The 57,671-nt window shown below is 51.1% G+C and carries 39 protein-coding genes and 1 riboswitch (1 of these 40 only partly in view); of the genes, 29 read left to right on the forward strand and 10 right to left on the reverse strand.

Going from position 1 to position 57,671, the window contains the following annotated elements; genetic code table 11:
• The first annotated feature begins 214 nt into the window (after positions 1 to 214).
• The 4 genes from ACFVVF_RS22320 to ACFVVF_RS22335 all read left to right on the forward strand — a co-directional run bounded on the left by ACFVVF_RS22320 (position 215) and on the right by ACFVVF_RS22335 (position 12,843).
• Positions 215 to 1,069, forward strand: coding sequence for an ABC transporter permease (locus ACFVVF_RS22320; RefSeq protein ID WP_387814760.1), 855 nt, complete (start codon positions 215 to 217; stop codon positions 1,067 to 1,069).
• A gap of 15 nt (positions 1,070 to 1,084) precedes the next feature.
• Positions 1,085 to 1,963, forward strand: coding sequence for a carbohydrate ABC transporter permease (locus tag ACFVVF_RS22325; RefSeq protein ID WP_387814412.1), 879 nt, complete (start codon positions 1,085 to 1,087; stop codon positions 1,961 to 1,963).
• 123 nt (positions 1,964 to 2,086) lie between these two features.
• Positions 2,087 to 3,850 carry an extracellular solute-binding protein gene (locus tag ACFVVF_RS22330; protein ID WP_387814414.1) on the forward strand — a complete coding sequence of 588 codons (1,764 nt, stop codon included), beginning with the start codon at positions 2,087 to 2,089 and terminating at the stop codon, positions 3,848 to 3,850.
• A gap of 137 nt (positions 3,851 to 3,987) precedes the next feature.
• The gene (locus tag ACFVVF_RS22335) at positions 3,988 to 12,843 is read left to right on the forward strand and encodes a hemoblobin-interacting domain-containing protein (protein ID WP_387814416.1); all 8,856 of its coding nucleotides are present in this window, start codon (positions 3,988 to 3,990) and stop codon (positions 12,841 to 12,843) included.
• A 245-nt stretch (positions 12,844 to 13,088) separates the two neighbouring features.
• Here the strand turns inward: ACFVVF_RS22335 and ACFVVF_RS22340 are convergent, their stop codons facing one another.
• Positions 13,089 to 14,399 (reverse strand): glutamate-1-semialdehyde 2,1-aminomutase, encoded by a 1,311-nt coding sequence (locus ACFVVF_RS22340; protein WP_387814417.1) that lies wholly within the window; start codon positions 14,397 to 14,399, stop codon positions 13,089 to 13,091.
• Positions 14,400 to 14,505: 106 nt separating this feature from the next.
• Positions 14,506 to 15,555: an LCP family protein gene (locus ACFVVF_RS22345; RefSeq protein ID WP_387814419.1), complete on the reverse strand. Its 1,050-nt coding sequence runs from the start codon at positions 15,553 to 15,555 to the stop codon at positions 14,506 to 14,508.
• Between the two features lie 211 nt (positions 15,556 to 15,766).
• Between ACFVVF_RS22345 and ACFVVF_RS22350 the strand changes: the two genes are divergently transcribed.
• The 8 genes from ACFVVF_RS22350 (at position 15,767) to ACFVVF_RS22385 (ending at position 26,553) form a co-directional block, all read left to right on the forward strand.
• On the forward strand, positions 15,767 to 16,816 hold the full coding sequence (locus ACFVVF_RS22350; RefSeq protein WP_387814762.1) for an ABC transporter ATP-binding protein: 1,050 nt from the start codon (positions 15,767 to 15,769) through the stop codon (positions 16,814 to 16,816).
• Positions 16,813 to 17,607, forward strand: coding sequence for an ABC transporter permease (locus ACFVVF_RS22355; protein ID WP_387814421.1), 795 nt, complete (start codon positions 16,813 to 16,815; stop codon positions 17,605 to 17,607). Before ACFVVF_RS22350 ends, ACFVVF_RS22355 begins: the two co-directional genes overlap by 4 nt.
• 6 nt (positions 17,608 to 17,613) lie before the next feature.
• Complete coding sequence (locus tag ACFVVF_RS22360) at positions 17,614 to 18,405, forward strand: ABC transporter permease (protein WP_387814422.1); 792 nt, start codon at positions 17,614 to 17,616, stop codon at positions 18,403 to 18,405.
• 91 nt (positions 18,406 to 18,496) lie between these two features.
• Positions 18,497 to 18,973: a thioredoxin-dependent thiol peroxidase gene (gene bcp, locus ACFVVF_RS22365; protein WP_387814424.1), complete on the forward strand. Its 477-nt coding sequence runs from the start codon at positions 18,497 to 18,499 to the stop codon at positions 18,971 to 18,973.
• A gap of 157 nt (positions 18,974 to 19,130) precedes the next feature.
• Complete coding sequence (locus tag ACFVVF_RS22370; protein ID WP_387814426.1) at positions 19,131 to 20,585, forward strand: serine hydrolase domain-containing protein; 1,455 nt, start codon at positions 19,131 to 19,133, stop codon at positions 20,583 to 20,585.
• A 617-nt stretch (positions 20,586 to 21,202) separates the two neighbouring features.
• The gene (locus tag ACFVVF_RS22375; RefSeq protein ID WP_387814428.1) at positions 21,203 to 22,252 is read left to right on the forward strand and encodes an AAA family ATPase; all 1,050 of its coding nucleotides are present in this window, start codon (positions 21,203 to 21,205) and stop codon (positions 22,250 to 22,252) included.
• Positions 22,245 to 23,792, forward strand: a complete 1,548-nt coding sequence (locus tag ACFVVF_RS22380; RefSeq protein ID WP_387814430.1) for a DUF58 domain-containing protein — start codon at positions 22,245 to 22,247, stop codon at positions 23,790 to 23,792. The genes ACFVVF_RS22375 and ACFVVF_RS22380 overlap by 8 nt, the downstream gene beginning before the upstream one ends.
• Positions 23,782 to 26,553, forward strand: coding sequence for a DUF4129 domain-containing transglutaminase family protein (locus ACFVVF_RS22385; protein ID WP_387814431.1), 2,772 nt, complete (start codon positions 23,782 to 23,784; stop codon positions 26,551 to 26,553). Before ACFVVF_RS22380 ends, ACFVVF_RS22385 begins: the two co-directional genes overlap by 11 nt.
• A 67-nt stretch (positions 26,554 to 26,620) precedes the next feature.
• Here the strand turns inward: ACFVVF_RS22385 and ACFVVF_RS22390 are convergent, their stop codons facing one another.
• Positions 26,621 to 27,145 (reverse strand): GNAT family N-acetyltransferase, encoded by a 525-nt coding sequence (locus ACFVVF_RS22390; protein WP_387814433.1) that lies wholly within the window; start codon positions 27,143 to 27,145, stop codon positions 26,621 to 26,623.
• 61 nt (positions 27,146 to 27,206) lie between these two features.
• Positions 27,207 to 28,355, reverse strand: coding sequence for a DUF418 domain-containing protein (locus ACFVVF_RS22395; RefSeq protein WP_387814435.1), 1,149 nt, complete (start codon positions 28,353 to 28,355; stop codon positions 27,207 to 27,209).
• 301 nt (positions 28,356 to 28,656) lie between these two features.
• Here ACFVVF_RS22395 and guaA point away from each other — a divergent pair, with 301 nt between their 5' ends.
• From guaA to ACFVVF_RS22410, 3 genes are all read left to right on the forward strand, one after another.
• Positions 28,657 to 30,195, forward strand: a complete 1,539-nt coding sequence (gene guaA / locus ACFVVF_RS22400) for a glutamine-hydrolyzing GMP synthase (RefSeq protein WP_387814436.1) — start codon at positions 28,657 to 28,659, stop codon at positions 30,193 to 30,195.
• A gap of 243 nt (positions 30,196 to 30,438) precedes the next feature.
• Positions 30,439 to 31,446, forward strand: coding sequence for an AI-2E family transporter (locus ACFVVF_RS22405; protein ID WP_387814438.1), 1,008 nt, complete (start codon positions 30,439 to 30,441; stop codon positions 31,444 to 31,446).
• A 205-nt stretch (positions 31,447 to 31,651) separates the two neighbouring features.
• Complete coding sequence (locus ACFVVF_RS22410) at positions 31,652 to 32,509, forward strand: copper amine oxidase N-terminal domain-containing protein (RefSeq protein ID WP_387814440.1); 858 nt, start codon at positions 31,652 to 31,654, stop codon at positions 32,507 to 32,509.
• 137 nt (positions 32,510 to 32,646) lie between these two features.
• On the opposite strand, the gene ACFVVF_RS22415 is transcribed toward ACFVVF_RS22410, so the two are convergent.
• On the reverse strand, positions 32,647 to 33,516 hold the full coding sequence (locus ACFVVF_RS22415; protein WP_387814442.1) for a CPBP family glutamic-type intramembrane protease: 870 nt from the start codon (positions 33,514 to 33,516) through the stop codon (positions 32,647 to 32,649).
• Between the two features lie 214 nt (positions 33,517 to 33,730).
• Here ACFVVF_RS22415 and ACFVVF_RS22420 point away from each other — a divergent pair, with 214 nt between their 5' ends.
• From ACFVVF_RS22420 to ACFVVF_RS22460, 9 genes are all read left to right on the forward strand, one after another.
• On the forward strand, positions 33,731 to 34,591 hold the full coding sequence (locus ACFVVF_RS22420) for a helix-turn-helix domain-containing protein (RefSeq protein WP_387814444.1): 861 nt from the start codon (positions 33,731 to 33,733) through the stop codon (positions 34,589 to 34,591).
• Positions 34,592 to 34,682: 91 nt separating this feature from the next.
• On the forward strand, positions 34,683 to 35,654 hold the full coding sequence (locus tag ACFVVF_RS22425) for an N-acetylglucosamine kinase (RefSeq protein WP_387814446.1): 972 nt from the start codon (positions 34,683 to 34,685) through the stop codon (positions 35,652 to 35,654).
• 22 nt (positions 35,655 to 35,676) lie between these two features.
• Positions 35,677 to 36,987, forward strand: coding sequence for a 6-phospho-beta-glucosidase (locus tag ACFVVF_RS22430; RefSeq protein ID WP_387814448.1), 1,311 nt, complete (start codon positions 35,677 to 35,679; stop codon positions 36,985 to 36,987).
• Positions 36,988 to 37,153: 166 nt separating this feature from the next.
• On the forward strand, positions 37,154 to 38,347 hold the full coding sequence (locus ACFVVF_RS22435) for an ROK family protein (RefSeq protein WP_387814449.1): 1,194 nt from the start codon (positions 37,154 to 37,156) through the stop codon (positions 38,345 to 38,347).
• A gap of 137 nt (positions 38,348 to 38,484) precedes the next feature.
• Positions 38,485 to 39,768 carry an ABC transporter substrate-binding protein gene (locus tag ACFVVF_RS22440; RefSeq protein ID WP_387814451.1) on the forward strand — a complete coding sequence of 428 codons (1,284 nt, stop codon included), beginning with the start codon at positions 38,485 to 38,487 and terminating at the stop codon, positions 39,766 to 39,768.
• A gap of 88 nt (positions 39,769 to 39,856) precedes the next feature.
• The gene (locus ACFVVF_RS22445; RefSeq protein ID WP_387814453.1) at positions 39,857 to 40,726 is read left to right on the forward strand and encodes a carbohydrate ABC transporter permease; all 870 of its coding nucleotides are present in this window, start codon (positions 39,857 to 39,859) and stop codon (positions 40,724 to 40,726) included.
• A 40-nt stretch (positions 40,727 to 40,766) separates the two neighbouring features.
• Complete coding sequence (locus tag ACFVVF_RS22450) at positions 40,767 to 41,612, forward strand: carbohydrate ABC transporter permease (protein ID WP_387814455.1); 846 nt, start codon at positions 40,767 to 40,769, stop codon at positions 41,610 to 41,612.
• Positions 41,613 to 41,683: 71 nt separating this feature from the next.
• Positions 41,684 to 42,505, forward strand: a complete 822-nt coding sequence (locus ACFVVF_RS22455) for a PIG-L deacetylase family protein (protein ID WP_387814457.1) — start codon at positions 41,684 to 41,686, stop codon at positions 42,503 to 42,505.
• Between the two features lie 90 nt (positions 42,506 to 42,595).
• Positions 42,596 to 42,696: riboswitch (purine riboswitch) on the forward strand.
• 126 nt (positions 42,697 to 42,822) lie between these two features.
• Positions 42,823 to 44,208: an NCS2 family permease gene (locus ACFVVF_RS22460; protein ID WP_387814459.1), complete on the forward strand. Its 1,386-nt coding sequence runs from the start codon at positions 42,823 to 42,825 to the stop codon at positions 44,206 to 44,208.
• Positions 44,209 to 44,380: 172 nt separating this feature from the next.
• Here ACFVVF_RS22460 and ACFVVF_RS22465 read toward each other — a convergent pair whose 3' ends face one another.
• Positions 44,381 to 45,463, reverse strand: a complete 1,083-nt coding sequence (locus tag ACFVVF_RS22465) for a phosphodiester glycosidase family protein (protein ID WP_387814461.1) — start codon at positions 45,461 to 45,463, stop codon at positions 44,381 to 44,383.
• A complete protein-coding gene (locus tag ACFVVF_RS22470; protein ID WP_387814462.1) occupies positions 45,460 to 45,894 on the reverse strand; it encodes a hypothetical protein in 435 nt (144 codons plus the stop codon). The genes ACFVVF_RS22465 and ACFVVF_RS22470 overlap by 4 nt, the downstream gene beginning before the upstream one ends.
• A gap of 396 nt (positions 45,895 to 46,290) precedes the next feature.
• Here ACFVVF_RS22470 and msrB point away from each other — a divergent pair, with 396 nt between their 5' ends.
• The 4 genes from msrB (at position 46,291) to ACFVVF_RS22490 (ending at position 50,171) form a co-directional block, all read left to right on the forward strand.
• On the forward strand, positions 46,291 to 47,247 hold the full coding sequence (gene msrB, locus ACFVVF_RS22475; RefSeq protein WP_387814464.1) for a peptide-methionine (R)-S-oxide reductase MsrB: 957 nt from the start codon (positions 46,291 to 46,293) through the stop codon (positions 47,245 to 47,247).
• 46 nt (positions 47,248 to 47,293) lie between these two features.
• The gene (locus ACFVVF_RS22480; protein ID WP_387814465.1) at positions 47,294 to 47,866 is read left to right on the forward strand and encodes a nitroreductase family protein; all 573 of its coding nucleotides are present in this window, start codon (positions 47,294 to 47,296) and stop codon (positions 47,864 to 47,866) included.
• 223 nt (positions 47,867 to 48,089) lie between these two features.
• Positions 48,090 to 48,521 carry a MarR family winged helix-turn-helix transcriptional regulator gene (locus tag ACFVVF_RS22485; protein ID WP_387814467.1) on the forward strand — a complete coding sequence of 144 codons (432 nt, stop codon included), beginning with the start codon at positions 48,090 to 48,092 and terminating at the stop codon, positions 48,519 to 48,521.
• Between the two features lie 21 nt (positions 48,522 to 48,542).
• On the forward strand, positions 48,543 to 50,171 hold the full coding sequence (locus tag ACFVVF_RS22490) for an MDR family MFS transporter (RefSeq protein ID WP_387814469.1): 1,629 nt from the start codon (positions 48,543 to 48,545) through the stop codon (positions 50,169 to 50,171).
• Positions 50,172 to 50,639: 468 nt separating this feature from the next.
• Here ACFVVF_RS22490 and ACFVVF_RS22495 read toward each other — a convergent pair whose 3' ends face one another.
• The 3 genes from ACFVVF_RS22495 to ACFVVF_RS22505 form a co-directional block, all read right to left on the reverse strand.
• Entirely contained in the window at positions 50,640 to 51,917 is a 1,278-nt protein-coding gene (locus ACFVVF_RS22495; RefSeq protein ID WP_387814471.1) for a glycoside hydrolase family 18 protein, read from the reverse strand.
• An 86-nt stretch (positions 51,918 to 52,003) separates the two neighbouring features.
• Positions 52,004 to 52,771, reverse strand: a complete 768-nt coding sequence (locus tag ACFVVF_RS22500; RefSeq protein WP_387814473.1) for a response regulator — start codon at positions 52,769 to 52,771, stop codon at positions 52,004 to 52,006.
• Positions 52,749 to 55,706: a histidine kinase gene (locus ACFVVF_RS22505; RefSeq protein ID WP_387814474.1), complete on the reverse strand. Its 2,958-nt coding sequence runs from the start codon at positions 55,704 to 55,706 to the stop codon at positions 52,749 to 52,751. The genes ACFVVF_RS22500 and ACFVVF_RS22505 overlap by 23 nt, the downstream gene beginning before the upstream one ends.
• Positions 55,707 to 56,011: 305 nt before the next feature.
• Between ACFVVF_RS22505 and ACFVVF_RS22510 the strand changes: the two genes are divergently transcribed.
• Positions 56,012 to 57,671, forward strand: partial view of an S-layer homology domain-containing protein gene (locus ACFVVF_RS22510; protein ID WP_387814476.1) — the 5' end (the start) only. 1,685 nt of this gene lie beyond the right edge of the window; only the first 1,660 of its 3,345 coding nucleotides appear in the window; the start codon lies at positions 56,012 to 56,014; its stop codon lies beyond the right edge, outside the window.

Genomic DNA, 57,671 nt, shown 5'->3' on the forward strand with positions numbered 1-57,671 from the left:
TGTTTGGCGCAGACGAGCGAATTTCCAGATTGCTATACTTACTATACAGCATGTTAATTGTCTGTCAATGAACAAAAAAGAGTATGCGGAGAGGAACGTGGGAATGGAAACAACAGTAAAGGAGACCAGCGGCAAGCAGGGCCACGGGCGGCAAGAATCCGCATGGAGCAAAGGGTGGAAAGGATTTCTGAGACGAACATGGCCGCTTCATTTAATGCTGCTGCCAGCAGTGCTTATCCAGCTCGTGTTTGCCTATGTGCCGCTCGGCGGACTCATAATCGCTTTCCAGGATTATAAGCCCCAGCTGCGGTTCGGCTCGCCTTGGGTAGGGCTTGACCATTTCAAATTTATGTTCGAATATCCGGACAGCAAGCAGGTTATTATCAATACCGCGCTGATTGCCGGGTTAAAAATGATTTTCAACATCGTCGTGCCGTTCTCGTTTGCGCTTCTTCTCAATGAGGTGCGGATCAATCCGTTCAAGCGGACGGTCCAGACGTTAGTATATTTGCCTTATTTTATTTCATGGGTATTTCTCGGCGGCATTCTTAACGACATGCTCTCCTCCGACGGCATCGTCAATACGCTGCTTCACAACTGGTTCGGAATCGAATCGATTCTGTTTCTGGGCGACGGCAACTGGTTCCGGTTTACCGTTATTCTCAGTGACGTGTGGCAGCAGTTCGGATTCGGCACCATCGTCTATTTGGCAGCGCTTGCGGGGGTTAACCCGGCTCTGTACGAGGCGGCCGAGGTGGATGGCGCGAACCGGTGGAAGCAGACGATCAACATTACGATTCCATCGCTTGTACCGATTGTTATCGTTGTAGGGACGCTGGCGCTGGGCAACATTTTGAACGCAGGCTTTGACCAGATATTCAACCTGTACACGCCGCTTGTCTATGACAAAGGCGATATTATCGATACGTTCGTCTATCGGACCGGTATTCTGAACGGGCAGTACAGCTTCAGTACAGCTGTCGGCATTTTCAAATCGCTTGTCGGCTTCGTTCTAATCGTTGTGGGCTACCGCTTGGCCTATAAACTGGCGGATTACAAAATATTCTAGAAGGAGGCTCCAGACTTGTACCATAAAACAGTAGGCTATAAGATGTTCTCGGTGCTCAACTATTTCATCCTGGCGGCTGCGGGCCTTCTATGCGTCCTGCCGATCGTTCACATTCTGGCCATCAGCTTCAGCGCCAGCGCTCCGGCCAATGCCCATCTCGTCGGCCTGTGGCCGGTAGATTTCAATCTTGAATCGTATACGAAAACGATGAACAATCCGAACTTCCTGCGCGCCTTCTGGATCGCAATCGGCAGAACGATTCTTGGAACGTTCATCACGATGAGCGTCATCACGCTGGCGGGATACGCTTTGTCCAAGGACAATAGAATTTTTAAAAGCCGCTCCAAATACGCTTGGTATTTCGTATTTACGATGCTGTTCAATGGCGGGATCATCCCGTCTTACATTCTCATTCGCGAGCTTCATATGATGAACACGATCTGGGCGCTCGTATTGCCAGGCGCAGTGTCGGTCTTCAATATGATTCTGCTGATGAACTTCTTCCGGGCTACGCCTAAAGAGCTGGAGGAGGCTGCATTCATTGACGGAGCCGGACATTTCTCGATTCTGTTCAAGGTCTACATGCCGCTGGCGATGCCGGCCATTGCGACCATCTCGCTGTTCACCATCGTTGGCAACTGGAATGCTTGGTTCGACGGGCTGCTCTATATGACCGACTACCGCAAATATCCGCTCGCTACATTTCTGCAGACGATCATCGTACAGCAGGATTTCAGCAAGCTGAATCCGGACGTTAACGAGCTGAAAAACATTTCGCAGCGGACTGTTAAAGCAGCGCAAATTTTTATCGGCATTATTCCGGTGCTTGTCATTTACCCGTACCTGCAAAAATATTTCGTAAAAGGAATTGTGCTAGGCGCTGTAAAAGAGTAGAAATAAGAAGATAACAAATTAGCATCACACTCAAAAAAATGGTATTTATAAAAAAATAATCCAGTTCTATAGTTAGGTTAGAGCGTTGCTAAAGCGTTCTCATTAATTTACGGGGGGAAAAAAATGCGCAACTCATGGAAAAAGGTTTTGCTCTTATCGCTGGTTACCGTTCTGGCATTTACGCTTGCTGCTTGTTCAGGATCGAATACGAACAACAAGCCAAGCAATAGTCCGACTGCGGCACCGACGGAGGGCACAGATAACGGAGCAGCAGCTACGGACAGCGGCGTAGACGCAACAGGCTGGGACGGTTCGAAATATACGACACCGATTACCCTTTCGACAGTGAAAGGCATCGGCACCAACTACTTCTTCAAAAACGGCGAGACGATGGAAAACAACGTCCTGCACACTTATATGAAAGACAACCTTGGCATCGACGTGAAGTACGACTGGGTCGTAACGGACACGAATGACGCTTACAAAACCAAGCTGCGCCTCATGCTTTCCTCGGGCGAGAAAATGCCGGATGTCGTCACCTACCGCGGCGACTTGGAAACGGTCAACATGCTGATTGACTCCGGTCAATTCATGGATGTAGGCGAATTGTTCGATCAATACGCCGGCGACAAATACAAGCAAGCCGTAGACTTGAATGCCGACACTTGGCTGCCGGTTGTACGTGACGGCAAGCGGATGGCGCTTCCAGTACTCGACTATGCGTACAATGACGACATGGTGCTCTGGCTCCGCCAGGACTGGATGGATAAGCTGAACTTGCAGGCTCCGAAGACGGTAGCGGATCTGGAAGTGATCATGGATGCTTTCGTGAATCAGGATCCTGACGGCAACGGCAAAAAAGATACGATCGGTTTGGCGCTTGGCTTTAAAAACACGTTCCTGAACTGGATGAGCGATGTAAGCTGGCTGTTCGGCGCTTACGGAACAATGCCAGGCCAATGGAATAAAGGCGCAGACGGCGCGCTCGCATACGGCTCCATCGATCCAGGTGCTAAACAAGCTCTCGCAACGCTGAAAACATGGATGGATAAAGGCTACATTTCCAAAGATTCCGGCTTGAAAGACGATGTATCCGGTTCTGAGTTCTTCACGAAGGGTCAAGCAGGCGCAATCGTCGGCAGAAACTGGCTGCCAGACTGGCCGTTTGGCGATTTGATCAACAACGTGCCAGGCGCGAAATACAAAGCATACCCGATTCCTGCAGGACCAGACGGCAAAATTGGCGCGCAAAGCGGCAACCCGTCGGTTAACGGCTGGATGCTGGTGAACAAAAACGCAAAAAATCCTGAAGCTCTTATTCGTTACTACAACTTCTTCTTCGACAACTGGGCGAACCCTGAAAAAGGCAGCACGTTCGAGAACGGCTTTGCAGAGGGCTATGACTGGGCGAAATTGCCGGACGGCACGATCACGAAGGAGCCGGAAAAATACCCGGATTTGTTCCCGGACTATGCCGACCGTACGCACCTTGTAGAGCCAATCTATTACTCGTTGACATTTGAAGGTGCACGTATCCCGTCGCTCTATGCAGATACGATGATCAAAATCGGCAACGGCGAAGCGCCAACTACGCCATATGAGGCGCAAACGGCCGCAGTTCGTAAACCGGAAAACGTAGACGCAATGAAGATTGTGATGGAGCAAAAGGACATTCGGATGAAAAACTACTTCCAAGGTCCATTGACGGAAACGATGAAACAGAAAAACGAGCTGTTGAACAAACTGCTTAACCAAACGTATTCGAAAATCATTTATGGCCAATCGCCAATTGATGAATTCGATAAAATGGTTGAGAACTGGAAGAAATCGGGCGGCGAGCAAATTACGAAAGAGGTTAACGACTGGTTCGCATCCGCTTCGAAATAATCCAATGAATCTAGCGCGTTGAACAAAGGAAAAGGAATGCCTGCATCTTTAGCAAGGGCATTCCTTTTCTGTTGCGCGGATTTATTAAAGCCATTAATTGTTAGCGCTTTCAAATAACCGAAGGAGGCTGCAGCATAATGAAATGGAAGAGAAATGCAACGAAAAAGCTGGGCAGGAAAATTGGGGCATTCGCACTTTGCTTGACGATGTTAGCGGGTTACATACCGGCAGTTCAAGCGTCATCCGCAACGGCCGGCGAGCCGGATGCAAGCTTAAATGGACACTGGGCTTCAGCGCAGGTCAGCAAATGGTCGTCGAAAGGGCTTGTCAGCAGCTACCCGGACGGACAATTCAAACCGGATAAGCAGATTACTCGCGCAGAGTTCGTCAAGCTGGTTAACACATTGTTCGGATTTCATGCCAAGGGAAAAGAAGGGGCAGCCGGTTTTTCCGATGTAGGGAACAAAGCCTGGTACGGGGAGCAGGTCGATATCGGCCGCCAAGCGGGCTACATCGCCGGATACCCCGATGGCACCTTTAAACCGGATCAGGCCATCGCAAGACAGGAAGCCGCTTCGATTGCTGCTAGCCTCTTTCATGTGAAGAAGGCAGGAGAGACTGGCTCCTTGGATGGATTTGGCGATAACGCGAAGGTAGCTGCTTTTGCCCGCGAGGCGCTTTCCGGCCTTGTATCCGGCGGTTACATGAAAGGCTTTGCCGATGGCACGATCCGGCCGCAGCAGCCGATTACAAGAGCAGAAGCGGTCGTGCTGCTGGATCGTTTGGCAGGGGAAATCTATACCGGGAAAGGAACATTCGGCGAGAAAGCGACAACGCTGGCAAGCGCACTGATTAATACAACAGACGTCAAGCTGGAGCAAGCAACGATTAATGGCGGACTGATTCTTGCGCCGGGTATTGGCGAAGGCGATGTGACGCTCAAGGGAATTCAGGCGAAGGGCACCGTGTATGTGAACGGCGGCGGCGTGAACAGTATTCATGTAATCGACTCCAACGTGAACCACATCGTGATTCATCGAACGGATGGTCCGGTGCGCGTCGTCTTTTCCGGTGATTCCAGTGCGGATACGCTGGATATTGAGACGAATGCCATAATTGAAGCAGGCAAAGACTCGGATATCGGCAAGGTACACAACGGATCGGGTTCTGCGACCTTCAATGGTGAATCACTGAAGGACGGCGATAAGTTTGAGGTGAAGCAAGGCGTACCGGTTCGCAATCAGCAAGGAGGCTCAGGGTCTGGGTCAGGATCAGGAGGTTCCGGTACGGGTTCAACGCCAACTCCAAGCTCAACAGCAACTCCAAGTGCCACTCCTGGTCCAAGCACCGGGCCGTCGGCAAGTCCGAGCCCAAGTGCTACTCCAGATCCGAGCACTGGACCAAGTCCAAGTCCATCGGCAACCCCGAGTCCAGGCCCTGGTGAACAGGATTGGGACCTCGTGTGGAGCGATGAGTTCGACCGGTCAGGCAGCAATCTGGACAGCAATGGTGTCGATCTGGACAAATGGGGCTACCAGCTTGGAACGGGCTCGCAATACGGCCTGGATGGCTGGGGCAATCAGGAGCAGCAATATTATCGTTCGGAAAATATGATCGTTGAGGACGGAAAGTTAGTCATTACCGCTAAAAAAGAAGGCTTTGGCGGCAAAGACTATACGTCCGGCAGAATTTATACACAGCCGACCTTTACGAAGGCGTATGGCAAATTCGAAGCGAAGATTACGATGCCAGTTGGAAATGGGCTGTGGCCTGCATTCTGGATGATGCCGGCGGATAGCGAATACGGCGTCTGGGCAACTTCGGGCGAGCTGGACATTATGGAAGCGAAGGGGCGTCTGCCTGGCGAGGTTGGCGGCACGATTCATTACGGCAGAACATGGCCGGGCAATAAGAGTACGGGCGCCACTTATCATTTTGAAGAAGGCAAAAGCATTGCGGAGGAGCACGTCTACGGCGTGGAGTGGGAGCCGGGCGAAATTCGCTGGTACGTAGACGGCGAAGTTTATCAAACGCTGAACAATTGGGACAGCACCGGTCCGGATAAGCCTGCGAAATATGCGTATCCGGCACCATTTGACAAGCCGTTTTATATGATTCTGAACTTGGCGGTAGGAGGCACGTTCGATAATGTCGCCGTCGATGATTCCAAAATTCCTGCGCAGATGAAAGTCGATTACGTTCGTGTCTATGAGAAAAGCACGCCTTATCTCAATCCGTCTCAGGAGCCGGTTGTAGAGAAGGAGCCGCTCCCCGAGCCGCATAAAGAAGCGATTAACGGTAACTATGTGCATGATGTTGCCTATAACGAACCATTCAATATTGTGGCAAGCGCGGGTGCGCAGCTGAATACGGAGAATTGGAATTTCGTTCATATGCCTGATTTCTCCGGCAACGGCAATGTGTCGGTCGATACGGTGAACGGCCAGCGTTTTGCCAAGGCTGATATTAGCGCAAGCGGTAATGCGGCGCATTCGGTTCAGCTTATTCAGAACGTAACTGTTGGCAAAGGAAGATGGTATAAGCTCAGCTTCGACGCCAAAGCTTCTGCCGCTCGTCCGATATCAGCTAAAATTGGCGGCGGTGAAAACCGTTCATGGACGACGTATTCGGACAGCATCACTTTCAATCTGACAACTGAGCCGCAGCGGTATGACATGACGTTCCGCATGACGGAAAACTCGGATACGTTGGCGCGGCTGGAGTTCAATCTGGGACTGAATACAAATTCCGTCTGGATCGGCGGAGTGAAGCTGGAGGAAATCGAACCGCTTGATCCGTTTAATGAGCTGCTGCCTAAGGAGCCATTGGCCGGCAACTACATTTATAACGGCAGCTTCGATCTTGGCCGGATGGACCGGATGACCTATTGGAATTTCGATGTGAAGGCGGGCGCGTCTGCCGCAGCCTCGGTTGATCCTGAGGCTCGTGAATTGCTTGCCTCAATTGCGAATGGCGGTACTTCGGCTGATGCGATTGCTTTGTCGCAGCGGGGACTGAAGCTGCAGGCGAATAACACTTACAAATTGACTTTTAAAGCAAGCGCTGATGCGAGTCGAATGATCGTTGTAGCTATTCGCAAAGCAGATGGCACGGATATCGTTGAGCCGGTTCCGGTATCCTTAACATCAGCTGCAGCCGAACATGAAGTGCTGTTCGAAGTGGGAGATGCGGGTGATTCCAACGGCAAAATCGTCTTCTTGCTGGGAGGCTATAATGCCAATGTCTGGCTCGATGATATTACAATGGTCAACCTTACAGCTGCAGAGGCTGAGCTGCCGCTTTCCGAGCAGTTTCCGGTGAAGAACGGCGACTTCTCAAACGGCAAGGAAGGATGGACGGACTTTGTTCTCGGCCGTTATGAGAATAACAGCTCCAGCGCCAACTTTACGACAGCGACTGATGAGATGAAGATTGCAATTGCGAATGAAGGCACTGCTGATTTCAACGTCATGCTGATGCAGAACGACTTCCAGCTTCGCGAGGGTAAAACGTATGTCGTGACGGTGACGGCCAAATCTAGCACCGCCAGAGAGACGGAAATCGTCATCGACGATGCTTCCTATACCAAATATGTCTCGCAAAAGGTACAGCTCACGAACGACTACCAGACCTTTACTTACGAGTTTAAGCCGAATGCTGACGTACTCGCTTCCTTCAAGCTGCTGCTTGGCAAACTGAGCGGCGCGAATGCGCTTGGCGCGCATGATGTGTACATTAAACAAGTGCGCGTGGAGCAGAAGGGAGCGCGTGACAAAGCGTTCCTGCTTAAAAACGGATATTTCACCGACGGTTTCGAGCATTGGGGCAAGCATGTTCAAGGCGATTATGACGGCGATTCACGGGCAGTTATTGCCGCAGCCGGAGGAGCGCTAAAGGCTGCAATTGCCAACACAGGAGCCAACCCATGGGATATTCAATTGTCGCAAAGCGGCTTGGAGCTGAAATCGGGCAAAACCTATCTTGTAACCTTTGACGCCCGTTCAACGCTGGCCCGTCAAATTGAAGTGATAGCGGAAAATGCCGTCTATCATCGTTATCTGAATCAGCCGGTTCGGATCGAAGAAACGACAAACAGCTATTCCTTTGAATTCACAATGCCGCAGGATGATACGGCAGCTTTGAAGTTTTTGCTCGGCCAGCCGCAAGAAGCCGGGGAGAAAATTTCAGCAGCGCATGATGTATTTATCGATAATGTGCGCTTCGAGCTGAAAGGTGCGAAGGAAGCGGCAGGCGAGAAGGCTGCAACCGCCAATCAAATTCGGCTCACTGCTCCTCCTGCTTTGTTAGAGGATGCGGACGGCAATTCGGTTGGCGAGACCATCGCTGTAACGTTCACGAACAATGCTGCATCACAGGCATGGCTGACCGCCATTACTGCGGTGAAAATCAACGGCAGCCTGGTCGATAGCGGCAGCTATACGGCAAGTCCCGGCAAAATCGAATTTATCCCGGCTGTTTTTCCAGCCGCAGGCAACTATAACATCGTGATCAGCGCCGCAGGTTATGAGCTTGCCTCCGTACGCCAGCATATTGAAGCTGAGAATATGTGGAGCCTCACTTGGTCGGATGAATTCGATAGTTATGATCCATCTGCAAACGTGGATACGAATGGAATCAATCTGGACAAATGGGGCTATCAGCTTGGCACAGGCTCGCAATATGGCCTTAGCGACTGGGGCAACGGCGAGCTGCAGTATTACCGCCCCGAGAACCTGACGGTGGAAGACGGGAAACTGACGATCACAGCGCGCAAAGAGAACTTTGGCGGGAAAGGCTATACGTCGGGCCGGCTTTGGACTCAACCGACGTTCACACAAGCCTATGGCAAATTCGAAGCGAGAATGAAGCTGCCGGAAGGCCAAGGCTTATGGCCTGCATTCTGGATGATGCCTGCCGACAGTGAGTATGGCGGCTGGGCGTCATCGGGCGAGCTGGATATTATGGAAGCGAGAGGAAGATTGCCGGAGGAGGTTGGCGGCACGATTCACTTTGGCAAAGGCGCGCCGAACAACCGCAGCACGGGCAAAGCTTTCATTTTCCCGGATGACGGGAAAATTTCGGACTTCCATACGTACGGTGTGGAATGGGAGCCGGGGGAGATCCGCTGGTATGTGGACGGAGAACTCTATCAGACCGTTAACAACTGGCATAGCTGGGGAGCAGATCAGCCGGATAAGTATGCATTCCCGGCTCCATTCGACAAACCGTTCTATATCATTCTGAATCTTGCAGTTGGCGGCGTCTATGACGGCAACAGACTGCCCGATGATTCGAAGATTCCCGGCGAGATGGTGGTGGACTATGTCCGTGCCTACGAGCTGACAGGCAGACCTTACAAAACGCCGGTCGAGCCGTCGCTGGACAAAGAGCCGATGCCGGCAGACGCGAAGCCTGCAATCGACGGCAACTATATCTATGATCCGGCATTTCTGAAAGGCTTGAAGGATATCGATACGGCCGATAAACCGCTGGACAGCTTGTATTGGAACTTCCTTCATACGCCAGCCTTTGGCGGAGCAGGCTCGGCTTCGGTAGAAGGGGGCTTTGCCAAGGTCGACATTACGAGCGGCGGCAATGCCACGCATGCACTCCAGCTTATTCAATATGCGACGCTCGTTAAAGGGCATATGTATAAGCTCAGCTTTGATGCGAAAGCGTCCGGCGACCGCAGCATTAGTGTCAAGCTGGGAGGCGATGAGGACAACGGCTGGGGAGCGTATACGGACAATTATAGCGTTCCGTTAACGTCAACAACCGGACATTACGAGTACCGGTTCCAGATGACGGCGGACACCGACCCTACCGCTCGTCTGGAGTTCAACCTCGGCGGCAACACGAAGTCGGTATGGATCGGCAATGTGAGGCTTGAAGAGGTTGATGAGCTTGTGGATTTGGACGGAGCGAAAGCGCCGATGGGGAATGGCGAGCATGTGTACAACGGCAGCTTTGATCTCGGTACGATGGACCGGATGAACTACTGGAAGCTGGAGGGTGCAGACGGTTTCGTCGATGCTTCGCGCAGACAGCTGGAAGTGTCGATTCCGCAAAGCGGAGCAGATGTTAATGCCGTTAAGCTGCGGCAAAAGGGTATTAACTTGCAGCAGAGCGATACGTATGAGCTGACGTTCTGGGCTAGCGCTCCTGCTGCTCGAACACTGGGCGTTGAGCTGAGAAGCAAAGACGGCGCTTCGCTCTATGCTTCGGAAGCGGACATCGCGATTGGAACGACGCTGGCGAAGCATACGCTTCAATTTGATATGGAAGACGGTGTAACCGACCCTGAAAGCCAATTGATCTTCCTGCTTGGCGGTCAGGCGGGTATTGTCATACTGGATCAGATCAGCTTGATCCGGCTGACGGACCGCAATGTCGATTTTAGCGGCATCGATCTTTACCCGATTCAGAACGGCGACTTCTTCGACGGATTAAACCACTGGGAGACCTATACGGAGGGGGCAGCCAGCTATTCTTCCATTAATGGAGAAGCTAGCATTCAAATATCGAATACAGGCGCCAACACCTATTCCGTAATGCTTAGCCAGTCGGGCTTGAAGCTCAAGGAAGGATTGAATTACGAGCTTTCCTTCGATGCGAAATCAACGGCAGCACGCGATATTCTGCTTACGCTCGAAAATGCAGGTTATCAGCGCTATGCATCGAGCTCCTATTCTCTTGGAGCGGGCGTTTCGCACTACACCTTGAAGTTTAGAATGCCTGCCGACGATACGCTGGCTTTGAAGTTCCAGCTCGGCAAAACTTCAAACAGCCCTGCAGGCGCGCATACGATCACAATCGATAACGTGGTGCTGAAGGTGAGGAATGCGCCGCTGCTTCAGGCTCCGACTGTCGTAGCAGATAAGACGGACAACAAGGTCGGCAATGCCATTACGATCGCTCATGCGGGCAATAGCAGCTGGCAGCAAGCATTAACGGGTATTGAGGTTAATGGTACGGCGCTGGCAATTGGAGATTATGAGGTTGAACAGAATGCGGTCGTCATTCATTCCAATGTTTTTAGCCATGACGGCAATTACGAGATTCATCTGAAAGCAGCCGGCTATGTCGATGCTGTCATTCGCCAAGCGATCTATCCGTCAGACGGCAATCTGATCTTGAACGGCGACATGTCGAGCGGCAAGTCAGCTTGGGAGTATTGGACGGAAAATGCCGATTACTCGGAGTATACCGTCGAGGATGGAAAGGCACGTCTAGATATCCACTATCACGGGGGTATTCACCCGGAGTGGAATGTGCCAGTCAGCTGGTCGACGCAATTTATGCAGTCGGGAATTAAGCTGGAAGCTGGCAAGGCATATGAGCTTAGCTTCCGTGCCTGGTCCTCGGTTAATCGTCCGATCGAAGTGGAGCTGACCGGCTATAACAACGGGGAAAAAGCGGCATTCAGCTTAACAGGCGACGATTCCGTAGTGCATAAGAAAACGCTGATTCCGCAGGCAAATACGACCTTAACGGTCAAGTATTTGCTCGGCAACATCATTATCGGCGATCAAAGTGTGCCAAGCGGCAGCCATACGATTTATATCGATGATGTCGTATTGAAGGAAGTGCCTGCTGGCCCAGTTGTTGCGGCAGATAACACGGATAACAAAATCGGTCAGAATATCGAGCTGACCTTTACCGATCAGCCGGCATGGCGGGGGGCTATCACGACAATTACCGTCGATGGCATTGCGGTTGATCCGGGCAAACGGGTCATTGAGCCTGGCAAAATCACATTGGACGCATCATTGTTCACAGCAGTGAAGAACTATTCAATCATTATTAAAGCGAACGGTTATGGCAATACCGAGGTTACGCAGCCGATCAAGACGAACGCAAGCAATGTAGCACTTAACAAAACAGCAACGGCATCTTCCAATGTTCAACCGGCAAGCAATGCAGTTGACGGACGGGGAGCTGGACCAGGCGGAACCCGCTGGGAGAGCGCAACGTCCGACAATCAGTGGATTGCTGTCGACCTGGGCCGGTTGTATGCGCTGCAGAGCGTCGTTCTAAGCTGGGAAGGCGCTTTTGGCAAAACGTATAACGTCCAAACCTCCGTTGCAGCCCAGCCTGGAGAGGGAGACTGGACGGACGCCTATACAGAAACGAATGGCAAAGGCGGAATTGAGACTATTCCGTTAGCCGCAGCTGAAGCAAGACATGTCCGGATTCTCGGACAGACGAGAGGTACGATCTACGGTTACTCGCTTTGGGAGCTGGAGGTGTATGGAACGCTGGTTGGCGCTCCGGACCCTGAGCTGCTGGTTCCTCCGGCCGTAACAGCCGACACAACCGACAACAAGCTGGGAAGACCAATTGAGCTGACCTTCACGACAGATGCGGCATGGGAGGCTGCCATTTCGAAAGTGCGATTGAATGGAGCTGAGCTGACAGCGGGCGTGGATTATAGTGTTGCTCCGGGCAAGATCACATTGTCTGCCAGCCGCTTTAATCAATCGGGAAGCTTTACCGTTGCAATAGAGGCTGAGGGTTATCGGACAGCCGAGATCGTACAGGTAATAGCAGCTGAAATCAATCTTGCGCTGAACAAGGCCGTTACAGCCTCCAGCAGCAATACGAATTTCGATCCGAACGTAATGACGGATGGAAACAGGCAGTCACGCTGGGAGGCGAAGTGGGAGGACAATCAAGGAACGCCGATGAATCCGGAGTGGATTGTCGTCGATTTGGGCAGTGTCCAGTCTCTGTCGAAGCTGGTTCTCGTATGGGAGGCGGCATATGGCAAGACCATCGCCATTCAAGTTGCTCAGCCCGGCGACGACATTTCAGCGGAAAGCACAGCCTGGCAGACCGTTGCGACGGCAAGCAGAGAGCTGCAAGCTGAAGCGAGAACCGAAACGATCGCTTTGAATGAAGGAAGCGCGGGACGTTACATCCGTATCTACATTACTGAAAAAGGGTTTGCTCCTTACGGGCCGTCCTTGTACGAAATTGAAGCCTATTCGTAAAAACAAACAAACGCGCGCCGAGTCCGGCGCGCGTTATTTGTATGGAAAGCGATGATTAATGCAATAAAAAATAGTTATACACATGTGGATAGCCTGATGCAAATACGCTGATTTCCGGTATTGTTTTGCACATGTGCATAGAAAATGAATGCAAAGCGTGGTGCAAGCCGGAAATCGGAGCCCAGCAGCTTCGTTACCCCCAGATTGTCCGTTATTTATGAACAGATGTGAATAAAGGGGGCTTTCTACAGTCTGGAAAGCGCATAGTCGGCAGCGGCGATTGTCGCTGCGATATCCTCTTGCGTGTGGGCAATTGTTAAGAACCATGCTTCGTATTTCGATGGCGCGAGATTGACGCCCTGATCCAGCATCAACTTGAAGAAACGTCCGAACAGCTCGCCATCGGTATCCTGCGCCTGATCATAGTTCGTTACGGGATGATCGCAGAAATGGGCTGAGAAGGAGCCGCGGATGCGATTAATCGTAAGCGGTACGCCGTGCTTCGATGCCGAAGCTGTGAGCCCTTCTGCCAATTCAGCTGCCAGCCTGTCCATCCGCTCGTAGATGCCCTGTTCTTGCAGCACCTCCAGACAAGCGATACCGGAGGAGATCGATGCAGGATTACCTGCCATCGTTCCAGCCTGATAGGCGGGACCAAGCGGAGCTACCTGCTCCATGATATGTTTCTTGCCGCCGTAAGCGCCAATAGGCAAGCCGCCGCCGATAACTTTGCCAAGGGCGGTCAAATCCGGCTCAATTGCCGCGAAATCAGGGAAGGCAGCGAAGGTTTGCGCAGTGCCGTAATGGAAACGGAAGGCGGTAATAACTTCATCGTAAATGACAAGCGCGCCAGCCTCACGGGTCATGCGGCATAAGCCCTCGAGGAATCCGGGCTCTGGCATAACCATGCCGAAATTGCCGACGATTGGCTCCACCATAACAGCGGCCGTCTCATCACCCCAGCGCTCCAATGCGAGCTTAAGCGAGTCCAGATCATTGAAAGGCACAGTAATGACCTCTTGGGCGATGCTGGTAGGAATGCCGGCGCTGTCGGGAATGCCGAGCGTCGAAGGACCGGAACCTGCCGCGACAAGCACAAGATCGGAGTGGCCGTGATAGCAGCCGGCAAACTTAATAATTTTATTGCGCTTCGTAAAAGCGCGAGCGACACGGATTGTCGTCATGACAGCCTCTGTGCCGGAGTTGACGAACCGTACTTTGTCCAGCGAAGGAATCGCTTCCTTCAGCATGCGCGCCAGCTTGATCTCCAGCTCGGTAGGCGTGCCATATAGGACGCCGTTCTGTGCGGCGCGAATGATCGCTTCTGTAATATGCGGATGAGCATGTCCAGTAATGATAGGGCCGTAAGCGGCAAGATAATCGATGTAGCGGTTATCGTCTACATCCCAGAAATAGGCGCCTTCCGCCCGTTTCATAAACACCGGCGCACCGCCGCCTACCGCTTTGTACGAGCGGGAAGGGCTGTTGACGCCGCCGACGATGTGTTCCAGCGCCTCGTTGTATAACGTTTCAGAAGTTGTGCGTTGCATAGCCATATCGATAAATCCTCCTTCGGGAATGTTGGATATTACGCGGCAAAAACGGCCTCATTCCCAGTATGGAATGAAGCCGTTTCAAGCCATTGAACGTTATTTCTTGCGGTTAGTTCGTGCCCGTTGTGCCGCTATTCGTGCTGCCGCCCTCGGCATCTGGTGAAGGAGAAGGCGTCGCTAGCGTTTCGTCCTCAGCAAGCTTTTCCTGCACGAAAGTAAGCAGGTTATCCTTGTTCTTAACAGCCAGTACAGATGCGCCGCCAACGTTCTCGTCAGCGATCATATCCATCGGAGGAACCTGTGCGGTACCTGCTACATGGCTCTCTACGCCAAGCTGTCCAAGCTTGAGCATATCGCTCACTTCCAGATTCGTCTCGATGTAAGGGGAGACGCTCTGCAATATTTTTTGCATTTTCAAAATGTTCCAAGTCGATTGAAGCTCTTTCGCTACCGCCTGCAGCAGGTTGCGCTGGCGTTCGGTACGAGTGAAGTCGCTCATCGCATCGTGACGGAAACGCACGTATTGGAGCGCCTTGTCGCCGTCCAGCAGCTGATAGCCGGCTTTCAAATCGATGTCGTATTTATTTTTATCCGCTTTATCGGTATAGTGCATATCCTTCTCAACATCGAAGTTAACGCCGCCAATCGTGTCGATCAGCGCTTTGAATCCCTCGAAATCGGTATACACATAATATTGAATGTCCAGGCCAAGCAAGTCGCCTACCGTCTTCATGGCAAGCTGTGGTCCTCCGAGCGTAATGGCGGTGTTAATCCGGCCTTTGCCTCGCCCATCAATGTCGACGTAAGTGTCGCGGAGAACGGAAAAGAGATGAGCTTTTTTCGTAACGGGATCAAATGATGCTACCAATATGGAGTCGGAACGCGGTACTTCATTTTTTTCCAAGCCGCGTGCATCGCCGCCAAGCAATAGAATGTTTACACGTTCTTTGCCTTCCCACTTAGGAGTAGCTACTGTCGGATTGTCTTCAAACTGTCCGAAACGGGATTCTTCCTTCGGTTTGCTGAAGCCATCCAGTTGTTTATATATACCGGATCCCCAGACTATTGCCGCAGTAACGACAAGAGCAAGAACGACCAGAATACCGGTAAGGATCCAAATCCATGGACGCCTTTTCTTTGTTGGCTGTTTTTTGCGCATGATGGTACAAGTGCTCCTTTCAGCATGTAAACCTAATATGTGGTTTGTGGTCTTGCCGTTTACGCTTCGCAATATCTAATGTAATATTACATATCATAAAATTATAAAGCGGAACGTCATTAGGAATCAAGTTTTATCATTTACAATGGGAATATCTCGCAATTTCCCGGGAAATGTCGACCGTTCCAACGGAGAGGGGTTAAGAAGCAATATGCTGGCCATAGATGTAAAAGACTTAAGAAAGCAGTTTAAGGTGCAAAAAAATCGCGAAGGGCTGTCTGGCGCGCTAAAGGATCTATTTAAAAGGGAATACAATGAGGTTCGTGCCGTCAAAGATATTTCATTCCAAATTCCACAGGGCGAAATTTGCGGCTATATCGGAGAGAACGGAGCAGGCAAATCGACAACGATCAAAATGCTGACCGGTATTCTCGTGCCGACATCCGGGGATATTCGGGTTAACGGATATATTCCATACAAGGATCGTGAAAAATTCGTCGGCAATATTGGCGTCGTCTTCGGTCAACGCTCGCAGCTGTGGTGGGATATCGGCGTTATTGAATCGTTCCGGCTGCTGCGCAAAGTATACGGCGTCTCCGAGCATGATTTCCGCAGACGTCTGGATCAGCTGGTTGAACGGTTAGACCTTGGTGACCTGCTGAACCGTCCGGTTCGTAAGCTTAGCTTAGGACAACGGATGCGCTGTGAGCTCGTCGCTTCACTGCTGCATAATCCGGCGATTTTGTTTCTGGACGAGCCGACCATCGGTCTGGACATTGTAGTGAAAACCGCGATTCGCGAATTCCTTCAGGATTTGAACCGTGAGGAAGGCACGACAATATTGCTGACTACGCATGATTTGCAGGATATTGAAGCGCTATGCTCGCGGGTCATTATGCTGGACGACGGCCGGATTATTTATGACGGCGGATTGGACGAGCTCAAAACCAGATGGAGCCGCGGCCGCGAAATTCAGTTCCAGTTCGCGTCGCATACGCCGCTGGCTAAGCTGGAGCAGCTTACTGCCGGTCTCGGCGTAACTTGGAAGCAGGAAAGCGACCTGAATGCGACGATGTGGCTGCCGCATACGACGAATGTCTCCGATGCGCTGTCCATCGTAACAGGAGGCACGGCCATTCGCGATATTAAAATCATTGAGACGAACACTGACGAAATCGTCCGTGAGATTTACCGTTCCGGCTCAGCGTCCGCATCGGCTGCCGCTACACTGCTTCGGGAAGAGGAGCCGGCTTTACGATGATGAGCGCTTATATTGATTTTATCCGCATCCGGTTTCTTACGATGCTCGCTTACCGCGTTAACTATTATAGCGGCATTATTATTTATGCCATAAACATCGGTGCTTATTACTTCCTATGGAAAGCTATTTTTGGCGAAGCCGAAGTGCTGCAGGGATTTACGCTGGCTCAGATGACAACTTACGTGGCCGTCTCCTGGATGGCTCGCGCCTTTTACTTCAACAATCTGGACCGGGAAATTGCCAATGAGATTCGCGACGGCAGCGTGGCGACGCAATTGATCCGCCCGTACTCCTATTTGCTGGTCAAAATGATGCAGGGCTTTGGCGAGGGCTTGTTCCGCATGCTGCTGTTTATGGTGCCGGGCATGCTTATCGTCTGCTTTATTTTTCCGGTCCGGCTGCCTACCGATCCGCTGACTTGGGCGGTGTATCTGGTCATGCTGCTGTTCAGCTTCCTGATCAATTCGCAGATTAACATTTTGACGGGACTGTTCGCCTTTTTCGTGGAAAACAACGAGGGCATGATGCGAATGAAGCGTGTAATGGTCGATCTGTTCTCGGGCGTGCTCATTCCGATCGCTTTTTTTCCGGGATGGTTAAGTGCGGTTATGCAATGGCTGCCGTTCCAGGCGATTACTTATTTGCCAAGCGCCGTGTTTACCGGCCGGACGCCGCTTCATGAGGCTTATGGAGCGATCGGCCTGCAAATCGTCTGGTTTGTGCTGCTGCTCTTGCCAATCTGGTTCGTATGGCGGGCGGCGCGCAAGCGGCTGTTCGTGCAAGGAGGATAACTGAAGATGAGATATGCCGTTTTACTGTGGGAGTATATTAAGAACTATGCCAAAACAAGGCTGACCTATCGTGCCGACTTTTGGGTTGAAGTGTTGTCGGATTTAATGTTTCAAGGGATGAACCTGTTCTTTATCCTCATCGTGTTCCAGCATACGCCGTCGCTCGGCGGCTGGACGGAGGCCGAGGTTGTATTTGTATACGGCTTCTTCATGATTCCGTACGGGCTGTTTACGACGTTTTTCAATATGTGGAACTTCAGTGAGCGTTATATTGTCAAAGGGGAGATGGACCGGATTCTGACCCGTCCTGCGCATAACCTGTTTCAGGTGCTGCTCGAAAACGTCGATCCGCCTTCCTTGATCGGCTCCGCGGTGGGAGCGATTATTATGGCAGTCTGCTGGAATGACCTCGGCCTTGCTTTCCATGCGTACGATCTGCTTATGCTGCTGTTGTTCGTCATAGGAGCCGTGCTCGTATACGGAGGCATTTATACGGCGCTGTCTGCACTATCCTTTTTCTCGGATGCGCCGACAGGCATCGTGCCGCTCATTTACAACATTCAGAACTACGGCCGTTATCCGGTCAATATTTATAACAAAACAATCCGCTTTATTCTGACATGGGTATTGCCGTTCGCGTTTGTCGGGGTGATTCCGGCTTCTTACTTCCTGGACAAGAAATCGGACGACATTTCGCAGCTGGCGCTGTTGACGCCGGTTGTCGGCATCGTGTTTTTTATTCTGGGCCTGTCGCTGTGGAATTATGGCGTGAAACGTTACCGGGGTGCAGGATCATAGAGGGTGAATGTTATAGTTTGTGATATAGAAGGTTTCAGATGAAAGCAACTAATTGTATTCAAAGTGCGTTACAGTTAAGGAGAGATGGAGCATGACAACGAGTAAGGCAAAAGCGGAGGTCGGACGTAAAGCTCCGAATTTTTCGCTGGAGGGTTCGGGCGGCGAGCAAGTCAAGTTAAGCGATTATGCAGGGAAAAAGGTCATTGTCTACTTTTATCCGAAGGATGCGACAACGGCTTGTACGCAGGAGGCCTGTGATTTTCGCGACGCATATGAGGCGCTGGCGGGACATGGTGCAGTCGTGCTTGGCATCAGCCCCGATCCGATCAAATCGCATCAGCGGTTTATAGAGAAGCAGGAGCTGCCTTTCCTGCTCTTGTCCGATCCGGAGCATAAGGTATGCGAGCTGTATGGGGTCTGGCAGTTGAAAAAGCTTTACGGCAGAGAATACATGGGAATCGTTCGTTCAACCTTTCTGATCGACGAGAAGGGGAAGCTCATTGCAGAGTGGCGCAACCTGAAGGTGAAAGGGCATGTGCAGAAGGTGCTGGAGACGCTGCAGGGTTAGGCAGTGTTGAGGAAGTGCCGGGGGATGTCTCAGGGCAAAGCAGGGCTAGCCAGAGGATGGGAATAGACCGCGTCATGCAGAAATCATCACACTCTGTGAGCTTGTTAGAATAAATGGACGGACGGTATCCCTTTGTTGCGGAAGGAGCAATAGGGATTTGAATAGGAAGAAGCATATGAATGTGAAAAAGCTTGCGGTAACGATGATGGCTTCCGCTATTGTCGTTGCTGGTTTCGGCGTGAATGGCGCTGGTCTGCTGGGTGCACCGTTCGCTAATGCAGCATCTGCTGCTGTACAGGCGGGCGCAATGACAAAAGCTGTGGTCACGATAGACGGCAAGACCGCGAACTGGGTCGGACAGCCTTTCGTGCAAAACGGAACGACGATGGTTCCGCTGCGGGAAGCGGCAGTTTCGCTTGGCGGAAGCATCTCCTGGGATCAGGCTAGCCGGACGGTGACGATCCGGTTGAATGGAGATGTGATTACACAGCGATCTGGTGATTCATTTTTTCTAGTCAACGGCATTCGCTTTGATATTTCCGGGCCGTCCCGGGTCGTAAACGGCAGCCTGATGGTGCCGCTGCGCGGGCTGATGGAAGCGATGAAGGCTTCTCTTCATCTGTCGCAAACGGCCGGAACAACTTCGATTACAATTGCTACGGATAAAATGACGGTAATGCCGAAGTCGTTTGGCGAGCTGGACAGCTATTTGAAGTCGAGCTCCTATTCGGGGATGGCGCTTGTGGCGAAGGACGGCAAGGTGCTAATGCGCAAAGGGTATGGCATTGCAGGTGAAGGCAAGCTGAACCGGCCGGATATGAAGACGAGGATCGCTTCGATCACGAAGTCTTTTACGGCTGCATCTATTATGCAACTAATCGAAGCGGGCAAGCTGAGTCTGGACGATCCAATCTCAAAGCTCGTCTCCGGCATACCAAGCGGCGATAAAATTACGATACATATGCTGCTGTCGCATACGTCGGGACTGCCTTCGGAGTTTACACGCAAGGATGGCATTACGATCGAACAAACTGTAAATGAAATCCGCACGAAAAAGCTGGAGTTCGAGCCGGGCAGCGCCTACAAATACAGCAATTGCGGCTACGTGCTGCTGGCGTACGTTGTCGAGAAGCTCTCAGGAATGAGCTACGCCGATTATGTGCAGACGAATATGCTGAAGGCGGCGGGCATGACGAATTCCGGTACGGCAACGGCTAAGACGCCGACCAATGACGGTTTTGTGCTAAGCAAGGGTGCGTGGGTAAAGGCTCCTTACTACGTCTCCCAATCGGGTACGGGAACCTTGTATTCGACCGTGGACGATCTTGTAAAATGGGACAGCCTGCTGCGTTCCGGCAATCTGCTTGACGATTCCTCGCTGGAGGCGATGTATACGCCGCATTCGGAGAAGGGCTACGGCTATGGCTGGATTGTACGGGAGACGCCGGAAGGCAAAACCGTGTTCCACAACGGCAGCGGCAGCGGCTTCTCCACTGGCATGTCCCGGAATCTGGACAATGGCGTGACTGTTATTTTGCTGGGCAATCATGCGGGCATCGATACGGCCCTGATGATGGAAAAGCTGCAGACGCTGGCGGCGTCTGCGATATAGGTGATGAGCGCCTACCGATGTTGGCGCTTTAGGCAAGAGCGGGTCCCAAAGTCGAAAAACGACTTTGGGGCTTTTTTTGTTGGCGGCAGGAGATCTGCCTAGTCTGGTGATGGCACAGACCTCAAACATAGTGATTTATCTCCATCTTTAACCTGTTAGTGGGCGGGGATGGATTGAATAAACCAAACAAAATGCAAAAGTGCAGTTTGATTTTGCTTTTTCGGCCCTAAATGACGTTCAAAATGTAAAAGTGCAGTTGAAATGGCTGAAATCGGCTCGAATCGCCCGATTTTGGCTAAACAAACTGCACTTTTGCATTTTGAGGGGGAAAAGAGAGCGAAATGAAGCGATCAAAATGTACTTTTACATTTTGATGGTGAAGCAGGGGGGGATGGTAGTTACTGGATCGTATGCGAACGTGTGGAGGTGGAGTGGTTAGTAGCGGATACATATGCAAACTTGGGAAATATGAAGCGAGCAACTGGGGCGTTATCGGATATCAATCGGGCGCGTGGCATTTTTTTATAGGGGGCAACTCTATCAGGTCTAAACCGGCTGAGAGCTGGCGACACTGGAGATAGAGTAGATCTTATACGTTCGGGAGGTTGAGGAATACGATGATAGCGCCTAAATTTAACGATAATGTTCGGGGAGAGCGGCAGCATTGGCCCGAGTCGCCGCAGGTGCTCCTGCAGCGTTTCATTCATAGAGTAGAGAGTGTACTGCTAGGCAAGAGAGAGACGATTAAGATGACGCTGACTGCGATGCTGGCGGGCGGGCATGTGCTGCTGGAGGATGTGCCTGGCGTTGGCAAAACGATGCTGGCGCACGCTTGCGCACGAGCGCTCGGCGGTGAGTTCAAGCGGATTCAATTTACTTCGGATATGCTGCCTGCAGATGTTGTGGGAGGGGCGGTGTGGGACAGCCGCAGCGGCGAGCTGATCTATCGTCCGGGACCGATCATGGCCAATATTGTGTTGGCGGATGAGATTAACCGGACGTCGCCGCGTACTCAATCCGCATTGCTGGAAGCGATGGAGGAGCGTCATGTGACGGTGGATGGGGACACTCGCGCGTTGCCTAAGCCATTCATGCTGATTGCCACGCAAAATCCGCTGGATTACGAAGGAACGAATCCGCTGCCGGAAGCGCAAATGGATCGTTTTATGATGCGGTTGTCGATTGGTTACCCCGAGCAGCAGGATGAGATTCGCCTGCTCTCCCAGTATGCGGACGGTCAGCGCAAGGAGCCGCAGCAGCTGAGGCCGGCGGTCATGCCTGAGGAATGGCTGCGTATGCAAAAAGAAGTGCAGCTCGCCTATGTGCACCCTGAGCTGCTTGAATATATCGTCAAAGTCGCCAATGCGTCGAGACGTTCGCAGCAGCTGCTCACCGGTCTGAGTCCGCGTGCCGGACGCGACTGGCTGCGCGCGGCCCAAGCCTATGCTTATATTGAGGGACGCTGCTATGTGCTGCCCGATGATTTGCTGGCAACTGGCGAAGCAGTGCTGATTCACCGTTTGGAGGCTTACCCGGGCATGAATGGACTAGGAGCTGGAGCACATGGAGGAGCAGCCGAAACGCTGCGGCAATTGATACGGGCGATCCCGCATTTGAACAAGCCGGCTGCCCCCGGGTTCAGCCGAGCCGGAGGCCGCTATGAATAAAAGGACTGAAGATGTCAGCCGCTCCATCACGACTGCAATGAATAATGCGGCAGCAGCTATGGAGCCTGCTGGGCCTGGTGCTAAGCTGGCGGATTCGGCGGATATGTTTGCGGGGAGCTTGGCTATGCCGGCTCCGAAAAACGGTGAGACCGGGCAACAAAGTAAAAATGAGGAAGCGGCGGATATCGTACTTCCGCAGCATCGGACCTACCGGACAAGATGGGTGGCGTGGTCGGTACTACTGCTTTCTTGGGGCGCAAGTTTGAGTGCGCTAATTGTACGCGGGGGCGAGCTGGAAGCCTTCATGCTTGCCGTATTAAGCGTCATTATGATCATTGGAGCGGGAGGCCCGCTGCTTGGGGCCTCCGGGCTGGAGGCTGGGCGCGAGATTATGGCGCGAAAGGTTAGAGACGGCGGAGAGACGAAGGTCCGTCTGACGATTAGACGATCATTTCCCGTCCCGTTAGTGTGGTATGCGGTTGGCGAGAAGCTGGTCAACCGGACGGGAAACAAGGGGATGGAATATCGATATATTGCAGCTCCGCTTTTTCGCAAGGAGCTGACAATTGATTATTCACTGCATAATGTCCGGCGAGGCGAGCATGTATTTCGCGAACTGACGGTAACAACTGGTGACTGGCTTGGCATGACAGCCATCACCCGGAAAATAAGCTGCCCCGGCGAATTGCTCGCTTTGCCGGCGTTGCCGGAGGCCGGCAGCCTGCGCGTCGATCCCGAGGGCGGCATTGTCGTTGAGCGCGGAGCCGGCCAAGGCGTAGCGGGTATCGAGGGGGCGCCGGGAACGACGGCGTCACGGTATAAGAAGCGGCTTCCGGGCGTAGGTCCGGAAAGCCGTCCGTACCGGCAAGGCGATTCGCCGCGCCATATCGATTGGAGAGCCGCGGCGAAAGGGCGCGGCCTCTACACGAAGCAGCATACGGCGGAGCAGCCCGCCGAGCTGGCTGTCATTGTCGACACGTCGGCCGCCGCATATGGCGGCGACGGTCGGCTGTTCGACGCCTGTGCGGCGTGGGCAGCGCAGGCTATTGATCGCGCGGCAGCGGCTGGCGGAGCTGTGCGGCTGCTTGCCGCGCAAGACGCCGCCGCAGAGGATGCGGGCGGCGGCAGTGAAGCGGGAGGGCGCAGCGCTCGCGTGGACGCTGCGGCAGCGGTGCAGGGCTCGCCGGAAGCTTTGCAGGAGCGGCTGGCGAGGCTGCGCCTTAACGGCGGCGACAGCAAGGCAGAGGCGGCCTTGTATCGGCAGGAGCTAGGCAGTCTGCGGCCAGGCGGCAAGCTCCACGCGTACACTGCAGATTGGAAGGAAGGCAAAGGCTGGACGCAGCTGGCTGCACTGGCAAACGACCAGGGCTGCCGGCTGGAGCTTCATATCGTGACGAAGCAGTCCGTGTTAACGTATGCGATGCGGGAGCAGCAGCGGTTGCTGGAGACCTATGGCATTCAGCTGCATTGGCTGCCTTTTCCCGAGCGGATGATGGAGCTGTCATACACAGCAGAGGGAGGGAGCTCGAATGGGCGCTAATTACGACAATCGGCAAGCCGAGCATTCGCTTCGCTATCGGCTCCTGACAACACTGCTTTTATTCGGCCTGCTGGCGGAGTGGATGATTCCGTGGGTCGACAACAGCGAGTGGGGGGCAATCTACCAGTTAGGACCGCTGCTTGTCATTATCGGCTGTGTGTTGGGGGCGGGACTGTTCCGGCCAACATGGTATATGTCATTCCTATTTAATAGCGGGCTCTGTGTCATGAGCTTGATGTGGCTGTTCAAAAGCGGCGATGAGACCGCTCTGCAATGGCTGTCTCATTTTCCGGGAATGCTGTGGCAAGATATCCGCTTAATGATGGAGTACGGGCTGTGGACGATGTCCGGCGAGCTGCGCACGCTGCTTCTGTTCGTGGGCTGGGCGCTGCTTGCGCCGGCGCTTCAGGCTTTAATGTGGCTCCGGCAGCTATCGCTTGGTTTTGCTGCGGCAACGGCGCTTTATTTGCTAACGCTGCATGTCTGGCTTGGTATGGACGTAACTCCGGGCTTGCTGAGGACAACGGCAGAAGGACTGCTTCTGGGCGCGCTTGTCGCAACGAGCAGGGCGCAGCGCATTCATGGCGGTGTACGGGAGAGAGGCTTGCGAAGCGGCACAGGCTGGCTGGGGGCGTCTATTTTCGTAGTTGCGATATGCGTCGGTGCGGGGCTGCTTTTATCGGGCGGCAAGCCAGCTTATCAGGAGCCAGCCGCATGGACGGCATCCTTGGCAAGCCGTTTGGAGCAGGCGGTCATATCGCTTGGCAGCGGCGGAAGCTCTGCCGTACTCCAGGCAAGCACGGGAAATGTCGGAATGACCGGTTACGGCTTCGACGACAGGGAGCTGGGAGGGGCGCTTGTCCAAGATGACAAGGTTGTGTTTACCGGCTTGTCTCCCGTTCGTGCATATTGGCGGGGTGAGGCTAAGAACAGCTATGACGGACGGGGCTGGAGCGATACGTGGAGCCGCAAGACGCTGCTTCCGGTTGACGAGGCAGGCGACACTTCTGAGACTGCGGGGGCAACGGGCAGCACAGAATCTTCTAACATGCCGAAAGGGGAGACCGAGCTGGGAAAAAGCGTTACCCAAACGGTAATGCTTGCTTCGCCCGGTCAAGGCTTGCCTCTGTTTGCGGCTGGAGCTTCCGGCCATGTGCAGCATCTTGAGGCCGCTGACCCGCGCCGTAAGCTCAACACTTATGTGCGCAACGAAGCGACTGGGGCTTTGTTTGCTCCGTCCGATACGGCAAAGGTTGAAAAATATACCGTCCAAAGCAGGCTGCCCGTAACTGATGAGGCGGTATTGTCGAAGACAGGCAAATATTCCTTCGGAGCAGAGGCGGCTGCCGATGACAGTGATTTGGAAATCTATCTGCAATTGCCGGATACGCTGCCAGGCCGCGTGTCTGCCCTTGCGGCAGAAATCGCAGGCGGAGGCGTGACCAGCCGATTGGATCAGGTGAAAGCGATTGAGACTTATTTAGAAAATAACTACTCCTACTCGCTAGACACGAAAGCTCCTCCTGCCGGGGCGGATCTGGTGGATCATTTTCTGTTCGAGCAGCAAAGCGGCTATTGCGTCCATTTCTCTTCTTCTATGGTCATTCTGCTGAGAACGCAGGGTATTCCGGCTCGCTGGGTGAAAGGCTTTACTTCGGGTACCCCCGTGTATGAGGATGCAACGGGAATAACGACGTATGAGGTGCGGGGAAAAGATGCGCACGCTTGGGTTGAGGTGTATTTTCCCGAGGCAGGCTGGGTGCCGTTTGATCCGACGCCGGGCTTTAGCGGCTCGGGAAGCGGGCCTCTCGTTGCGTCAGTTTCAGGCGGAGCATTAGGCGCCGAAAGTGGCGGCGCAGCGGTTACAACAGCAGGTGGAGTATCGAGCAGCACGGCAGGAAGCAGCAGTATGACAGATAATGCGTCAGCTGTATCTAGAGCTGACGGATTATTGGCTGCGGCAAGACAGGGCGCAGCAGCCGTCGCAGAGTCGGCAAGGAATGCAGCGCAAACGATTGCCGAAGCAGCGCCTGCGGCACAAGCCGCACTGGCGTCGGCAGCATTAGCGCTCGTCTGCGCAGCGATCGCGATGCTTCAGCGGCATAAGCTGCAGCTGGCTCTGGCATTGCGCCGATACAATACGGCGTATGCCAGAATGAACAGCGGCAGGCCTGGATTAGGTGCTGCTGCATCGGAAGCGGCAGGGGCGGTTGCTGCGGAGTATGGACGGGTTCGGGCTTTAATTTCGGGTGGCACGGCCGCAGAGCAGGCGCGGACAACCTTCCACGCTGCGCCGGCACCGCCGTCTGCGTCAGCAGAGTCAGCTGCATATGTTCGGTCAGATCTCTCAGCTCCAGCACCAGTACCAGCCGAAATAACAGCATCAGCGCTGCCTGGGCAACAGGCGCCACAACTTACTGCGCCAACTGCAACAGCGTTAGCGTCCTCCGCTGCGCCAGCCCGTACAGCTGCATCATCGGCTGCCGAGGCCGCTCGCGAGCGGACGCAGAAGCGCTTCACAGCGGTGTCAGCCGCGACATGGAAGCTGCTGCAGCGGCGTATGAGCGTGCGGACGCCGCATCAGACCGCGCGTGAATACGCAGCCGCGGCAAAAGCCGTGCTGCCGCCAGCACGCGCGGCAGCGCTTGAACGCTTCATCACTTGGGACGATGAGGCGAGGTTCGGGCAGCAGGCGGACTGGATCGCTCCGCCGCCGAAGGAGCTGGCGACGGCGATTCAAGCGCTCCGCTCCCGCAAATAAAGCAAGAAGCGCCAGGCTGCTCCGGTATAATCGGACGGGCAGCCTGGCGCTTCTTTTTGTCACACCTTTAAGTCTCAATCCAAAACCGTTTCACTACGCTGCCATCCTCAGCGGTAAAGCTAACGTCCGGAATACCGCAGTTGCTCAGTATCGTGCGCTCGGAACCAATGTTGTCGGCGTCACAGACGACAAGCGCCTTGCTGATGCCCAGCTTTTTAGCCTCGTTCAATGCGAGCGCCAGCAGAGCTGTCGCGTGTCCCTTACGTCTTGCCGAAGGCCGGATGCCGTAGCCGATATGGCCGCCCAGTTGATGGAGTTTTTCTGTCAGCCGATGCCGGATGTTTACCGCCCCGAGGATGGCGTTGTTTTCGTCCAGCAGCCAAAAGGTCGAATCCGGAACCTGGTCGTAGGGACGCGCCCCTTCCTTTTCGTTATCGAGAAGAAATTGAACCATCGAGCGGAAATCGGAAGGATTCTTGCCGATTACCCAAGGGACCATATCCTCGCCGCTTTGTTTCCATTCCTCATAAAATTCAACATAGGGCAATTGCAGAGCAATAGTCGGTTTTACTAGCAGCAGCTTTTCCGTCATCTCAGGTTCACTCCATTCTTATTGTTGTTTTATAGCGAAGGAATGTCAGCCGAACATTACATTAAAGTCCGGCAGGCGTCCCTTTCGTTGTTTCTGCTGCAGGCCTCTTCCAGCGCAAGGCAGTCCATGCGCGCAGCAGCCGTTCGACCGGACCGATCCGGAAGTAACGCAAGTACAGCTGGCTGGCGAAGCATTGAACAATGAATATCCCAATGGCGACGGCAATGCCGCCGATGATGCCGATTTTCGTAAACTGCCCAAGCCCGAAGCCGTAAAAGATAAATACGCACACGACCGTCTGCAGCAAGTAATTGGATAAGGACAACCTACCTACGCTTTCAAATCGGATAAGCCAGCCTTCCAGCCAGCGCGGTCTCGTACTGAACAGCCAGGACAAGGCGGATAAGTATCCGATTGCCAGAATAGTGCCGCCCAAGGCCGCCATTGAGCCTGCCCAGCCCAAATCCGGCAATAAATATTTACAGAATTTGAGTAATAGTCCGACCGGAATCAGAATGACTGTCAGCTTCCTGTACAGTTTCTTCTCCTGCTGCGGCTGATGAAGAAGCTTGAGCTTCGCCGCGGCCATGCCGAATAGAAACATTGGCGCGATGAGAATCGGAGAAAGCATGAGATTGATTACTTGGTAAAAGCCGTACAGGCCAAGCGGGTCGGAAAGCGTCCGGTGCCGGATGATTTCAGTAAAGGAGCCGCTGCCGTAGATGTCGACAGTCTTATCATTGAATTTCTCTAACTGCGACAATGGAAGGATAGGGCTATTGCTGGCCCCATATTGGATTAGAGCAGCTAGAACGGCAAAAACAGCGCCCCAGATAAACAGCGTTCGCGGCTTAGCCGGAAGGAACAGCAGCATGCCGAAGCCCGTTATCGCATAGCTGACGAGCACATCGCCTTCCCATAGTAAAATGTAGTGGGCCAATCCAAGGACGAACAGGAACGTAAACCGCCTCGCCAAATGAGCGGCCGGTATTCCGGCTAGGCCGTGGCGGCGCTCCACATTTTCCTTTATTTTGACCATGCCAAAACCGAACAGAAATGCGAAAATCGGCATAAAACTTGTCTCCACGACGATTTTCACGATGGTGTGGGCCGCCGAGTCGGCAGCAGACAGCGAGAATAAGCTCATCTCCTGCATGCCCCACATCCCGTATTGAAAACAAAGCATATTCGCCAGTAAAATGCCCAGCAAACTAAATCCTCTAATACCGTCTATATTCCTTAATCTGGGAGACGGGTTGCTCATCTCTAATCACCTCGGATAATGTTTACGCACGTTTATCCGAATTGTTTCATTTTCCCAAATTTGAGTGAATCAATGGATATTGTTGAGCGGATTGCATCTTTTTAGGCGTAAAATGCGGGTTTGCGGTCTGCGGATGGCAGAACCGTGAATGTGGAGTCTGCAAATATTGTCGGAACCTGTCTCTTCACCTTGACTCGGTTTGAGCGGTATAGATATAATTACTACATTAATTGAGGGAGGCTCGGTAATGAACAAGCCAAATGAAATCATCGTTGTTCTCGACTTTGGAGGACAATACAATCAGCTAATCGCACGCCGCATTCGTGATTTGGGCGTATACAGCGAGTTGCTGCCATTCAACACACCGGTGGAGCGGATCCGCGAACTGCAGCCGAAAGGCATCGTGTTCTCGGGAGGACCGGCTAGCGTATATGAGGAAAAATCGCCGCTGGTCGATCCGGCCATTTACGATATCGGCGTACCGATCTTCGGCATTTGCTACGGCATGCAGCTGATGGCGCATCAATTGAACGGTAAAGTAGAACGCGCAGGCAAGCGTGAGTACGGCAAGGCAGAAGTTGACTTCACGGCTGACAGCCATCTGATTCAAGGTCTGGAACAGCGTCAAACGGTATGGATGAGCCACGGCGACCACGTTGTGGAGCTTCCTGAAGGCTTCAAAGTGGATGCAAGCACAGACCATGCTCCTATTGCTGCAATGAGCAATGCGGATCGCAAGTTCTTCGCGGTGCAATTCCATCCGGAGGTTCGCCATTCGGAACACGGCAATGAAATGATTCACAACTTCCTGTACAACATTTGCGGTTGCGACGGCAACTGGACGATGGAATCGTTCATTGAGGATACGATCCGCGATATTCGTGCCCAAGTCGGCGACAAAAAGGTACTTTGCGCGCTGTCCGGCGGCGTAGATTCCTCTGTAGTCGCGATTTTGCTGCATAAAGCAATTGGCGATCAATTGACTTGTATGTTTATCGACCACAACCTGCTGCGCAAAGGCGAAGCGGAAGGCGTTATGGAAACCTTTGTCGGCAAATTCGATATGAAGGTTGTCAAAATCGACGCTCGCGAGCGCTTTATGAGCAAGCTGAAGGGTGTAGACGATCCGGAGCAAAAACGTAAAATTATCGGCAACGAATTCATTTACGTTTTCCAAGAAGAGTCGGCTAAATTCGATGACTTTGAATTCCTGGCTCAAGGCACACTGTACACGGACATCGTGGAAAGCGGAACAGCAACGGCACAAACGATCAAATCGCACCATAATGTTGGCGGTTTGCCTGAAGATATCAAGTTCAAGCTTGTTGAGCCTCTTAAAGCGCTCTTTAAAGATGAAGTGCGCAAAGTCGGCGAAGAGTGCGGCTTGCCAGAAGAAATCGTATGGCGTCAGCCGTTCCCAGGTCCGGGTCTTGCGATCCGCGTACTTGGCGAAGTAACGGAGGACAAGCTTAAGATCGTTCGCGAATCCGATGCGATCCTTCACGATGAGATTGCCAAAGCCGGTCTGAAAAGAGAAATTTGGCAATACTTCACCGCCCTTCCGAACATGAAGAGCGTTGGCGTTATGGGTGACGCGCGTACGTATTCGTACACAGTCGGCATTCGCGCCGTAACTTCGATCGACGGCATGACAGCAGACTGGGCGCGTATCCCTTGGGACGTGCTGGAGAAAATCTCCGTCCGTATCGTCAACGAAGTCGAGAACGTCAACCGTATCGTGTATGACGTGACTTCGAAGCCGCCTGCTACGATTGAGTGGGAATAGGCTGGATGCAGCTATAAATATTTAATAATGACTCTCTTTTATTTGTGTTTTATAAGCAGATAAAAGAGAGTTTTTTTGCGTGGATGTGGGGATAATTCCTTATATTGGGTCTCAAATGTTCAAAAGGCGTGTGAATTTCCTTTACCGCTAAATAAATTAGAAACGTAGTTTTATTGGGTGCGTAAGAAGTATAATTAGTTTAATGACTTGATGAATAATGAATGGGAGAAGTGAGGAAGGCACATGGGATTTTTAAGAGAGTTTTTTTCCAATCACATCGTGAAAAGGATATTGTTTTTAGCAATAGTTGCACTTCTGCTGTACATACTACGGCATATGATCAATTTAATACTTCTAGTGTTCCTGGTCACTTTTGTATTAGGGCGTTTAGAGGGATTTATTACGAAGAAGCTTTCCCGGTTTATTCCTATATCTCCGATTGTCGTAAATATCGTAATTTATGTACTCCTTATTTCTGGTATCGTAATTGGTTTTCTGAATTATGTGCCTAAGCTCGTGGTTCAAGTTGCAGGACTGTATAATTACAGCATAAATTTCCTAAATTCTCCGCCGCAAAATGAAACAGCTCAGCTGATTGTCGATATGCTTGAAAAACTGGATTTCCAAAGCTATTGGGGCAATACCGTCAACTATATTTTGAAGCTTGGCAAATCGGTAGAAATGATTCTTTTCGTCATTGTGTTGAGCTTCTTCTATCTTATGCAGAAAAATAAAGTCGTTAAATTCACAGAAAAGTTCAGCAGCAGTAAAATAGGATGGCTGTATAAGGAATTCAAATATTTCGGTGGAAAATTCACCTCTTCTTTCGGTAAAGTGATTGAAGTACAGCTTATGATTGCGTTGTTTAATACGGTGTTGACCATTGCGGGTCTATGGATATTAGGTTATCCCTATCTATTTGCACTTACCATTATGGTGTTCTTATTGAGCCTCATTCCTGTTGCGGGTGTTGTCATTTCCTTCATCCCAATAGGTATGATTGGATACCAAATTGGCGGACTTTCATTGGTCATCTGGTCAATCGTTTTGATTGTTGTTATTCATGGAATTGAGACGTATGTTTTAAACCCAAGATTATATGCGCAGAAAACAAAATTGCCAATGTTCTATACGTTCATCATCCTTATATTTGCCCAGCATTTCATGGGCATATGGGGATTGATTATCGGCATTCCGATTTTCATGTTTTTGCTTGATGTGCTTAATGTTGATCAGTCTGGTGAGAGTTAAATTTGGAAATAAAGAAACTCTACGTAAAATGTAACAATAGAGCACTAAAAAAGAATCTCGTTTATTTGCGTCATTTGGCAAATAAACGAGATTCTTTTGCTTTTAGAAATACTGCTGTTACGAAAACATTACTACCATTAAACTCCTAGACCAAATTTGTCGATAATGATAGTATTGTGGAAAATTATGTTGAGGAGATGTATTTGTGAAGAAATCTATTTTTTTGTTACTAATTTTGGTTTTAATGTTCAATTTAATTCCAAATAAATCGTTTGCCGAAGGTTCAAAGAGTCCACAGAATATTGTTTACGTTAATGGTGAACGAGTAATATTTGATATTGCTCCAATTGAAGAAAAAGGTGTTAAATTGGTTCAGTTTAAACCGTTATTCGTTGCACTGGGACTATCGGTTAACTTTGATTCAAAAACTAAAATTATTACAGGAAAAAATAAAGATTATGAAATTGAATTACAAATTGGAAACAGTAAAGCAAAGGTCAATAATAAAGAAGTGACGCTTAGTGTTGCACCAAAGACGATAAAAGGTAATACGTTTGTTCCATTAAAGTTTGTTTCTCAAGTGACGGGTAATAAAATTTATGTAGATGCCGACACTAAGAGGGTTATGATTGGTTATTTTTGGAACTACAGTAGAGATCGATATTTCGAATACAACTGGAGAGTCTCGTCTTCCGATCTGATGAAAACGACTGATAGGACAATCAAAGAAAATTTTATTGAGTCTGATGGATCTGGGATGGTGGTCTATGATTATAAATTCTCAAATAAGGTTCAAGGCAGCCTGGTGTATTCTTTTAGCAGTAGTGGGTTAGGGAATGTTATGTATTCAACTGAAGAAAGTGATAATTTAGCTGATATGGAGCTGATTTATTTAAGCTTTTTGAACTATTATTCTAAGCTATATCATGAAGACCATTTTTCAAGTTTATATTCTATATATTCATTTGGTGAAGCGATTACAGTTAATGTAAGTCTAAGAACAAATAAATCAGTTACAAATCCTAAGTATTCTGTTGAAGTTTTGTATCATGAAGGTATCTAATTCACAATTGCTGAGCGGGAATTAATCCTCAGAAGATTGAAACAGACAGGTACAGGCGGAAATTGAATTGAACTTAAGTAACAAAAAAACGCCCGCAATTTGCATAAGATCCAGCAAATTGCGGGCATTTCTTCAATCTAGTAAAGCTGACGCACCTTCATCTTCTTAAGCGACATCAACACAGCCGCAATAAACAAGGTTAGTGCAACCAGTATGCCAGACTCGCCTGTCCACAATAGCGCGTTCTTCCCTTGGGAGAAGGCGTCGAAGACGTCTTGGATGACGGCGTTCCAGCATGCGTGCAGAAGCACGGCGGCCCATAAGCTGCCGGTAGTCATCCGTACGCGTCCGATGATGTAGCTCATCGAGGTACAGCTAATCATGAACAACAGCGCCGATAAAGCAAGGTTAGGGCCGGAATAGTACAGCCCCATAAACAGGACGGGAAGATGCCACAGTCCCCAGATGATACCGCTTGTCAGCATTGGGGCAGGAATGCGAGCGTCGATGAGTCGGGTAAGCATATAACCTCTCCAGCCCAGCTCCTCGCCGAAACTAGTGAGTATACCAATAGCGGTGCCTGCTACCATTTGACCTAGCAGAAGACCTGCGAAGATAACGGCAGGCGGTGCTTTAATAAAAGTATCCGGAGCAACAAAGTCGACAAGTCCTGCTGCCCAGGCCGTTCCGTAGGCAATAAGACCGATGATAACCGGTAATAACAGAATGAACGGAAGTCTCTTTAAGAACTGGCGACCTCCGAACCGCAAGGAAATATCGGCTGAGCCTTCGCGCATCATGATGCGGGCGAAGATGGAAGCCAAGGCTGGTGACCACATCAGCAATAATATAGACATTGGAGTTTGCTTCGATACTAGCACATAACTAAGAATAGAGAGCGGGATGAGCATGGCGAAAAAGTAAAGCAGTCCCTTCCGGGCTCTGCGGATTTTTTCATTGTTTCCCTCCCTTGGTATGGGGGTAAAGCTGCCAGTCGTTGTGTTCATGATTGTGCTCCTTTGTTTAAGTATGTGTTTCCAAGAAGTAGTATATCAATCGCAAGCCCGACATTTGAACAACTCCAGCCCAGTCTTTCGCCCCGCCTAAGGACCAGTCCTTCGTGCGATTCGGGTCGGGGCTCTTCCTTCTGAACGGGTCGCTTTGCTATAATTAGATCATATTAGTGGCATGGCTAAATCGCGGCAAAAGGGAGGGATCGGAATGAAAGGACATCCAACCGTAATACGGGACCATATCGAGCTTCCGGCCTCTTTTCCGATACTTATATCGCAGACCGAAGGGGTAAGCCCGCCCTTTCAACGGCTGCATTGGCATACGGCTCTCGAAATCAACTATATTGTAAAAGGCAGCGGCCACTACTTAATCAACGGCAACCGCTGCGACTTCCAGCAGGGCGATATCGTACTGATTAATTCCAATGACTTGCACCGCGGCTTTGAAAATGAAGGGCTTGTCATGCTGATCGTCATGTTCGATCCGGCATACTTGGCGCTGGAGCAGCGGTATGATACGGAACTGCTTACACCGTTCCGCGAGATGGGCAGCCGGTTTGAGAATGTGCTTGACCGCAGCCATCCGATGCTGGGACGCATCGGCTCCGTTCTATTAGAGATGGAAGGCGAATACAAAGCGAAGGAGTCGCATTATGAAGCGGTCGTTCGTGCACAGATGCTTCGGTTTCTTGCTTTCGTCAACCGCTATTTTGCGAAGGCGGACGGCATGGGGGCGAGCCAGTCACGGGGGATGGAGATTATCCGCCAGACGCTGCGCCGGGTTGAGGATCATATCGGTCATCCATGGACGCTCAAGGAGCTGGCTGAGACGGCACATCTCAGCCCTTCCAGATTCAGCGCTTTATTCGTACAGACGGTAGGCACTTCGCCGATGGACTATTTGATTCAGCTGCGCCTGTCTCATGCGGTAGCATTGCTGGAGACGACGGATGCGAAAATAATCGAAATCGCGGCGGAATGCGGCTTCCGCAATTTATCCAATTTTAACAGACTCTTCAAACAGCACATCGGGAAATTGCCCTCGGAGCTCCGGCTCACTCTCAAATAAACAGTAAGATAGTATTAGAACATCGTTCATTATCATTAGAGAACGGTGTTTTTTTGTTCTAGAATAAAGGTATAGAACACACGAAGGGAGCGTGGGCTTTATCCTTTTTCTAGGAATTGACGCTGGCGGAAGCAAGACGCATGCTTTGTTGACAGATGAGACAGGGCGCGTGCTTGGCCGTGGTTACGGCGGGAACGGAAATCATCAAACCGCTTATGCGGAAGCAAAAAATAGTATCGAGCGTGCTTGCGCGGAAGCGCTGCAAGCGGCTAATGCCACGAAGGAAGATATTACATTCGCTTACTTCGGTCTTGCCGGAGCAGACCGCGAACCGGATTATGTTATTTTGCGTCCCATGATTGCTTCGCTTGGTTATGAGCGTCATGCGATTGCTTGCGATACGATGATTGGCATGCGTGCGGGAACGAAGCGTTCTTACGGCGCAGTAATTATTAGCGGTACAGGCTTGAACAGCGCGGCTCGCAATGCCAAAGGCGAGGAGCTGCAATATGGCGGCTTCGGTTATTTGTTCGGAGACGGACACGGGTCGGGAAGCGATTTGGCGGTTCATGCTTTCCGCACGGCGATCCGCAGCTGGGAAAGACGCGAGCAGCCGACGATTCTGACTGAGCTTGTGCCGCGTCAGCTTGGCTATCAATCCGTTCAGGAAATGTATGACGATGCGCTGGACAACGGCAAACGGCCATCCTATGAGCTTGCCAAAACGATGTTCGAAGCGGCTTCCCAAGGCGACGCTGTGGCGATTCGCATTTTGGAGGAAGTGGGCCTAGAGCATGCGAATGCAGCGAATGCGCTGATCAAGCGTCTGGGCATGGAAGAGGAGACCTTTGATGTTGTACTGGCCGGCAGCGTGATGTCGAAGGGCAGCTCGCCGCATTTGGTTGATTCTATCAAGGTTGGCATTAAGCAAGTGGCGCCTAACGCATCGGTTGTCAAGCTGACGGTAGACCCGGTCATCGGCGCATTAATGAGTGCAATGGACAATGGCGGTATTGAAATCGACGAGCGCACGGATGCCGCACTCCGCAGCATCACGCTCTAAATTCGAAGGAGGGCATTTCGACATGGAAAAGAAAGCATTGAAAATTGCAGTAATCGGAGGCGGCTCCTCCTATACACCTGAGATCGTGGAAGGCTTCATTAAGAAATATCCGGAAATGCCGATTCGCGAGCTTTGGCTCGTCGACATCGAGCAAGGACGGCATAAGCTTGAAATCGTGGGCGAGCTGGCAAAACGCATGGTGGAAAAAGCAGGCTTGCCGATCGAGGTGCATCTGACGCTGGATCGCCGTGAAGCGATTGCGGGCGCCGACTTCGTCACGACGCAAATGCGTGTCGGTTTGCTGGAGGCGAGACGCCGTGATGAGCATATTCCGATCTCCTACGGCGTGATCGGCCAAGAAACGACGGGACCAGGAGGCATGCTGAAGGCGCTTCGTACGGTTCCGGTTATTTTGGACATTTGCAAAGATATCGAAGAACTGGCTCCGAATGCGTGGATGCTCAACTTCACCAACCCTGCCGGTATCGTAACGGAAGCTGTGCAGAAATACAGCAAAGTAAAAACAGTCGGCCTCTGCAACTCGCCGATCAACTTCCAGAAGTTTCTCGCGAAGCAATACGGCGTGACCGAGAGCGAAGTGCTGCCTGAATTTGTCGGCATCAATCACCTGCACTGGGTGACGGCCGCTTATGTCCATGGCGAAGACAAGCTGGAGGAAATGATCAACGGCGGCAAGGACTATTCGGCAACCAACGTAACAGCGTTCGACTGGGATGCAGATTTCCTCACTTCGCTGAATGCGATTCCGACGTATTACCTTCGTTACTTCTATATGACGAACACGATGTTTAGCGAGATGAAAGCGTCGCTGGAGAAAAACGGAACACGCGCAGACGTCGTCAGCCGTGTCGAGACAGAGCTGTTCGAGCTGTACAAGGACGTGAACCTGTCGGAGAAGCCGAAGCAGCTGGAGCAGCGCGGCGGCGCTTATTACTCCGAAGCGGCTGTCAACCTGATGCACTCGCTCTATACGGATAAAAAAGACATCCAAACGCTGAACGTCCGCAACAACGGCATTCTCGACTTCCTGCCGGATGATGCCAGCATTGAGGTTAACTGTGTCGTTACGGGACAAGGTCCGATTCCAATCCCGCCGCAGCGCGTGCCGGAAGGTATCAAAGGATTGATTCATACGGTGAAAACCTATGAGGCGCTGACCATTGAGGCGGCCATAAGCGGCGACAAAGGCATTGCGCTGCAAGCGATGGTACATCATCCGCTCGTTCCGGACGTTGCCGTAGCGAAGCCGATGCTGGAGGAAATGCTGGAAGCGAACCGCAGCTACTTGCCGAACTTTTTTGACGGGAAGTAATCGGGACTATTGAAGACGGCCTGCGCAGCCAAGAGGAGTGTATTTATGCTCCGGCTGCGCAGATCGCTTCTAATTTTTTTTAAAGCTTGACAACTTCTTCTTCCGGTTCTATTGTTTAATTAAGTTTCTTAATTAATGAACAGGTTGAATGAAATGGGGCTTCCTTTTGGCAAAGAAATCAGCAAAGCAGCAGTTTGTTCGCATTACGAACCAAAATTTGATTATAGATACGATCCGGCAGCGGGAGAGCGCGACACGAAGCGAGCTGTCGAAGCTGCTGAATCTGAGTGTTCCTAGCGTATGTACGAACGTAGATCAGCTAGTCACGCTGGGCATCGTCCGGGAAACGGAGGATGCGTCATCCGGAGTTGGCCGAAAGGCAAGCCGGCTGCGGTTAAATGAGCAGTTCGGCTACATTATCGCGGTAGATCTGAGCAATCCGTGCGTGAACGTGGCGGTCGCGAACTTGAAGCCGGAAATCGTACAGGAGCTGAAGTTCGATATCGAGCAATATGAGCTGGGACAGCTGATGGAGCTGCTGACAGGCAAAATCGAAGAGCTTCTTGCAAGCTCGGGAATTAGCCGGGAGCAGCTGCTGATGATCTCAATCTCGGTGCCCGGACAGGTAGACGGGGAGAGCGGACTGGTGAAATGCGGTTCCTACCTTGAATCGCTAGGAACAGTTAATTTCAGGGAGTCACTATCCGAGCGCTTTCTAACGAAGGTGCTGGTGCAAAAGGATATTAATGCCGCGATTATCGGCGAGATGAGCTTCGGTTCCGCTCAAGGCTGCAGCAACGCTGTATTTCTAAGCGCAGACGTTGGCCTTGGACTCGGCATTGTGCTGAATGGCAGGCTTTATCCCGGAAGCTTTCATGCATCGGGTGAAATTGCAGGCTATCTGGTTGGAACAACTGCTCCAGTTCGTTTGCAGGATCAGGTATCGATCGGGGCACTGGTACGCGACGTCCGGGCTGAACTGGCAGCCGGTGCGGCCAGCAGCTTGCAGCAGATCTCCGCTAGCAAGCCGGTCAGCTTCAACGACATTATGGGAGCTGTGCATGCCGGTGATGAGCTGGCTGTCCGGCAGGTGAAGAGACGTGCGCAAATGCTGGCGGCAGTCGTTGTGAACCTGCTGCAAATGCTGGATCTGGATACAATCGTTCTGGGCGGCGGGTTCGTGTCATTGGGACCGGCATACACCGACACGCTTAAGGAGGAAGTAGCGGCACTGATGCCTTCCTCGAAGGCTGCAATTGTTCATACTGCCTTGAAGACGAAAGCGGTTCTTATCGGCGGCGTGGCCATCGGCTTAGAAACGATCTTTACCGAGCTTCTGGAGGAAGCGGAATCTAATTGACTCGTTCATTAGATTTTGTTCAATTAATTAATAAAGTTAATTAATTATAATAATGGTTGGTTCCCGGCAAGAGCATCACAGCATTAGGCGCTCTCCGGGTTTCAATAGATGAATGAACAATAAAGGAGAGCTGAGCGATGAAGAAGACGGGGAGCAAGGCAACAACGGTCTTATTGGTGCTTGTGGCGGTTATGGTGTTCATGGCGGGGTGCGGAGGCGGCAGCAATGCCGGAGAGAAAAACAAGGGAGAGAACAAAGGCAAAGACAAAGAGATTACGCTGCGCGTAGCGACAAGCTTCGCGGGTTCGGACCCTTGGGTGCCGGCGTGGACGAATGCGCTTCAGCAGTTCAAAGACAAGCATCCGAATGTGAAAATCGTGGATGAATCGACACCGGTCAACAATGAAGCGCTCCGGACGAAAGTAAAAGCGGATGCGGCGACGGGCAACCTGGCGGACGTCATGTTTTACTTCAATGGCAGCGAGACTGCGATCTTAACGGAATCCGGCGATATCATATCGTGGGAGGATGAGCTGGCTAAGGACGCGGATTGGGCGGAGCAATTTAACAGCGGCATTATGGACAAGGTTAAATACAACGGCAAATTGTATGCGCTTCCTTACATCGGCTTTTATGAGGGGCTGTTCTGGAACAAAACCCTGTTCGACAAGTATCAGCTGGAAGCGCCGGCAACCTACGACGCATTTATGAAAGCAGTAGATACGTTTGCGGCGAATGATATTATTCCTTTCGCGACGTCGCTCACGACCCCTTATTTGCAGGAAGCGCTTGTGCTCTCTCAAGTAGGGCCGGAGGGCCAGCAAAAGGCGTATGATGCTTCCTGGGCGCCAGCACTGAATATCTTCCGCGAGCTTAGCGAGAAGAAGGCGTTCCCGAAAGATGCGCTGACGCTGGATGACGAGAAAGCGCAGGCTTTATTCTCCGGAGGCAAGGCGGCGATGATGTTCAACGGTTCTTGGACGGCTGCCGGCAACAGCAAGATTGAAGGGATTGAAATTTTGCCGTTTCCTCTTGTTCCTGGCGGCAAAGGCGAGAATATGATCGTATCGGGCTTCGGCTCCGGCTGGTATATGAAGAACAACAAGGATCAAGACAAATATGCAATGTCGCTGGAGTTCATTAAGTTCATCACCTCCCCCGACGTTGCGGGCAAATTCGCTGAAATCGGCGGCACGTATGCGGTACAGGCGACGGCGACGAATGCAACGGCTAAGCTGTTGACCGACGGCAATGCGATGGTCGCTGCGGCTAAGGACTTTGTGATGCCGATCGACTCTTACGTGACGCGGGAATCGTATACGGAATTCACCAAAGGGCTGGCGTACCTTTCCGGCGGCAAGAAGACAGCTGAGGAAGTGCTGGCAGAAGCGAAGAAGTTGAACGATAAAGCGACCAAATAGGCTGCGCCCCGCGATCCGCTCCGGTACGTTCTCGCAACAGACGTGCCGGGGCAGTCATGAGGAACGATAGAAAGGGAGGCGTTCAGCCGTGATTTTCCAAGATAAAAGATATATCGTACTGTTTCTGGCGCCAACGATGCTGCTGCTGGCTATATTTCTGCTGTACCCTTTGGGGCAGTCGGTCTATTACAGCTTCACAGACTGGTACAATTTCTCGAATACGAAGCATTTCAACGGTTTGGCCAACTACCGGCAATTGATTGAGGATCCGGTTATTGGCATTGCGTTCAAAAATACGTTTATTCTCGTTGCCGGCGCGATCCTGCTTCAAGCGGGCGGCGGGCTTGTGCTTGCATTGCTGACAGACAGCATCAAGCGCGGCTTTAAGTTTTTCCGTACGGTGTTCTTTTTCCCGATTGTCATTTCCGGTACGGCCATCGGCTTGATGTTCTCTCTGATCTATAACTACGACTATGGCTTGCTGAATGCGCTTGTGCGGGCCTTCGGCTGGGGTGAGCAGGTGTGGCTGACGGAGAAGAGCGCGATCTATCTCGTTCTCATTCCGATTCTTTGGCAGTATGTCGGCTTTTACTTTGTTATTTTTCTGACGGGCATGTCCAAAATTCCAGAGGAAATATACGAGTCCGCTACGCTCGACGGCATTACCGGCTACCGCCGCTCGATCTATATTACGATTCCGCTATTGCGGGACGTCATCGCTTCCTGCTTGACGCTGGCGACGGCCGGGGCGCTGAAGGTATTCGACGTCGTCTATATCGTGACAAAGGGCGGACCGCTTAATTCGAGCGAGCTGCTCAGCACCTATATGTATACGAAAGCGTTCAACGGGCAAAACGCCGGTTATGCGAGTACGATCGTCATTGCCATGATGGTGCTGGGGATTGTGATTACTGTAGCGCTCAATCGGCTCGTGAAAAAAGAGGCTGCCGGCTACTAATGAAGCCAACAAGCAGTCTGCTTGAGAAGGAGATACGGATATGGTGAATAAGGGGCTTCGGCCAGGCGCAGCGAAGCTGATGGTGTATGCGCTTCTCGTATTGTGGGCGTGTACGACGATCTTGCCACTGCTGTGGGTGCTGCTCAACAGCTTCAAAACGTCGGATGAAATTTTAATGCAGTCCTTTGCGCTGCCTCATCAATTTAATTTTACGAATTATTGGAAGCTGGGCGAATACGGCAATATCAATATCGTTAAAGGCTTCTTCAACAGTCTGATCATATCGGGATCTGTCGTGCTGGGCGTAGCGCTGTTCGGCGGATTGGCCGCTTTCATATTAGCGAGATTCAAGTTTGGGCTTAAGCCGTACTTTAATTATTTATTTGTCATCTGTATGCTGCTGCCGCAATTCGCGGTCATTATCCCGAACTTCGTCATTATCGAGAAGCTTGGACTGAACGGCACGTACTTATCGGTCATTTTGCCCCAAATTGCCGGCAATCTCAGCTTCGCGATTATGATGATGACCGGCTTTATGGCTTCCTTGCCGGGAGAGCTGGAGGAGGCAGCAGTCATGGACGGAGCGGCAATTTGGAAAATCTTCTATTGCATCACGCTGCCGCTGTCGCTGCCGATCTTCGCGACGGTGTCGATCATGGTCTTCCTATGGTCGTACAACGAGCTGCTGCTGCCGCTCGTCTACTTGCCGGTTCGCGATATGCAGCCGATCTCGGTGCTGCTGTCGCTCGTATCGAATGCTTACGGTACGGATTACGGGGCGATGATGGCGGCGATCGCGATCTCGATTTTGCCGCTGCTTGTGCTTTATATTTTCTCCCAGGAAACGGTAATTAAAGGGTTGACGGCTGGCGCGGTGAAAGGTTAAGAGAAGCTCAAAAGAATTAGAAATTCTACAAGACATTACAATAAACGATGCACAATGAGGAGACACGAACCATGACAAAACCTATTAACGTAATTATTATTGCGGCTCATCCTGATGAAGCGGAGATTTATGCGGGAGGGACGTCGGCGCTGTTCGCAGAGCTGGGCCACCGGGTGAAGTTCGTCTCGCTGACGAATGGCGATTGCGGCCATTATGCGATCAGCGGGCAAGAGCTGGTAGATCGCAGGGCGGCGGAGGCTGTGGAGGCGGCGAAACGGCTTGGGGTGCTGGCCTACAGCATTTTGCCCATCTCAGATGGCAGGCTGACGACGGGATTTGAGGTGCGGGAGGAGGTCATCCGGCAAATTCGTGACTGGCAGGCAGATATCGTCATTACCTTCCATCCCGAAGGGACCGGACATGTCGACAACCGGAATGCAGGGAGACTGGTGCGCGACGCTGCCGATTTCATAGCGAAGGTGCCGAATACGGTGCCGGATACGCCGCCGCTCGACAGCTCGCCGCTATTTCTTCTAATGCCGGATTACGGCAAACGTGCGTTTTATACGGCCGATATTGTCATCGACATTGAAACGGTGCTGGAGAAAAAGCTGCTGAGCTGCGATGCCCACGCATCCCAGTTCTATGAATTCGCGCCTTGGCAGCGGGGCTTGCTGGATCAGGTTCCGCAAGGCTGGGAGGCGAGGCGGTCATATATTCTGGAGCACTGGAGCAGCTTTCTGGACGTGTCGCCGGAGATGACTGCGACTTTAGAACGAGAATATGGCGCACATGCAGCCAAGGTCCGATATGCTGAACCGTTCGAAATTGCGGATTATGGCAGAAGGCCTGCCGATGATGAATTGCGGGCCTTATTGCCAATGCTTGGTTAAAACCGAATATTGCAAGTGATTGTGTGGGTAACGTTCGTGAAATCTATTGACAAAAGGAATCGTTGATCTTTAGAATAAGAGACGGCAAACATATAACTTTATAACTCTTTTCGTATAATCTCAAGAATTGGCTTGAGAGTCTCTACTCGATCACCGTAAATGATCAGGCTACGAAAGGCGAGGGAAAGTCCGTCGGTCCACGGAATACTTTTCCGCGTTTTGCAGAGCCTAGGAGATGAGATTTGCGGTAGTCCGCATGTCCCAATTCCTAGGCTCTTTGTACTGCTTGCACACATTTTTGGGGGGTTATGTTAATAATGGAACGTTTCTTTAAGCTAAAGGAACACGGTTCTAACATCAGAACGGAAATTATGGCCGGTCTGACGACATTTATGACGATGGCTTATATTCTGGCCGTCAACCCGATTATTCTGACGCCAGCCGGCTTGGATTGGACAGCGGTATTCCTGGCAACGGCTTTGTCAGCGGGTATTTTCTCCATCGCAATGGGCTTGTTCGTGAACTTCCCGGTGGCGCTTGCGCCTGGGATGGGGCTTAACGCGTATTTTGCATCGGTCATCATTTCATCAGCGGCAACGAACAAGCCGATCTCGATTGAAATGGGTCTGACTGCCGTCTTCATTTCCGGTATTATCTTCATTATTCTGACGCTGACGCAAATCCGCCAGATGATGATTACAGCGGTACCGGACAGTCTGAAACATGCGATTACGGTAGGTATCGGCTTGTTTATCGCGATTATCGGTCTGAAAGGCAGCGGCCTGATGACGATTGCGGCAACGACTTTCCGCGATGTGCAAGAGGGTGCCTACACAGATTTGGCTGGCGCGGAAACGGTTATTCACTTGGGACATCTTGCTTCGCCTGATGTGTACATGACGATTGTTGGTCTCGTTCTGATCGCAGTTCTGATGGTGCTGCGCGTGCCGGGTGCAATTTTGTTCGGTATTGTCGGCACAACAATTATTTCCTTGCTTACGGGTCAAACCAATGTGAAAGAAACGCTGACAGGCAAAACATGGGTTCCTGACTTCAGTAAATTGAATTTCGTTCATTTTGATTTTGCAGGCGTTATCGAAGTAGGTCTTGTAACGGTCATCCTGACCTTCACGTTCGTTGAGCTGTTCGATACGTTCGGAACGCTTGTTGGTACGGCAAACCGTGCCGGCCTGATGAAAAATCAGGAAGAAGGCAAAAAACGCGTCGGCAAAGCGATGTTCGTCGATGCAATCGGCGTAAGCGGCGGCGCAATGCTGGGTACGAGTACGGTAACGGCATTCGTAGAAAGCTCCGCAGGCGTGGCGCAAGGCGGCCGGACAGGCCTGACGTCGGTTACGACGGGTCTTTGCTTCCTGATCGCGATCTTCGTAGCACCGGTCATTGCACTCGTTCCGGGTTCGGCAACGAATGCTGCATTGATCATCGTAGGCGTACTCATGATGCAATCGATCAAAGAGATCGACTTCTCGGATATGGTCTATGCAATTCCTTCGTTCTTGACGCTCGCTCTGATGCCTTTCACTTACAACATTGCGAACGGCATTTCGTTCGGCGTAGTCACTTACGTATTGCTTGCAACAGTTGCTAATGTAACGGGCAAAGGCAAATACAAAGTTCACTGGCTCATGTGGATTATTGCTCTGCTCGTACTTGGACGTTTCATTTTCCTCGGCGGAGAATAAGCGAAGCTACAGGCTAGAATTGAATAGGCTGGAGGCGGACTGGACCGGCGCCCCGGCAATAGAAAGAAGCGGCACCCAAGGGCAATGTCATTAAGGTTAGTTAACTTAATGGCATTGGCTCAAAGGGCGCCGCTTCTTTGTTTTATACGGAAATGTATAAGTCCGTACCTATTTATTTGAAAAATAGAAAGTTGGTCGGCAGCTTGCGAAGCTGGCCGTCGGAAGGCTTGTTAATGATCCGTCCATTCCAGACGAGAGAGGAGGAGCCCCCTCCGTCCAGATTGTAGCCGTCTACTGCGCCGTAACGTTGCAGCAGAATTTGAAGCTCGGCCAGCGTAGCGCCTGAGCTGCCGCCCTCATTGCGCCCGTCCACGACGAGAACAAGCAATTGATCGTCCTTGTAGTTGGCAATGACGGTACGCGGAGCCCGGGCGGGGCTGGACTGCCATTTCGGCGGAATTGTCGTCGACATGCCGTTTTTCAGCAGGACGGGGACGAAGGAAGCTCCGAACTTGACGTTTTTGTTGTCAAGCTCCTGACGGTTCGTGAACTTGCCGCCAACGAGCTTATTGCTCTCATTCAAACCGACGAAGAAGAGATCGGAGTAGGAGGGCTCGAATCCGTCTACATATTCACCGTCCAGTATCGTTGTGCTGAGCGGATAGCGCTTGCCGCCGCCATCGGCGAATCCCCCTGCATTAACACCCGCAAAGGCTCCTGTCCGTTTGACGGCTTCCAGCGTCGTCTCGGCACCGCCGTACCGGTCGCCTCCAAGCGCCATCTGCATAGCGTCTCCCGTCTTCAGCTTTAGCTTCAGCGCATAGGCATTGAAATAATCGGCCTGTATGTAGAACAGCTGCGCTCTTAGTTTGCTTGTATCGATGGTGCCGGAAGGCGAGCCAAGCTTGGAGGTAATGATGCGGTCATAAATCTCAAAAGGCCGTTTGGCTTGCGTGGTCGCCTTATTGACGATTTGCTTCATTTCTTCGTTCGTCTGATTGTACAGCTTGATTTGCTTTTTGATCGATTGGCTCGTCTCAGAAGCAGTCTCCTGGGCTTTGCTCAGTCCCTCTGCCGCTTTGGAGGCAGGCTTGGGAGCCTGCTCTTCAGTTGCGCTTGATTCCAGCTTGGGAAAAGCGCCTTCGCCCATGACGACGGCTACATCCGAGAACAACAGCCATACCAGCATGCCTAGAAAAGGTGTACAGGCAAGCAGCAGCGTACGGTTCAAATAGCGGACACTGTTGCTGCTCATTTCAGCACATCCAAGCTTTTTTGCAGTTCATTCAGCTTCTTCTTCACTTCATTTAACTGGCTATACAGCTTATTGCTATTATCTGTTTTGACATCAGCATTGTCTTTTGTAAAGGTAAGCAGCTCATTAAGCGCGTCGACTTTCCCTTCCAGATTGGCGAGGTCCTCTTTGTAGCTGGCTTCCAGCTTGTCCAAGCGCTCCTCGTATTGCTTCTGCATATCGGCGATTTGCGAAGCGGTCTGGCGTTCCAGGTCGGCGGCTACTTGCTGCTGAATATGATCGCTGTAAAGCTTGGCGCCGGCGATGCCGATTAGAATCAGCATGAGCCAGACCATTATAAATAAGAAGAAATACTTTTTGCTTCTCCGGTTCCGGGGCGATCGTTCGTAAATCGAGGATGCCGCCGATTCCAGCGGTGCATGACTTGTCATTGTTAGCGTTCACCTCTTCTGTGGCGTAATTGATTAGGAAGATGGGAAGTGAACGAACTGCGTTCAACCAATAGCTATACAATAAAACGGTCGAATGATGGCGAATGTTGCGGGTGTCACTACATTGTAACAAAGAAAAGCGCCCAGGTTTGCCCAGCAGTTTGTGGGATTGACTAGATGCGTTATAATAAGAGTCAACAGAGCTTGAAGGATGAGCTCATGAAGCAGGTTTTGCTTCCGTAAAAACGGGGTATATGCTTGCTTAGGCGCTTCCGTAAAAACGGAGCGCAGGTGTATAACGAAGCATACGCTTACGGGCCTAGTATGCCTCGTGAAAATAGTAATGGGCTTACGAAGTAAGTTTTGCTTCGAAAAACTTTTAGGAGGGTTCGATAAATGAGTCAGCAAGTGGAGCAAGCGATGTTTGCAGGAGGCTGCTTCTGGTGCATGGTGCAGCCGTTTGAGGAGACGCCGGGCATTTTGTCTGTTGTATCCGGCTATAGCGGAGGCCATAAGGAAAATCCGACTTACGAAGAGGTTTGCTCGGAGACGACAGGCCACGCGGAAGTCGTTCATATTACGTTTGACCCGCAAGTATTCTCTTATGAGAAGCTGCTGAACGTTTATTGGCGCCAGACCGATCCTACTGATGCGGGCGGACAATTCCATGACCGGGGCGATTCGTACCGGCCGGCTATCTTTTACTATACAGAAGAGCAACGGATACAAGCAGAGGCTTCCAAAGCGGAGCTTCAGGCGAGCGGACGCTTTGACCGCCCGATCGTAACTGCGATTGAGCCTGCGAAACCTTTTTATCCGGCAGAGGACTATCATCAGGGCTATCATCATACGAATAAGCTTCGTTATAAAATGTATCGCAAAGGCTCGGGACGCGATGCTTTTATCGAGCATAACTGGACGGCCAACAAGGACAAAGAAGCGCTGAAAAGCCGTCTGACACCGCTGCAATATGAAGTGACGCAAAATAATGCGACGGAGCGCGCTTTCACCGGCGAGTTCTGGGATCACAAGGAAGAAGGGCTGTACGTCGATATCGTCTCTGGCGAGCCTCTGTTCAGCTCCCGCGAGAAATACGATTCCGGCTGCGGCTGGCCGAGCTTTACGAAGCCTTTGAAAGAAGCGGCAATAAAGGAACTGACGGATACGAGCCATTTCATGGTCCGTACGGAAGTTCGCAGTACAGAGGGAGACTCGCACTTGGGGCATGTGTTCAATGACGGTCCAGGCCCGAACGGGCTTCGCTATTGCATTAACTCTGCGTCGCTGCGTTTTATTCCTCGCGCGGATCTGGAGAAAGAAGGATATGGGGAGTACGCTAACTGGTTCAATTAAGGTTGGTTCTACTATGAAATAGGTGAATAAGGGAGAGGTTGAAATCGTGAATTTAGAAGAAGCTATCCGCACCAGAAGATCGATTGGGCGACTGAAGAAGGACCCGGTTGATCGGGCTCTGCTAGAGAAAATACTGGAAGCCGCAACTTGGGCTCCAAGCCACTTCAATACCCAGCCTTGGAAATTCATCGTGATGACTGGCGAAGGAAGAGCGAAGCTGGGCGAGGGCTATGCCCGCGTCGCACTCGCATCCCTGGATACGGGGATCGGCGCAGCGCTGGAAGAGCGTCTGGAGAAGGAGCGTGCGAAGGCATTCCGCAGCCCTGTCGTAATCGCTGCTGTATGCTCGCCGTCTGACGATCCGCGGGCCACGCTGGCTGAAGAGATCGCGGCTTCCCATGCGGCTGTTCAGAACCTGTTGCTGTCCGCACATGCTAACGGTCTTGCTGGTGTATGGCGCTCCGGAGATCCGATGTATCATCCGCTGATGAAGGATACGTTCGGACTGGATGCCGAGGAGCAGCTTGTCGGTTTAATCTACCTCGGATATGCCGATATGACGCCTCCAGACGGCAAAAGAACGCCGGCTTCCGAGAAAACAGTATGGATTGACGCTTAAAACGGCGCGATAACGAGCTTTATCAAGATAAAAGCCTTTTGCAAGGTCATATGCCGACGACAGACGTCTGCAGCCTTGCGGAAGGCTTTTTTTGTCAATTGACTGCTTTATGAAATAGATATATAGTAGTAAATACTTTGCTGTTAATTGTTTTAGTTCTAAAGTAATTCGCCCGAGCGTAAATGATAAATTAGGCTCCTGCAATTGGAAAGGGGGGATTGGAATGGACAGAAGCGCTGAGCTGATTGCATTCTCAGGGCAGTTCCGCAGTGTGCTTCGTTCCATTAATCAAGAGTGGAATAAACGAATGACACATAACTTATCCTATACGCAGTTCAAAATGATGTTCCGTCTTCATTTGGAAGGCAAGCTCAAAGTCTCTGAGCTGGCGGAGTCAATGGGACTTACATCCGGCGCTATTACCGGCGTAGCCGACAAGCTTGTAGCTGAAGATTACGTTATGCGCGAGCGTGCAACCGATGACCGGCGAGTTGTTTACATTGAAATTACGCCAAAGGGCAAATTAATGATTGAAGAGCTGCTCGATTCGCAAAGAGAGACGATTTTATCGCTGTTTACCCGTTTGCCTGATGAAGACATTCAGCATTTGAAGCGCATTTTTGCGCAGCTGATTGCGAATATAGAGAAATTATAATCATAAGGAGAAAAGACAATCATGGAGCACTTATCAAGCAAGCGCAAGTTAACCATTATGATCGCCATCATGGTCGCGATGTTCTTCGCAGCCATTAACCAGACGATCGTAAGTACAGCAATGCCGCGCATCATTGCGATTTTGGATGGGATGGAGCTGTATACCTGGACGATTACAATTTACATGCTGACCTCGACAATTGCTACCGTACTGGTCGGCAAGCTGTCCGATATTTACGGAAGGAAGCCGTTCCTGCTCGTCGGTATATTATTGTTCGTTATCGGCGCTTTCACTTCGGGCCTCGCGACTGACGTTTATCAGTTCATTACGTTCCGCGGCATTCAAGGCGTTGGTGCCGGTATTATTATGGCGACTGCCTTTACCGCAGTAGGCGATTTGTTCCCGCCGCGCGAGCGCGGCAAATGGACCGGTCTGATGACCGCAGTATTCGGGTTCTCCAGCGTTATTGGACCAACTCTCGGCGGTTACATTATCGACCACCTTGCTTGGCACTGGGTATTCTGGATCTTCCTGCCGCTGGGCGTTGTCGCTTTTGCGATGATCCTGTTCCTGTTCCCGAAAACGGCTCACAAAAAAGGCGAATCGATCGATTACCTTGGTTCGTTGTTCCTGACGACAACTATCGTACCGCTTCTGCTCGCTTTCACTTGGGCAGGCTCCAAATACGAATGGGCTTCGACAGAAATTCTCGGTCTGTTCGGTATTACACTCGTTTCGTTAATCATTTTCCTGCTGATCGAAAGATCGGCGAGAAACCCGGTTCTACCGCTTAATATGTTCCGAAACAAAACCGTTACACTGTCTAACGTAATCGGCTTTATTATGAACTTCGGCATGATGGGCGCGCTCATCTACCTGTCATTCTTCGTACAAGGCGTATTGGCGATCTCGCCGACACATGCCGGCTATGTTACGATGCCGATGTCGATCGGTATGGTTATTACGAGTGCAATCGGCGGCTCGCTGATCAGCAAGACAGGCAAATACAAACGTTTTGCGTTGATCGGCATGCCGATCATGCTTGCGGGCATGGTTATCATGGTATTTATGAATAGCGTCTGGATGGCTGTTCTGGCGATGATTGTTTTCGGCTTAGGACTTGGTCTTGGTATGCCGGTCTTCTCGCTGACGATCCAAAACGCAGTACCGCATAAAGAGCTGGGCGCTGCTACAGCGACAATGCAATTGTTCCGTAACCTTGGCGGTACGATTGGTATCGCGGTAATGGGTACGGTACTGGCTTCAAGCTTGAAGCATAACTTGACCGATCTGGCGAAAACCGGACACGGCGCAGATTTGTCGAAGCTTGATCCGGCTGTTGCGGAGAAATTCGCGAAGTTCGCGAACCCGCAAATGCTGACGGACCAGCCGGCGCTGAAAAGCACGATGGAAAGCTTGCCAGCTGACATTCAGCCTATTTTCCAAAAGGTTATTGACATGCTGCGCGATGCGCTTAGCTCCTCGTTGTCGACTGTGTTCCTGACAGGCGCACTTATTCTGGTCGTTGCGGTTGTACTGACATTCTTCATCAAAGAAATTCCGCTTCGCACAACGAACAAAGCTCCTGAAGAGGGGAAAGCCGAAGGCGACAACCTTGTGAACGGCAAGCTTGCGAGCCAAGGCGAGTAAGGGGCAGAGAGGCAAGAAGGTTAGGTTATTTAGAAAAAACGAACCCGGTAGCTATCATCGAATGCGATGATGGCTGCCGGGTTTTGTGCTGTCTGGCGGTGGGGAATTGATGAGCGCCATGCTGCTGCGAAAAGAATTTCGCTATTAAGTCGTCTGTTTTCTCTAAATGGAGTGAATTTCGTTCAATCGGCGGCCATTTTGCGATATAAGGCAAGTTTTTTCTCAGTTCGGAAATCAGATGCCGCTGATATGAACTTATCGACCTTAATAAGGAGAACCCGTCATTTTGGACGAAAATAAGGGAAGAGGACGACATGACTAGGAAAAAACCTGCCGATTGGCGGGCTGCAGCTATTTAGAGAACATAGAACATAGAACATAGAACATAGACCAGCGTGAAATCAACAGCTGACAAGAGGCGATGCAAAGTTGGGCTGCAGGATGGAGAAGTAATTCCCTTGCCATGCGCTACAGCAGCTTCTTAATCCGGAAGTTTTCCTTAAGCACGTACCAGTTTTGCGGAAACGGCACGCCGAGCACCCAGTAGCTGACACCTCGGAGGTTGAACAGCTTCACGATGTTTAATTTGGCTTGCACGCTGCGGGCGTCCTCGTACCAGACCACATGCTCATGACCTTGCTCATCATAGTAGTGATAATATGGCGATTGCGATTCGGGATCGTAATGAATTTCTGCGCCATACTTCGCGGCTTGTGCAACTGCTTCCTGCGGACTGATAGACGGCGCCCACTTATTGCCTTTGGCGTAGGGCAATGTCCAGTCATAGCCGTAAAGCGGCATGCCCATAACGATTTTGTCCGCTGGAATGACGGACAATGCATATTGCAGCACTTTGACGACCTCGTTCAGCGGGGCAACCGCGAGCGGCGGCCCGCCGGACCAGCCCCATTCATAAGTCATCAGAATGACGAAATCAACGATGCGTCCATGTGCAGCGTAATCATGGGCTTCGTACAGCGTTCCTTGCTGATCTGCCGTCAGCTTGGGGGCAAGCGCAGTAGAGACGAGATAGCCATACGGATGAAGCGTATAGACGAGACGCTGCAAAAAACGGTTGTACAGCTCCCGTTCCGCTGGCGCAACATATTCAAAATCGACATGGAGCGCCATATAGCCTTTATATCGCATCGTACCTATAATATTGGCTACAAGCTGGTTTTGAACCGCCTGATTCGTAAGCACGGCGTGGGCGATGGCAGTACTGAAATTGTCTTCTTCGAAGTTGGTAATGACCATCATTGGTGCTGCTTTTTGTCCATATGCGGCTTGTATAACGGCAGTATCGTCCAATGCGCTCAAGGATCCGTCAGGCTGAACGCGATAGCTGAAGGGACTTATGTAGGTGAGATAGGGGGCGATTTCATTCGTTATGGCGACGCCCTGTTCACCGAATTTCTCCGTGTAGGCGTTCACTTCAATGACCGGCTTGACCGGTTGAGGAATACGGATGATCTGACCGGGGTAGATAAGGGCGGGATTGCTTAACCCGTTTACGATAGCAAGCTCCTGCAGCGTTGCTCCATATCGCTGAGAGATGGACCATAGCGTCTCACCAGGCAATACTGTATGGCTGCCGGCGCTCGTCGGAATGATGAGCGCCTGGCCGATGACGAGTCTGTTCGGGTTCTCCAACCCGTTCACCCCGGCAAGAGCCTCAACGCTCACTCCGTATTGTCTAGCGAGCTGCCAGACGGATTCTCCTCTTCTTACGGTATGTATTTGCACCCGCCGATACCTCCCGACTTGTCAATCTACTATTACTCTATTCGGCGGGTGTGCATAATTTAACCATTATTTCGTCGTCGTTTGCTTTAGTTCGTCTCCAGCCGGTATGCCCATAAATATCCTTTGGATTCCAGCAGCTGCGCATCCGGACGCTCCTTCGGCTCTAAGATGACACTGTTGTTGGCATTCATCATGTACCCGTCGTTTATACGGTCGATGACGATGGGCACATTCAGCTCCATGAATAATTGCCGCATGCGGTAAATTGTGTTGTACAGGTTAGGGAGAGCGCGGTTTTCGTCGACATTCGGCCATAGATCATCAATGATCCGCCACTTTAAGCACAGCTTATTGTCATGCAGCAGAAAATAGTAGAACAGCTCCTCTGTTATACGAGTAGGCCATTTCACAAGCTGCTCGCTCTTCTTGGCGTAAGCCTCCCCATACAGCTGAACTTCAAGCTCCTTCTTGAGGGGAGGCTTCTCTTTCTTGCCGTAATATTTCTGAAGGCGCTCATCGAGCTGCTTCACCGTATTTGGAGTCATCGGCTTCAAGAGATAATCGAGCGCTTGTACACGGAAGGCTTGAACAGCATATTGCTGATGGGCCGTTGTAAATATAATTGGCACATCAATGCCGCTCTCCACTAAGCTTTGGGCAAGCTGAAGCCCTGTCATTCTCGGCATTTCGATATCGAGCAGCAGCGCATCTACATTTAGCCGCGGGATTTCCTGCAGCGCCTCGAACGGTGATTCGAAACGGCCCACAATTTCAAAGGGACCGTAGGTTTCAAGCAATCTGGCATGCAGACCCAGTATCGGTTTTTCATCCTCAACGAGAATGACTTTCCACATCGTCTAGTCCCTCCTTAACAGGTATCGTAATTTGAATGGTGGTTCCTTTGTCCGGCAAGGAGTCGATTTCCAGACTGCCTTGGGTAAGATCAGCCACGCGCCGGCGCACATTCGTAAATCCGATTCCGACGTTGGCAGTTTCTCCTTCCAGCAATTGAGCGCGGCGTTCCGCTGTCATGCCTACGCCATCATCAGTGACTCGCATATGCAGGAGAGAATCGCGGGCGCTGATTGATACCTGCACATGTCCCGGGCCTTCTTTGTCGAATAGGCCGTGGCGAATGGCGTTCTCGACCAAAGGCTGCAGAAGCAGGCTTGGAATCCGAATGTTCTCGGTGTCGATAAGCGGGTCGATGTCATAGGCGAACGTCAGCCGCTCCCCGAATCTGGCTTTCTCCACCTCGACATAAGCCTCAATGATTTCAAGCTCCTTCTGCAGCGTTGAGAATTGTCCGTCCCGGCTCGTTTCGAAGATATAGCGGAGGAAGGAACTGAGCATCGTCAGCAGGTAAGCAGCGCGTTCGCCATCCGTATAGCAGAAGGAAATGATGTTGCTTAACGCATTATACAGAAAGTGCGGTTTAATCTGAGTTTGCAAAAACGCCATCTCATATTTGATCGCTTTCTGCATCGATTGCTTCGTCTGTTCGGCAGCGTTCAGCCTCGCCATTAACGTCTCTTTCGAGAATGGCTTAATGATGTAATCGTTAGCGCCTGAGGCAAAGATTGCCTCAATATGTCTTGGATATTCCGATGAGATCATCATCATAACTGGAAGCTCCATTAGAGAGGACTGCTTGCGGATTTTCTGAAGCAATTCAAGACTGTTCATGCTGCCCGGAATAATGTCGTCGATCATGATCATCGCGATATCCGGATGATTGCTGTAATAGTCCAGCGCTTCTTGCGCCGTATAAGCAACTCGTACTTGGTAAGTATCGCTCAATATGCCCCGCATCACTTCTCCGTGCATGACATCGTCGTCTACTATGAGAAGCGTCTGAAGCTCACGCTCTTCAGCGGATGCGGCAGCTTGTACACTGTAGACGTGTTCCGTAACGGTATCCGGCTCCTTGCACTCGCTGAAAGTCAATTTGAGAGTGAAGGTGATGGCGTTCTCCACACGTTTATATTGAATGCTTCCATTCATTTGTTGAGCGAGCTCCGCTGTCATCATTAATCTTGAAGAGAGCTGCCGCTCTCCGCCTGCGCTGATAGAGTTGCGGTTTGTCGTCACATGAAGCAGGATGTCCCCTCCGGCCATGACTGCTTCAATCGTCAGGCTGTCTTCCGCCGTATCGTGAGCAACCTCGGTCATCATGCGCAGAAGCACTTGTGCCAGAGCCTGCTCATCTGCCCATACGTAAAGCTGCTTCGATATTTTTTCGTTGATATGAATCTTTTTCTTCGCCAACGTAAGCTGCATCAGTTGAAGAACATGATGCATGACCATCCGGAGATTGGTGGACTTGAGCTGAATGGCGTAATCGTCAAATCGGATGCGGGTAAAATCATTCAAATCTCTCAGTACATACACCATGTTGCCAATAAGCTGCTCGGCTAAGTACAGCTGCTCCCCCTGCTTACGGTGATTGCGCTCCCGTACAATCGATTTAATCAAGTGGATGGCGTCATGCAAAGGCTTCTGCAAATCTTGCGTAGCGACCTTCAAGAAATCATCCTTCGTATCGTTCGCCTTCTGCAGCCGGCTGGTTAACTGCTCCGATTCCTCCGTCCGGTTCATAAGACGGATGCCGAGAAACACGTTCATCACCAATACGCTTCCGATCAAGCCAATTCGGTTCCAGCTGTTGCGGCCGGAGAAGAACAAATTGTCCGACGAGCTGCTTATTGCGAATAGGGCGAGAAACAGCAGCATCATGATAAGAATAACGGCTTCGTTTCTGCGTATGGAAATCCGATTTTTAACCGTTAAATAACCTATGCGAGCGATAAAGATGACAAATAATCCATCCATATAGTAATAAAACAGATATTGCATACCCGACAAGGTTCTTGCCGGGAGAATGGCATTTAATGCTGCGTAGAGGAGGAGCGGAAGCAAAAGCAGAAGCAGCGTCCGCTGCTTCATGGCCGAAGGAATTATTTTGGCAATAAAGACTAGCAGTAAGCTGGAGATCAAGTATGTACTGGCATCCTGCAAGCGAAAGTAAAGCTCGAAAGGAAATGACGGAAATTCACGTATGAGCAGCCGCTCTCCGCGGAGAGCGATAACGAGTGCCAGTATTAGAAAATATAGTCCGCTGTATAAGAAGGCCTCGTCCTTCGTCCGCAGCAAATAGATCGTTAAGTGGTACATTCCGAATAACAGCAAGCATAGGACGGCAGCCCATTCCAGGGAAAGATCCCGCTGCACGTCTTGTTTGATAGCCTCGGCATCTCCGATGTCGATTGGAAGCACGATTCCGCCTCTTACATTGTAGAAGTTGGAGGCATGGATGGTAATAACAATCTGCCGGTTCTCCGGTCTGAAGTACGCCTCATAGGAAGGATTGCTTGGAACCGTATCCTGTTTGGTGACGGCAGTCTTTCCGATTTCCGCAATGATTTGGCCGTCGACATAGATCGTATGAGCGGACCAGATGTTCCGAACGCGAAGACCGACGTCTGACCAATCAGCAGGCAGATACACAGTGAGCTGGTAGGTGCCCCATTGCGTATTTGGCGTCCATGGCCCGGGAACCGGCACATGCTCCGCTTTTTTCGATAGTTCTGCCGGAGAGGTGAATGAGCTGCTGGTAAATTTCCAGTCGCCGGCTAACGATGCGAAAGGAGAATCAGACAATCCCCGCAAATCGAGTACGCCGTCCACCGCTTTGATATGGACGGAGCTTGTATCCTCATCGCTAAAAATCATATAGAGAATGGCGATTAAAGCGCATGCCACGCCCAAACAGCCGATCCATTTCTTCATATGTAGTCACACCCCTATATTTACTACTATACGTGAAAAATCTCTCAAAAAACTACCAATTTCCGCACCATGCGCCAAGCAGGCGCGCGAGATACGGGCGGGCATGTCGAATAAAGAAGAATTTGAGAGATTTTTGAGAGAAGCCTCTGCTATGTTGGAACTAACATCTTCAATAGTTTGGAGGGGTGTGGGGTTTCGCAAGGTGCTTAACGCTTAATTTGGGTAGTTCTATCGGCAGATGTCATTAGCTGTTGAGGAATGAGACGCAAGACTTTGTTGTTAATCTTACAGAATGGGTGGATCAGATGAAGAAGAAAATGTTTGCAATGGCAATGGCTTTCCTGTTGCTGGTTACAAATGCATCAATGACGTACGCACTGTCGCCAGTAGCCGAGGTGTACTATAATCTCGGTGAAAGTACAAAAACTTATGATACGAATATGCTTGAAGGCTTCTTAAATGATGCGGTCAAAGCCAAGCTGGCAGCAGCGGGCGTCAATCCTAAGTATGTATCGATTATGGACGCAAGTGCAGATCCGGCATCTGTATCGGACTCACACGTACATTCCGGCTACGACAGCTGGTACATTAATAATGGATGGACAATTACTCCGTCCGTTGAAACGGCGGATTACAATCACGTTCAAGTGTCCAATAACGGCAAAACGCTGACTTTCTATGGTTACACCCAGCCGGCCTATAAGGACTTCATGCTGACGAGCGGAACGCCTTCCGGCAAGAAGATTATTACCTTCGATATGGATGAGTCCAAAGTGGATTATCACAGTATGGAAGGCGGCGGCTTTCTTTTTAATACACAGATCGATGGAGCGGGCAAATTAAGCGGCTACGCTATTCTATATGTACAAGGCGCTATCAAGGTTTACAGCATAAACGGCGTGGACGCAGCGGCTTTGCACAACGAGACAGGAAGAACTTTAGCCTCGATCCCAGGCGTTACGCCAATCGGAAACTATCCGAAGGGTACTTCTACTCATCATACAATTAAAATTAATGTAACAGAAACGAAATTGAATATGTGGGATAACGGAGAGCAGCTCATTAAGGACCTCACACTTCCAGCGGCTTACGGCAATGAATTTGGTCCAATTGTCAGCTATACAAGCCATAGCTGCGAGATCATCTCGATTTTTGCTTTTGACAATATGAAATTGTTCTCCACGTCAACCAAGACTTTAGACAAAGCCGTTGACGATATTGTATGGGATACGCATGCGCCATTGCGCTATGTCGTAAACATTAGCGATGACCCGCAATCGAGCCTGGATGGAGGTCCAAACCAGTCCAAGCTGAAAGACACATTGAATAACAACGGCGCACAATATGTAGGTGTTACAGCTTCGGTCTATTCGGAAACGAACCAAAACTTTATCGATGAGCTTATCAATGGCGGCAAGCATGTAGATTCCGGCCAAGATATTCCTGATATTATTGATGAAATAGCCGAGCGTGTTGCGAACCAGATCATTTCGGACTATAAGGAAGCCATTCTGGCTATTGAAAAGGCAGAAGACAACACAGATATTGAATTTAGTACGGGCGATTATAAAAATTCCGTAAAAAATAATATTACATTTAAGCAAGACGAAGATGTAACTACCATCTGGTCCTCCGATCAGCCTTCCATCATCGCACCGGACGGAACGGTTACTAGACCGGTTACTTCACAGCCTGGCGTCTATGTGAACCTGAAGGCGACGATTATTAAAGACGGGCTTACAAGCGAGAAAGTATTTACCGTTTATGTAGCTGCAGCAGCTCCAGGTCCCTTGACCACTCTGTCGGCTGTTTCAGAGGACGGACAAGTGACACTGAAATTTCCGGCTCTTACTGATGCTGAGGACGGAGATATCGTAGTTGAACAGTCTGCAGACGGTACCAGCTTTACACCAATTCTTCCGCAAGAGATTTTGAACAGCATTTCAAAGAGCGCTACAATTGGCG

The sequence above is a fragment of the Paenibacillus sp. NPDC058174 genome (genome assembly GCF_042883865.1).
Taxonomy (GTDB): domain Bacteria; phylum Bacillota; class Bacilli; order Paenibacillales; family Paenibacillaceae; genus Pristimantibacillus.

Coding starts and splice junctions, on each gene's coding strand:
- ACFVVF_RS22430 (WP_387814448.1), top strand. CDS start 35,677: ATGGAAAAGAAAGCATTGAAAATTGCAGTAATCGGAGGCGGCTCCTCC.
- ACFVVF_RS22350 (WP_387814762.1), top strand. CDS start 15,767: ATGCTGGCCATAGATGTAAAAGACTTAAGAAAGCAGTTTAAGGTGCAA.
- ACFVVF_RS22505 (WP_387814474.1), bottom strand. CDS start 55,706: ATGAAGAAATGGATCGGCTGTTTGGGCGTGGCATGCGCTTTAATCGCC.
- ACFVVF_RS22390 (WP_387814433.1), bottom strand. CDS start 27,145: ATGACGGAAAAGCTGCTGCTAGTAAAACCGACTATTGCTCTGCAATTG.
- ACFVVF_RS22455 (WP_387814457.1), top strand. CDS start 41,684: ATGACAAAACCTATTAACGTAATTATTATTGCGGCTCATCCTGATGAA.
- msrB (WP_387814464.1), top strand. CDS start 46,291: ATGAGTCAGCAAGTGGAGCAAGCGATGTTTGCAGGAGGCTGCTTCTGG.
- ACFVVF_RS22385 (WP_387814431.1), top strand. CDS start 23,782: ATGGGCGCTAATTACGACAATCGGCAAGCCGAGCATTCGCTTCGCTAT.
- ACFVVF_RS22460 (WP_387814459.1), top strand. CDS start 42,823: ATGGAACGTTTCTTTAAGCTAAAGGAACACGGTTCTAACATCAGAACG.
- ACFVVF_RS22415 (WP_387814442.1), bottom strand. CDS start 33,516: ATGAACACAACGACTGGCAGCTTTACCCCCATACCAAGGGAGGGAAAC.
- ACFVVF_RS22335 (WP_387814416.1), top strand. CDS start 3,988: ATGAAATGGAAGAGAAATGCAACGAAAAAGCTGGGCAGGAAAATTGGG.
- ACFVVF_RS22345 (WP_387814419.1), bottom strand. CDS start 15,555: ATGCGCAAAAAACAGCCAACAAAGAAAAGGCGTCCATGGATTTGGATC.
- ACFVVF_RS22375 (WP_387814428.1), top strand. CDS start 21,203: ATGATAGCGCCTAAATTTAACGATAATGTTCGGGGAGAGCGGCAGCAT.
- ACFVVF_RS22360 (WP_387814422.1), top strand. CDS start 17,614: ATGAGATATGCCGTTTTACTGTGGGAGTATATTAAGAACTATGCCAAA.
- ACFVVF_RS22340 (WP_387814417.1), bottom strand. CDS start 14,399: ATGGCTATGCAACGCACAACTTCTGAAACGTTATACAACGAGGCGCTG.
- ACFVVF_RS22405 (WP_387814438.1), top strand. CDS start 30,439: ATGGGATTTTTAAGAGAGTTTTTTTCCAATCACATCGTGAAAAGGATA.
- bcp (WP_387814424.1), top strand. CDS start 18,497: ATGACAACGAGTAAGGCAAAAGCGGAGGTCGGACGTAAAGCTCCGAAT.
- guaA (WP_387814436.1), top strand. CDS start 28,657: ATGAACAAGCCAAATGAAATCATCGTTGTTCTCGACTTTGGAGGACAA.
- ACFVVF_RS22330 (WP_387814414.1), top strand. CDS start 2,087: ATGCGCAACTCATGGAAAAAGGTTTTGCTCTTATCGCTGGTTACCGTT.
- ACFVVF_RS22470 (WP_387814462.1), bottom strand. CDS start 45,894: ATGACAAGTCATGCACCGCTGGAATCGGCGGCATCCTCGATTTACGAA.
- ACFVVF_RS22450 (WP_387814455.1), top strand. CDS start 40,767: ATGGTGAATAAGGGGCTTCGGCCAGGCGCAGCGAAGCTGATGGTGTAT.
- ACFVVF_RS22440 (WP_387814451.1), top strand. CDS start 38,485: ATGAAGAAGACGGGGAGCAAGGCAACAACGGTCTTATTGGTGCTTGTG.
- ACFVVF_RS22500 (WP_387814473.1), bottom strand. CDS start 52,771: ATGTGGAAAGTCATTCTCGTTGAGGATGAAAAACCGATACTGGGTCTG.
- ACFVVF_RS22485 (WP_387814467.1), top strand. CDS start 48,090: ATGGACAGAAGCGCTGAGCTGATTGCATTCTCAGGGCAGTTCCGCAGT.
- ACFVVF_RS22380 (WP_387814430.1), top strand. CDS start 22,245: ATGAATAAAAGGACTGAAGATGTCAGCCGCTCCATCACGACTGCAATG.
- ACFVVF_RS22420 (WP_387814444.1), top strand. CDS start 33,731: ATGAAAGGACATCCAACCGTAATACGGGACCATATCGAGCTTCCGGCC.
- ACFVVF_RS22490 (WP_387814469.1), top strand. CDS start 48,543: ATGGAGCACTTATCAAGCAAGCGCAAGTTAACCATTATGATCGCCATC.
- ACFVVF_RS22320 (WP_387814760.1), top strand. CDS start 215: ATGCTGCTGCCAGCAGTGCTTATCCAGCTCGTGTTTGCCTATGTGCCG.
- ACFVVF_RS22355 (WP_387814421.1), top strand. CDS start 16,813: ATGATGAGCGCTTATATTGATTTTATCCGCATCCGGTTTCTTACGATG.
- ACFVVF_RS22465 (WP_387814461.1), bottom strand. CDS start 45,463: ATGAGCAGCAACAGTGTCCGCTATTTGAACCGTACGCTGCTGCTTGCC.